Here is a 57,242-nt window from a genome sequence, read left to right on the forward strand (position 1 = left end):
CCCCTTAAGGGGTAGCCCGAGAAAGCAATGCAATCGGCAAATCTTTTCGGGCCCCTTAAGGGGCTTTGTCCGCATAAAGCCCTTATAGGGCTTACTCAAGCCTCCGGCTTAGCCGGAGGTTTTGACTTTCAGGTGGGCCACACGGCCTGCCGCAGCGCCGTGAGGTCATGGGTGCGGAAGAGAAAATACAGCGAGCACACCGCATCGGCGGTAAAGGCCATGAGGCACAGCCATGTGATGCCCGCCGGAATCCGGCGCTCCAGCAGTTCAAGCAGCGGAGCGACACGGGTCACCGCCGGGACAGTCAGCAGTCCCCAACTTAAAGAGAAGGGAAGGCAGACCCGGCCCCGGAGATTGCCGGGGAGGCCGGTATAATCCCAGAAGCGGACGCCTAAGAAAGTTTCGCCCCACCAGTGATAGGCGTATTCCACCGCCGTTGTCACCACCGTACCGGAGAGGTACAGCCGCCAGCCGGATAGAAGGGGCAGCGGCAACGTTAGCACCGCCGTGAGGCCGAGGCCGTATACCGGGCAGAGGGGCTCCAGCAAAAGGCAGCGCCGCCGCTGAAAGGGCGAGCGGGTCAGCGCGGCAAAGATTCGCTCCAGCAGCCAGCCCAAAAGGCTGAAAAACCAAAAGCTCCAAAAAAAATCTGCCATCTATCGCCCTCCTGTGCTGTGATTTTTTCAGTATGAGCAACGCGGCGGGAGTCTATGCGCCTTGCATGGGGCGCTGATTTGTGATACACTCGAAAAAACGAGAGGGGGCAGAGCAGTGGCGGATACTTGGGAAGCGCTGAGGGCGGAATGTGCCGCCTGCCGGGGCTGCGCGCTGGCGGACACCCGGACGAACGTAGTCTTCGGCGATGGAAGCGAAACGGCGGAGATCATGCTCATCGGCGAGGGACCCGGCCAGCACGAGGATGAGCAGGGCGTGCCCTTTGTAGGCAGGGCGGGACAGCTTTTGGACGATATGCTGGAGATCATCCATCTGGACCGGACAAAGGTCTACATTGCCAACGTGGTCAAGTGCCGCCCGCCTCAGAACCGGGACCCGCTGAACGTGGAGCAGGACGCCTGCATCGGCTATCTGCGGCGGCAGGCGGCGCTGGTGCAGCCGAAGATCATCGTGTGCCTCGGGCGCATTGCGGCAAAGGTCATCATCAAGGAGGACTTTAAGATCACGCAGGAGCACGGACAGTGGTTCCAGCGGGGCGGCGTTCAGATGACCGCCATTTACCATCCGGCGGCGCTGCTGCGGGATGAGAGCAAGCGGCCGGACACGTTTTTGGATTTAAAGAGCATTCAGACCAAGGTTCGGGAGCTGTGTGAGCATACAGAGTGCTGAAAAACGGAAGCATCGGCGTTGCCGGTGCTTCCGTTTTGCTCGTGGCTTTAGAATGGAGAGGCAATCAAGGGTAATGTAAAAATCGGAGAACTGCAAAAGCAGCCCTCCGATTTTTATTTGATTAAGAGTGACAGACCTCAGACCCGCTTCCAGGAGGTACCATCCTTAGTGTCGGTGATCTCAATGCCCTGTGCCTTCAGCTCGTCCCGGATACGGTCGGCTTCGGCAAAGTTTTTGGCCTTTTTGGCCTCATAGCGCTGCAGCACCAGCGCGTCAATGGCGGGGTCGCCCTCGCCGGTGACGGTGTAGCCGCCCTCAGCCTTGGCGCTCTGGGCCTTGGCGTTGGCCTCCCGGACAGACGCCGCCTTTTTTAGCAGGGACAGGCTCAGGACGGTATCGAAGCTATCGAGAATGGCCAGCTTCGTGGCGTCATTGGCCTTGGCCTTCAGGGCGTCATACAGCGCGGTAACGCCCATGGAGGTGTTCAGATCGTTGCCCACCTGCTGAATGAATTTGTCCTTGTACTCCTGAAGCACGGCGCTGTCCACGCTGCCGTCCGCCGGGTCCAGAGCGGCGATCTTCGCGATGAGCTTGCTGTACGCCGCAGCGGCGTTATCCAGATTTTCCCAAGAGAACACCAGCGCCTTGCGGTAGTGGCTCTGGAGGCAGAAGAAACGGTAGGCCAGCGGGTCATAACCCTTTTCCTCCAGCAAAGAGACCGTGAGGAACTCACCCTTGGACTTGCTCATTTTGCCGTGGCTGGTGTTCAGGTGGGCCACGTGGAACCACTGGGGGCACCAGGGATGGCCCAGATAGCTTTCGGACTGGGCAATCTCGTTGGTGTGGTGGGGGAAGGCGTTGTCAATGCCGCCGCAGTGGAGGTCAAGGTATTCGCCGTTATACTTCATGGAGATGCCGGAGCACTCAATGTGCCAACCGGGATAGCCCACGCCCCACGGGGAGTCCCACTTCAGGGCCTGGTCCTCGAACTTGGACTTGGTGAACCAGAGGACGAAATCGTTTTTGTTCTTTTTGTTGGTGTCCTCCTCCACGCCCTCACGGACGCCGACAGCCAAGTCCTCCTCGTTGTGGTCATTGAACACATAGTAGCGCTTGAGCTTGCTGGTGTCGAAGTACACGTTGCCGCCGGCAAGGTAGGCGTAGCCGGTGTCCAGCAGCTTGGTGATGATCTTGATATAGTCATCAATAAGGCCGGTAGCGGGCTGCACGGTGTCCGGCCGCTTGATGTTCAGCTTGCGGCAGTCGTCAAAGAAGGCGTCGGTGTAGTATTTGGCTACCTCCATGACGGTCTTGTGCTCCCGGTGGGCGCCCTTGAGCATTTTATCCTCGCCCTCGTCAGCGTCGGAGGTCAGATGGCCTACATCCGTGATGTTCATGACGCGGTTGACGCTGTAGCCGGTGTAGCGCAGGAATTTTTCCAGCACATCCTCCATGATGTAGCTGCGGAGATTGCCGATATGGGCGAAGTGATATACCGTGGGGCCGCAGGTGTACATTTCCACGTGGCCGGGGGTGTGGGTGGTAAATTCAGCCTTTTTGTGGGTAGCGGAGTTGTAGAGATACATAAATATCCATCCTTTCAGCAATTTCGGACACAGGACGCGAAAACGCCTCCCGTGCCGCTTCGGCACGAGAGGCGATCAAAAACCGCGGTTCCACTCTCATTTTTCACTCAAAGGCCCGTAACGTGGGCTGGCCGGAGGGCATCTAAAATCCCCCGCGCTCCCGGACGCACGTTCCCATGCTCCGCCGCAGGCACGCTTTCAGCCGGTGACGCGCCCTCTCTGACCCTTGGATGCACGGTACTCTTTCCGTTCAACACGCTATTGCACCTTGTAGGATAGCAGAAAGCGGCGGTACTGTCAAGTCCCTTTCTCACAGGCCCAGCAGGGCAGTGGCAAAGCGGAAATAGATGAGCAGGGAGAGGGCATCCACAATGGTGGTGATGAAGGGGGAGGCCATCACGGCGGGGTCAAAGCCCAGCTTTTTCGCCAGTAGCGGCAGCATACAGCCCACGATCTTGGCGGCGAATACCGTGCAGATCAGCGTCAGGCAGATGACAGCGGCCACGGCGACGGTGATGGGATTGTGGAACACCAGCCGGTCCAGCAGCATGAGCTTGACAAAGTTGGCGGCGGCCAGCGCTGTGCCGCACAGCAGCGCCACCCGGCACTCCTTCCAGACCACCTGAAGAAGATCGGAAAACTCAATATCGCCCAGCGAAATGCCGCGGATGACAGTGACGCTGGCCTGCGAGCCGCAGTTGCCGCCGGTGTCCATCAGCATGGGGATATAGGCGGTGAGAATGGTAAAGGCGCTGAGGGCGTCCTCAAAGCTGGAGATGATCTGGCCGGTGAACGTGGCGGAGATCATCAAAAGCAGAAGCCACGGGATGCGGGATTTAAAGGTCTCAAAGGCACTGGTGCGAAGATAGGGCTTGTCCGTAGGCAGCATAGCCGCCATCTTCTCCATGTCCTCCGTGGTCTCTTCCTGCAAAACGTCAATGGCGTCATCCACGGTGACAATACCCACGAGGCGGTTTTCAGTATCCACCACGGGGAGGGCCAGAAAGTCATATTTACTCAGGGCGCGGGCGGTCTCCTCCTGATCGTCCAGCGTCTGAACGCAGACGAAGTTCCGCTCCATGATGTCCCCAATGACATCGTCCTCCTCCGCCAGCAGCAACGTGCGGATGGAGAGAACGCCGATGAGATGGCGCCCATCGTCAATGACATAGCAGACGTTGATGGTCTCCTTGTCCGGGCCAGTGCGGCGGATGCGCTTCAGGGCGTCCTCCACCGTCATGGTGGCCTTCAAATCCACATACTCCGTGGTCATGATGGAGCCGGTGGAATCCTCGGGGTACTTGAGAATTTCGTTGATGCTCTTTCTTATATCCGGGTCGGAGTGCTTCAGGATACGCTTGACTACGTTGGCGGGCATTTCCTCCACGATGTCCACGGTATCGTCCAGATACAGCTCGTCCAGAACCTCCTTCAGCTCCGTGTTGGAAAAGCCGCGAATCAAAAGCTCCTGCTGGTCGCTCTCCAGCTCCACGAACACCTCGGCGGCCTGCTCCTTCGGCAGCAGGCGGAACAGCAGAGGCAGCGTCTTCTCGTCATCCAGATCGTCCGCCAGAATGGCAATGTCCGCAGGCTCCATGGGGAGCAGGAGGTCCCGCAGCTCCGTATATCGTTTTCGGTTCACCAGATCCTCAATCTTTTCCACCAGTTCCCCGCGATTTTCCAACTCAAACATAGCGTGACCTCCTTTCCGGGCGCCGCCCGGTATTTCCGCTCAATGGCGGATGGGAAAATAAAAGACTCCGCCGCCCGGTCCCGGTACGGTGAAGTCCTGCCCTTGGATGCCCCTCGCTCTGCGGAGCGGGCATCCCACCGTTCAAGCTTTAGCTTCACAGGGCGGTGAAATCGCGTTAGATGATACCTTGAAGTTCGATATCGCCTGTTCAAACCCTCTCATGATGTCTCCATCACTCTGCGGCAGCGATCCATATCCCTGTGGTAGCCTTACCTACCGGAATTATGCGGTTGTCATTTCCTACTTGATTATAGTATGCCAAAAAAACGGCAATGTCAACCCATGGCGGCGGATTTTGCAAAGTTTTGACCATTTGATGCAAAGAGGGCGAGAATGGCGGCGGGACGCGCTTTTTCTGCGCGTCCCGCCGGGAATCAGTTCAAGCTGTTTTCACTTTGTCGGAACAGCTTTTGCACCCGCTCCGCCGTGTCCGGGTGACGGGCAAGGGAGGGGTCATGGGCCAGCAGCTCCTCAGCGGCGGTTTGGGCCTCGGTCAAAAGGCGGGTATCACAGCCGATGTCTGCCACCCGCAGCCCCGGCAGGCCGTGCTGCCGAAGGCCGAAGAAGTCGCCGGGGCCGCGGAGCCGCAGGTCCTCCTCGGCAATTTTGAAGCCGTCGGCGGTTTTCGTCATGGCGCGGAGCCGCTGACGGGTCTCGTCATTTTTGTTGTCGGACACCAGCACGCAGTAGGACTGGTGCTGCCCCCGGCCCACCCGGCCCCGAAGCTGGTGGAGCTGGCTGAGGCCGAAGCGCTCCGCGTTTTCCACCACCATCAGACTGGCGTTGGGAACGTCCACGCCCACTTCAATGACGGTGGTGGACACCAAAATATTCGTTTCTCCTGCGGCAAAGGCGGACATTACAGTGTCTTTTTCCCTGGACTTCATTTTGCCGTGGACATAGGCAACCCTTAAATCCGGGAAAATTTCGGATTGCAGCTTTTGGGCGTATTCCGTCACAGCCTTGCGCTCATCGGGGAGATCATCATTTTCGGATACCATGGGGCAGACGATATACACCTGCCGCCCGGCCTCCACCTGCTTGCGGATAAAGGCGTACAGTCTGGGATAATAGGCGGAGGTAACGGCGTAGGTCTCAATGGGCTTGCGGCCCGGGGGGAGCTGGTCAATAACGGAAACATCCAGATCACCGTAGAGAATCAGCGCTAGCGTCCGGGGGATGGGCGTGGCGGACATGACTAAGGTGTGGGGGTGCTCGCCCTTTTCTGCCAGCGCTGTCCGTTGGGCCACGCCGAAGCGGTGCTGCTCGTCCGTTACCACAAGGCCGAGGTTGGCATAGGCCACGCTGCCGGAGATGAGGGCATGGGTGCCGATGGCAAAGTCCAGCTCGCCGGAGGCAAGCTGTGCCGTAACGGAACGCTTTGTTTTGGCGGGAGTGGAGCCGGTAAGCAGGGCGCAGCGAAGCCCTAACTGTTCCAGCAGTGGGGCAAGGCCCCGATAGTGCTGCTCCGCCAAAAGCTCTGTAGGGGCCATCAGCGCTGCCTGACGTCCGTTTTTCACACAGAAATAGACGCAGGCGGCGGCCACCATGGTCTTGCCGGAGCCGACATCCCCCTGACAGAGCCGGTTCATGGGCTTCCCGGCGGTCATGTCGGCAATGGCCTCGTCCACGCAGCGGCGCTGGGCACCTGTCAGGATAAAGGGGAGGGCATCATAAAACGGCGCCATATCCACAGGGCGGAACGGCTCCACGGACACGGTTTCCCGCCGGAATCGCAGCAGCTTCAGCCCAATGGCGAAGAAGAATAGCTCCTCAAAGGCCAGCCGCCGTCGGGCGATGTCCAGCGCCTCGGGAGATTCCGGGAAGTGGATATTCTCATAGGCATAGTTTACCCGACAGAGGCCGTGGGTCTGCCGCACGGAGTCCGGCAGGCAGTCCGGCAGAATGTCGGCGCATTCGTCCAAGCCCTGCCGGATGGCCCGGGACAGCAAAAGCTGGCTCACTCCGGCAGTGAGGGGGTAGACCGGCACGATGCGGCCGGTGAACTCCTGGCGGCCCTCCGGCTCCACCACGGGGCCGGCCATGGTCTTCCGCAGGAGGGAACCCTCGGCCCGGCCGTAGAAAATGTAGGTTTCGCCCACCCGGAGCTGGTTTTTCAGCCATGACTGATTGAAAAAGGTGACGTCCAGCGCGCCGGTATCGTCCACAGCCCGGACCTTGACTAAGTCCATGCCCTTTCGAATGTGGGATACCTTTGGCTCCGAGGCGATCATGGCGGCAACGCAGGCGGTCTCGCCGGGAATGAGACTGCTGATGGGCCTTGTCTCCCGGCGGTCTTCATAGCGGCGGGGGAACCAGCCGATAAGGTCACCCAGCGTGAAAATGCCCAGCTTTCCCAGCGCCTTGGCCTTGGCCTCGCCGATGCCCTTGATATAGCGCACATCGGTATTCAGGTCCGCCATGCTGCCGCCCCCTTTCAGGCAAAATAGAACAAGGCTATTATAAACGGCTGTGGGAGATTTGAAAAGGGAATCCTGCCGAAAAATGGAAAGGAACGAAAAATCCGGCCCTGCCAAAATCGGCGGGGCCGGGGAATTTGGGAAACGGCATCTGCGTTTTGATTGTTACAGCGCGGTGTTCACATAGTCCACAAAGCGGTAGGTCAGGCCATTTTCCGTGACCGGCGCTTCAGTGCGCTCCACTGTCCACTCCGGCAGAGCATCTAAATTTGGAAAAAACGTATCGGCGTTTTCAGCGGCGGCGTCCACGCGGGTGACGCAGGCGCGGCGGCACCGGCCCAGCAGAGCGGTGTAAATGCTGCCGCCGCCGATGAGCCAGACGTCCTCTCCGTCCCCAGCCAGCCGCAGCGCGTCCTCCGGTGTGTGGACGATCTCACAGCCCTCCCGGGAAAAGTCCGGGTCACGGGTGATGACGATGTTCCGCCGCTTGGGTAAGGGTCTGCCGCCGGGGAAGGAATCCAGGGTCTTGCGGCCCATGATGACGGTGCCGCCGGTGGTCAGCGCGCGAAAATGCTTCATGTCCCCCGGTAAGGAGAACAGCAGATCACCGCTCCGGCCAATGGCCCACTGTTTATCTGTGACAACGATGGCGTTCATGGTACGGCTCCTTAAATGGCAATGGGAATTTTATCCTCGAAGGGGGCGGGGGTGTAGCCCTCCATCGTAAAGCTGTTCCGGGTGAAGGCATAGAAATCCGTCACGGAGGGGTCTATGGCGAACTTCGGCGCGGGGGCGGGGGTCTGGGTCAGCATTTTCTCCACGATGGGCACATGGCGGTCGTAAATATGGGCGTCGGCGATGACGTGGACCAGCTCGCCGGGCACAAGGCCGCTGACCTGAGCCATCATGTACACCAGCACGGCGTACTGCACCACGTTCCAGTTGTTGGCGGCCAGCATATCCTGGCTCCGCTGGTTCAAAATGGCGTTGAGGACATTGCCGGAGACGTTGAAGGTCATGGAGTAGGCGCAGGGGTAGAGGTTCATCTCGTGGAGGTCGGCAAAGTTGTAGATGTTGGTCAAGATCCGGCGGCTGGCGGGGTTATGCTTTAAATCGTAGAGCACCCGGTCCACCTGATCCATGTCTCCCTCGGGATAGTGGTGCTTGACGGCCAGCTGATAGCCGTAAGCCTTGCCGATGGAGCCGGTTTCATCCGCCCACTGGTCCCAGATCCGGGCGTTGAGGTCATGGACGTTGTTGGACTTCTTCTGCCAGATCCACAGCAGCTCGTCCACAGCTGTTTTCCAGTAGGTCCGGCGGAGGGTCAGAATGGGAAATTCCTTTTGCAGATCGTAGCGGTTGACGATGCCGAATTTTTTGATGGTGTGGGCGGGCGTGCCGTCCTCCCAGTGCGGGCGGACGTTCTGGTCGGTGTCCCAGACGCCGTGGTCCAGAATCTCCCGGATGTTTTGAATGAATACGGTATCCGCGTAGCTCATGTGACAGCTCCTTCGACAGTTTTTCTTTATCATAGCAGAAGCGGAGCGCTTCGGCAATCCAAAATTTCACTGTGAATTTCAGCATATTTTATAGCAATTTTCGGCTGAAAACAGAAAATTCACCTTGAAAACGCGCAAAAAGTGCGGTAGCATAGAGAAAAAGGGAGGTGGTTTTGTGCTGGACCGCAGCGAGGTAGGCAAGCGGGGCTACTTGGACCGGGATTTCCGGCTGGTGCACCTGAAGGATTCTTTAGCGCCGCGCATCGACTATCACTACCATGAGTTTGACAAGCTGGTATTTTTCCTCGGCGGCAGGGTGACCTATGTGGTGGAGGGCGTGACGTATTTCCTCCGGCCGTGGGACATCCTGCTAATTCAGCATAACCTCATCCACCGGCCCATCATCGATGCCTCAGAGCCCTATGAGCGGGTGGTGCTGTGGCTGGGACGGGACTGGCTGGCGCGCCGCAGCGACCCCGGCGAGCCGTTGGACGCCTGCCTTGACCACAGCCGGGAAGCGGGCTTCCATCTGTTGCGGACAGCAGAGGAGCGCCGGCTGGGCTATGCCCGGGCCATCGGCCATCTGGAGGATTCCCTGCGCTCCGAGGAATTCGGCGCCCGCCGTATGGCGGATACTCTGTGCCAGCAGATTCTCATCCATGTGAACCGGGACCTGCTGCGGGCCAATACGGCCCAATCGGAAACGGACAGCTACCGGGTGGACCCCAAAATGGAGGAGGTTCTGCGCTATATCGCCTCCCATCTGGAGGAGGATCTATCGGTGGACGCGCTGGCGGGACGGTTCTTTATGAGCCGGTACTACCTGATGCACCGCTTCAAGGAGGTGACGGGCTCCACCGTCCACCAGTACACGGTACAAAAGCGCCTGCTTCGGGCGGGAGAGCTGATTCGCGAGGGCGTGCCGGTGATGAAGGCGGCGGAGCAGGCGGGCTTCCCGGAATATTCCTCGTTTCTGCGGGCGTTCCAGAGCACGTTCCACACCAGCCCCCGGAGCTTTAAGTAAAATAGCGCCCTGCCGAAAGGCGGGGCGCTGCTTTGCTGTCAAAAGAGAGACCGCAGCGGTGGTACCGATGCGGTCTCTTTTTTGATTTATGCAAGGAAGCCCTTGAGGATGCACTCCTCGGCCTCCTCCGGGGTTAGTCCCAGCGTTTCCAGCTTCAAAAGCTGGTCTCCGGCGATTTTGCCGATGGCGGCCTCGTGGACCAGTTGTGCCTCTGTGCTGTTGGCTACGATGGCGGGAATGGACTGGATATGGGCCTCGTCCATGATAATGGAGTCGCACTGAACATGGCCGAAGCAGGCGCTGTTGCCCACCATTTTTGGATAGAAGGTCTGGCGGGAGGTGTTTTTGGCAACGGAACGGGAAATGACCCGGCCCCTGGAATTTTCACCGTCAAGAACGATTTCCATATCGCTTTCGGCCACCTGATCGCCATGGGTCATGAGCCGCTCCGTGACCACCGCCTCGGCATTTTTGCCGCAGACGATCTTTGTTTCCCGCTTTGTGGAGTCGATGCCGCGAATCTGCACGGTCTCCATTTGAATGGAGGCGCCCTCCTCCAGATAGACTACCGTTTGGGGATTCATAATGCGGCCGCCGGTGCCGTCGCCCTCGCCGTAGTGCTTCTCCGTGTACTTTACATGGGAATTTTTGCCGACATAGAAGGTGTGCAGACCGTCATGGCGGCTGGCCTCGGCGCCGCAGTTGTGGATACCGCAGCCCGCTACAATGTCCACATCGCAGTCCTCACCGATGTAGAAGTCATTATAGACCATTTCCTGAATGCCGGGCTTTGTGATGATGACGGGAATGTGGCACTGCTCGCCCTTGGTCCCGTCCTTGATGCGGATGTCAATGCCGCTTTTGCCATCGGTCTTTCCAGTGATCTCAATGTGCTCCGTGGACTGGCGGCCATCGCAGCCGGAGTCCTTGCGGATGTTGAAGGCGCCTACCGGCTTGCCAATCAGGTCCGCGATTTTTTCCAGCAGCTCCCGATCTACCTGAGATTCCATCATAAGGCGTGTACCTCCTTGTTCAGTACCGGGCAGGAGCCCAGCGTATCAGACAGAATTTGCGGCAGAATGTCCTGCGGCAGACCCCGGTGCCGGATGGCACCGTCGCCCACAACGATGACCTCATCCGCCAGTGAAATAATACGCTCCTGATGGGAAATGATGATCATGGTGGCGCTGCCCTGACTGTGGATCTGCTCGAAGGTCTCCGTCAGCCGGGCGAAGGACCACAGGTCGATGCCTGCCTCCGGCTCGTCGAAGATCATCAGGTCGGCGTTCCGGGCCAGAATGGAGGCGATCTCAATGCGCTTGACCTCGCCGCCGGAGAGGGACACATCCACTTCACGGTCCAGATAGTCATTGGCGCAGAGCCCCACCTTGGTGAGGTACTGGCAGCATTTGTCCTTGGAGAGCTTTTCATCGCCGGAGGCGATGGTCAGAAGGTCCCGGACCGTCAGCCCCTTGAAGCGGGGAGGCTGCTGAAAGCCGTAGCTGATGCCAAGCTTGGCCCGTTCCGTAATAGTCATGTGGGTAACGTCCTGACCGTTCCAGATGATCTGGCCGGCCGTGGGGGTGACGAGACCCATGATGATTTTTGCCAGCGTGGTCTTTCCACCGCCGTTGGGGCCGGTAAAGACCACCAGACGGTGCTCGTCGATGCACAGGGAGATGTCCTTCAGAATGTCCAGCGTTCCCTCCGGCTCCTGAACGGAGTAGCTGATGTGCTTGAGTTCCAGCATGGAATATCCTCCTTTTGAAAAGGAAACTGATCGTTTATTTTCCTTTAGTATACCAAAAAATGGCGGGATTATGGGTTGCAGAAGCAACAGAAAAAGGCGAAATTCCATGAAAATCGCCTGAGTACTCACCATACCATATTTGGAAAGGATTGTCAAAGGCTGCCGCGGCTTTTTTTGGAAAATCCGGTACCTTTTCGGCCTGTCGGCATAGGCTGGAGGGAAAAGGAGGGGAGCATATGGCACAGGTACTCCCGGAGGTTTATGATTTCAGGCAGCATGACCGGCTCTGGCGACGGGTGCAGCCGGGGCTGGAGCCTTATCCGGAGGCGGATACATCCGGAGGAAATCAAGCGCAGACATCCGACGCGGGTATGACATTGGCGCAGGAGAGCCGCCTGCCCGGAGCGGAGCAAAACCCCTGCTGCATGGGGACGGAGGCGGCGGAGCTGCTGACGGTTTTGGAGGGCTATATCGCCGATGAACTGGCGGAGCGGCGGCTGTATCTGGCACTGGCCCAGCGAGCGCCGGTCTGGGCGCGGCAGACTATGCGGGAGCTGGCGGAGGATGAGGGCGATCATGCCCGGCAGCTTATGACCGCCCGGTACCTCATTACCGGCCAATGCCGGCAGCCGGAGGCGCTGCCGCTGGAACTGGTGTCCGCCGGGGATTGGTGCGCGCTGCTGCGGCAGCGGTATCACAGCGAGGTCTGCGGCGGCATGAATTATGCCCGCACGGCGGATTCCACCCCGGACCACTGCCTTGCGGAGCTGCTGAACGGTCTCAGCGCCGCAGAATACCGCCATGCGGAGCGGATTCGGGGCTTGCTGGAGCGGTGCCTCGGGCAGCGGAAGTGCTGAAAATATAAACCGCGAAAGCCTGCGGGACAGTGACGGGGCATTGTCCTGCGGGTATTTTTGTGCTATACTGCATTGCAATATGAAAAGCAATGGAGGCACAGACCATGTACGATGAATTGACGGAAGTGGACATCCGCAAGATGCAGGAGGAAATGGACTACCGAATCCGGGAGCTGCGGCCGCAGTTCATCGAGGAGGTCCAGACCGCCCGGGCATTCGGAGACCTCAGCGAGAACTATGAATATAAATGCGCCAAGCAGGCCAAAAACCGCAACGATAGCCGCATCCGCTATCTGGAGCGGATGATTCGCACGGCGAAGGTCATCAAGGTACAGGAGCAGGCGGATGCCGTGGGCCTTTTCGACACGGTGACGATCTACAACGAAATGCTGGAAAAGGAAATGACCGTCCGCATTGTCACCACGCTGCGGCAGGACGCGCTGAAGGGCCTCATCAGCAAGGAGTCCCCGGTGGGACAGGCGCTCATGGGCCATAGGGTCGGCGACCGGGTACAGGTGGCGGTCAGTCCGGAGCTGAAGTACACCGTGGAGATTCGGAGCATCGAAAAGGGAACCGACGATGAGAGTCTGGACATCAGCAGCTATTAAGACCCGGACGCGGCAGCTATATAATTCGGATGAAAAATGGGAAAGCCTATTGAAATATGGGCAATGTTGCCGTAAAATAAAACTGGAATCCTGTTGAATTCAGAGGAGGACGCGCCATGCGTGTGATCACCGGCTCCGCTCGGGGCCGCCGCTTAAAAGAGCTGGAGGGAATGGAGACCCGCCCGACAACGGATCGAGTGAAGGAGGGACTGTTCAACGTCCTGCAATTCGATATTGAGGGGCGGCGGGTGCTGGACCTGTTCGCGGGGACGGGGCAGCTTGGAATCGAGTGTCTCAGCCGCGGAGCGGCCTCCGCTGTATTTGTGGACAAGCGACCTGACGCCGTGAAGCTGATTCGGGAAAATTTGAAGCTCTGCGACCTGACGGACCGGGCCCGCGTTGTGGCCGGGGACTCCATGGAGTTTTTGAAGTCCGTCCGGGAAAAATTTGATCTGGTGCTGCTGGACCCGCCTTATCAGGCGGAGCTTTTGGAGGCGGCCATCGCTCATATTGCGCGGCACGATCTGCTGACGCCCCACGGTATGATGGCGGCGGAGCACCCGGCGGATAAAACTCTGCCGGCGCTGTCCGCACCCTATCGCATGGGCCGGACGTACCGCTACGGCAAGATCGCCGTGACCATCTATCACCGGGACGGGGAGGCAGAGGCATGAGAATCGCAGTCTGCTCCGGCAGCTTTGACCCCATCACGCTGGGACATATGGACATTATCCGCCGCACGGCGGCCTGCTTCGATCAGGTGTATGTATGTGTCAGCCCTAACACTGAAAAGCGGGGCCAGATGTTCACGCCGAAGCAAAAGCTGAAATTAGTGGAGGCGGCGGTGGCGGAGCTGCCCAACGTCACAGCGGAGTTGTACGGCGGTTTGCTGTCGGACTACGCGGCGGAGCATAGGGCCACGGCCATTGTCCGGGGCATTCGCAGCGCCGGGGACTTTGACACGGAGTACCAGCAGGCCATGGTGAACCGGGGACTGCACCCGGGACTTGAGACACTGCTGCTGCCGGCGGACCCGGCTTATGTATATTTGAGCTCTACGGTGGCGCGGGAAATGATTCACTACCGCCAGCCGTTGGAAAAATATTTGCCGAAGGCGGTCCTGCCCCTGATTCGGGACTGGACAGAGGAAAGATAAGGAGAGTGCGTTATGGCTGAAAATGATGTCAACCGCTTGATCGATATGCTGTATGAACGGGTGGAGGACGCCAAGTCCCCGGCCCTGAAGCCTAATTTGAGCATGGTGGACCGGGACGAGATTCTGGATCTGCTGGACGAGCTGCGCAGCCAGCTTCCCGTGGAGCTGAAGCGGGCGCAGGAGCTGCTGGCCGCCCGGGAAAAATTTGTGGACGAGGCCAAGCGGGATGTGGAGCGCATGATGCGTCAGGCGGACCTGGAGGCCAAGAGCAAGATTTCCGACAGCGAGGTGCTCTATGCCGCCAAGGAAAAGGCCCGGAAGATCATCGCGGATGCCGAGGACCGCTCCCGCCAGCTCTGTCAGGTGGCCAATGAGTACGCCGAGGATGCACTGGCCCGGACGGAGGAGGCCGTGCAGGCCGCTCTGACCGAGGTGAAGCAGTCCCGGTCCGCGTTCCGGGCCGCCTCCGCCGCCAAGCTCCAGGAGCAGCGGGAAAAGCTGGACGCAGAGAAGAAAAATGCGGAGCAGCCGGAGAGCTGACGCCGTATTCTAAAGGCGGACAGTGTTCGGTTGACCGTAACCGAGGCCGGCAGACAAGAAAGGGAACGGAATTTGTTGAAATTTTGTTAAAAATCACGAAAAATGTCGTGCAACATTTTTGAGACAACCAATATATAGCGCGATAAATGCAAAGGAAGGCCCATCGACACAAGATATTGTGCCGATGGGCTTTCCTTATTTTACGTAAACCACCGAAACGAGATAGAACGTCTGTTCTAAAATGCGCGGTTTCTCAGATTTTTGGAAAGAAATGGCTTAATTGCAAGGGTTTGCGTCGGAAAAAAATGCTTGCAATCCATTTTGGAATCGCTTATACTCAGGGTACATGGTGGGGAAAAGTGGGGATGATGTGCACACCTGTGCCACAAAAAGCCACGATGACCCAAAAAGTAGGGAAGGAGGGCATTGGCCGTGACGAGACTCATGGGTAAGTCGAACAATACCATCGACTCCAAGGGGCGGCTGGTGATTCCCTCCAATATGCGGGAGGCGCTGGGCGATGTCTTCTACATCACCATCGGCGCTCAGCATTGCCTGACCATCTATCCCGAGGCCAAGTGGAACCAGATGTCCGAGGATATGGACGAGCTGCCCTATACCGAGGCCCGGGCGCTGACGCTGCTGTATGCCAATGCGGTGCAGTGCGAGCCGGACAGTCAGGGCCGTGTGCTGATTCCCGCCGCCCTGCGGAGCTATGCGAATTTGAAAAAATCCGCCACCATTGTAGGTATGAACGCCTTTGCCGAGATCTGGGACACCGCCACATGGACGGAGCGGGAGCGCCAGATGCTGGAGGAGGACGATATGGCCGCCGCCATGGACGCTCTGGCCCGGGCGCGGCGGAACCGGGGGTAAGGCATGGAATTTACCCATAAGCCGGTACTGCTTCAGGAATGTATCGAAGCATTGCGAATCAAGTCGGAGGGCGTTTATGTGGACGGTACGCTGGGCCGTGCCGGTCATTCGAGGGAGATCGCAAAGCGCCTCACCACCGGACGGCTCATCTGCATCGACCGGGATCAGGCCGCCATCGACGCAGCGCGGGAGCGACTCGCCCCATGGCTGGAGCGGGTGACGCTGGTCCACAGCAACTTCGACCGGGTGGGTGATATTTTGGACGAGCTGGGGATACCCGGCGCGGACGGAATGCTGTTCGACTTAGGCGTTTCCTCTCCGCAGTTGGATGATGCTTCCCGCGGCTTTTCCTATATGCATGACGCGCCGCTGGATATGCGGATGGACATTTCGGCGCCTCTGACCGCCTACGAGGTAGTAAACGGCTGGAGCTATGAGGAGCTGCGCAGAATATTGTTTGAATACGGCGAGGAGCGCTATGCCCCCGCCATTGCGAAAAAAATCGTACAGGCCCGGGAGACCGCGCCGATTGAAACCACGCTGGAGCTGGCGGAGCTGATTCGCTCCGCCATGCCCGCCGCCGCGCTGCGGGAAAAGCAGCACCCGGCCAAGCGGAGCTTTCAGGCTATCCGCATTGCGGTGAACGGTGAGCTGGACGCGCTGCCGCCCATGCTCCACGGGGCCATTGACCACCTGAACCCCGGCGGCCGTTTGGCGGTCATCACGTTCCATTCCTTAGAGGACCGAATCGTGAAGCGCACGTTTCAGGAGGCCGCAAGAGGCTGCACCTGCCCGCCGGAGTTCCCGGTGTGCGTGTGCGGCAAGAAACCGAAAATAAAGCTCGTGACCCGGAAGCCCATCGTTTCCGGCAGCGAGGAATTAGAGGGAAACAGCCGCGCCCGCAGCGCAAAGCTCCGGGTGGCGGAAAAATGCGACGGGTTTGACCTGTGAGGGACAAGCCAAAGGAAGAATTTTGATTTTGACGGAAGGGAGGGCTCTGCATGGCGTCCGCGGCAAAGGAGTACCGCTACGCGCACCGGGAGTTTAGCACGCAGGGTAATTTGGCCCGGGATCTGGACTGGGCGGTGCGGGAGCGGGAGCTGAACCATGCCGGTGAAGCCCCCCGTCACGAGGCGCAGGCAGCCCCTAAAATCCGTCGGGAGCAGGCGTTGGTCCGGGAGCGGCAGCCCGTTCCTGTATTAACGGTGGTGGAAGTCATGGCCGTGATCGCCGCGGCGGTGCTCTTGCTTTTAAGCTATGTGCAGCTGACCACGCTGGCGGCGGACACCGTGACGCTGAAAAGCCAGCTGACCACGCTTCAGGCGGAAAATGTCAGCCTGACAGCACAGCATGAGCAGATGTTCGACATGGCCACTGTAAAAGAAGTGGCCTCTGCGGCGGGAATGTCCAAGCCCAGCCGATCCCAGATCACCTATCTGGACCTTGCCAGTGAGGACAGCGCAACGGTCTACCAGACGGAGGAGCCCAGCGTTCTTAGCCGCCTTCTGACCTCCCTGCACCATGGCATCTATGCGGCGGTGGAATATTTTGACTGATCGGACAATAGGGTAAAACACAGCGGGGAGTGAGAAGCGCGCCTTCTCGCTCCCTTGTTTCCTGTTTTCCTGAAGGGCACCTGAAAGGAGATACTCAATGGCAATTCATCCCCGGAGAAAAAGCGATGCGGCCCGGCGGGCCAACCAGATCGTCCGCAGCCGGACGGTTCTGGTCATGCTGCTTTTAGGGATCATGACCTTTGCGGCGCTATTTTGGCGGCTGTATGATCTGCAGATTCGCCAGCACGCGGAGCTGCAGGAAAAGGCCATCAGCCAGCAGACCCGCAGCGCTGTGGTCAGCGCGTCCCGGGGAACCATCTATGACCGCAACCTCAATACACTGGCCATTTCCGCCACGGCGGAAACGGTGCTCGTCTCCCCGCTGGACATCGAAAAGTCCGTGGAGAGCCAGAAGGAGGAGCAGGCGAAGGCGGCGCAGAAGGCCGCGGACAAGGGGCAGGACTATACCCCGCCTGTTCTGCGGGACCAGAGCTATATTGCCCGGGGCCTGAGTCGGATTCTGGGGCTGGAGCAGGGCGCCATTGAGGAAAGAATGGAAAAGACGAACTCCCAGTACGAGATTTTGAAGAAAAAAACAGACCAGACCATTTCCGATGAGGTGCGCCGCTTCATTAACGGTGAGATCGACCCTGAGGGGAACGAGGTCCCCGAAAAGCAGCGGGTGAAGCTCCGGGGCGTCTGGCTCCAGCCGGATTCCAAGCGGTACTATCTCTACAGCTCACTGGCCTCCGGCGTGATAGGCTTTGTCAACGGCGACGGTATCGGCAGCGTGGGCCTTGAGGCAAAATATGATGATACCCTCACCGGCACGGCGGGCTATACCGTCAGCGCCCGAAACGCATCGGGGTCTGAGCTCCTTTACAACTACGAGCAATATTACGATGCTGAGAACGGCCACAGCCTTGTGCTGACGCTGGATGCCAACGTGCAGCTCAGCCTTGAAAACGGGCTGGAGAATATGCTGAAAAAGTATGACGCCAAAAACGGCGGCACCGGCATCGTCATGGAGGTCAATACCGGCGCCATCATCGCCATGGCGTCCTATCCCAACTATGACCTGAACGATTACGGCACGATCTTTGACGCGGCGCTGCAAAAAAAGCTGGACGCGGATTTGGAGAAGATTGACGCCAACCGCTCTACCTATGAATCTGAGAAGGCGTATGCTGATGCCCGGGCCAAGGCCATCAACAGCGCCATGCAGAGCCAGTGGCGCAATAAGTGCATCGACTCCACCTATGAGCCTGGCTCCACCTTCAAGCCCATTACGCTGGCGGCGGCGCTGGAGGAGGGCAAGGTTTCCAAAAGCTCCACGTTCTACTGCGGCGGCTACACTACAGTTCCGGGCTGGAGCGACCGTATCTGGTGCTCCAACCACAGCGGTCACGGCCAGCAGACGCTGATTGAGGCCGTGGGCCATTCCTGCAACCCGGCATTTATCAAAATGGGCCTTTCCATCGGCACAGAGACCTATTATAAATACCTGAAGTCCTTCGGACTGATGGATAAGACCGGCATCGACATGATTGGCGAGGTGAAGGGCCTGTTCGTTGACGAGGATTACTTCAACTCTCAGGTGGTGTCGCTGGCCTCCTACTCCTTCGGCCAGACCTTCAACGTGACGCCCATCGAGCTGATCCGGGCGCAGGCGGCCTGCATCAACGGCGGCTATCTCTACGAGCCCTACATCGTCGATCAGGTGTTGGATGAGGATGGCAATGTGCTTTCCCAGCACGATACCACGCCAGTGCGGCAGGTCATCAGCGAGGAGACCTCCGCCATTGTCCGGGAGGCGCTGGAATACGTGGTGTCCTCCGGCAGCGGCAAGAACGGACAGGTGGCGGGCTACCGCATCGGCGGCAAGACCGGTACCGCCGATAAGACCGGCACCAGAAAGACCACCCGCGAGGTGGTGGTGTCCTTCATGTGCTTTGCCCCGGCGGACGATCCCCAGTACATCATGCTTTTGACTATGGATACCCCCAGCCGGAACACCGGTACGGCTGTGTACGGCGGTACCATGGTGGCCCCTACGGCAAGCCAGATCATGGGTGAGATTCTGCCCGCCCTCGGTATTGAACCGGATTATTCCGCAGAAGAATTGTCCGGCGCTGATGCCGCCGTGCCCTACGTGGTGGGGAAGACAGCGGAGGAGGCCAAGGCGGCGCTGAAATCCGCGGGCTTCACCTATCGGACGGTAGGCAGCGGCGAGACCGTGACGGACCAGACCCCTGCCGGCGGCGCTATCGTACCTAACAACGCCTCGGTGGTGCTCTACTTGGGGGCGGAAAAGTCGGATACGCCCAGCACAGTGCCGGATGTGACCGGCAAGACGCCCACAGAGGCCAACAAGGCCCTGACCAACGCGGGGCTCATTATGAAGGTAGCCGGCGCTACCTCTGCCAGCGGGGGCAGCGTGACTGCCATTTCTCAGAACGCGGAGGCGGGGAGCCAGCTTCCGGCGGGCAGTGTGGTCACGGTCCGCTTCGGTGTCCGCACAACGGACTAATACGCGCTTTGAGCGCACCTTTTGCCAGATTTACGGCACGATTCACGGTATGCTTCCGCTAAAAAGCTGATAGAATACTTACGATGAAATCACCTTGAAACTGGAGGATATCAATATGAAACTGCGGGAACTGCTCTCCGGTGTCTCTGTGCTTGCGTGCACGGCAGATATGGAAATGGAGATCAGCGGCGTCAGCTACGATTCAAGAAGCGTGCGCCCTGGCGATCTGTTTGTGGCCATGACCGGCTTTGCGGTGGACGGACACAAATTCATTGCCGCGGCACAGGAAAAGGGCGCGGCGGCGGCGCTGTGCCAAAAGGAGCCGGGGGGGACGCTGCCGTATGTGCGGACAGAGGATTCTCGCCGCGCACTGGCAATCGTCGGGGCCAACTGGTTCGGCCATCCCGCTAAGGAAATGACCATGGTGGCCGTGACCGGCACCTGCGGCAAGACCACTACCACGTATTTGCTGAAGGCAATTTTAGAGCAGGCGGCAGGGGCCAAGGTGGGTCTTATCGGCACCAACCAGAATATGATCGGCGACGCGGCGCTTCCAACGGACCGTACCACGCCGGAATCCTTTGAGGTCCAGAAGCTGTTCCGGGAAATGGCGGACGCCGGGTGCACCCATGTGGTGATGGAGACGTCTTCTCACGCGCTGTATCTGGACCGGGTCTACGGCGTGCACTACGATGTGGGCGTGTTCACCAATCTGACGCAGGATCATCTGGATTTCCATAAGACCATGGAAAGCTACTGCGATGCCAAGGCAATTTTGTTCCGGAACTGCAGTGTCGGCGTGGTGAACGCCGACGACCCGTGGACGCCCCGGCTGCTGAAGGATGCGGCCTGTAGGGTGATGACCTACGCAGAACGGGCGGAAGCGGACCTTCGGGCGGAGCATATCGCTCTTTCCGCTGACGGAATCGCCTTTGACGCCGTGACTGAAACGGAGCGGGTGCCTGTTCGGGTGCACATCCCCGGCGGCTTTATGGTGTATAATACGCTGGATGTGCTGGGTGCGGCGCTGGCGCTGGGAATCCCACTGAAGGACAGCGCCGCCGTGCTGGCAGGCGTCCCCCATGTGCAGGGGCGGGTGGAGGTCATTCCCACGCCGGGAAAGGATTATACGATCCTCATTGACTACGCCCACACGCCGGACAGCATGGTCAACGTCCTGCGGACAGTGAAGGAGTTTGCCAAGGGCCGTACCGTAGCGGTGTTCGGCTGCGGCGGCGACCGGGACCGGACGAAGCGGCCTCTGATGGGAAAGGCTGCGGCGGACTGGTCGGATTTTGCTGTGGTTACCACCGACAATCCACGGACGGAGCAGCCGGAGGCTATTATCGAGGAGATTCTGCCGGGCTTTGCCGGCAGTGCAACGCCCTATCAGGTGGTGGTGGACCGGGTGGAGGCCATCCACTGGGCCATGGACCATGCACAGAAGGAGGACGTCATCGTTCTGTGCGGCAAGGGTCATGAGACCTATCAGGAGATCAACCATAAGAAGTACCACATGGATGAGCGGGAGATCGTGGCCGATTATCTGAAAAGCGGACATTGAGCCGCCGCAAGAAAAGAAAGAAAACAGACCGTCTGCGGGACGGTAAGAGGAGAAAGCATGAATATCAATGTCATTGCGTCGTTGGTTGGCTGTGTGCTGACCATGATTTTGGGGAAATTTGTATTAGCGGAACTGCGGAAGCTGAAGGCCGGACAGGAAATCCGGCAGGACGGTCCCACATGGCACAATTCCAAAGCGGGAACGCCCACCATGGGCGGCATCGCGTTTATTTTGGGCAGCGGCATTGCCGCCTTTGCCTGCGGCTGGCAGCAGATGGTAAACGGGGAGTTTGCCCATCTGTATGTCTATCTCTTTGCCCTGTGCTTCGGCCTCATCGGCTTTGTGGATGATTACCGCAAGGTCCGCCAGCACCAGAACGAGGGCCTGACCGCCAAGCAGAAGTTTGTTCTGCAGCTTTTGGCGGCAATCGTGTTCCTTTGCCTGATGCGCTATGAGGGCCTTTTGACCAATGACCTTTATATCCCCTTTGTCAATGTGACGGTGACGGTGAACTGGATTCTTTACCTCATTTTCGCCGCCTTCGTCATTGTGGGCTGCGTCAACGCCGTGAACCTCACGGACGGGATCGACGGTCTTGCCTCCGGCGTGACCGCTGTGGTGATGTTCTTTTTCCTGCTGGCGGCTATGCTCTGGAAAATGACCTCCCTCGGAATTTTCTCCGGTGCGCTGTGCGGCAGCCTTGTGGGCTTCTTTGCCCTGTATAACCACCACCCCGCCAAGTGCTTTATGGGCGATACCGGCAGCCTGTTTTTAGGCGGCGCTGTAGCGGCTCTGGCCTTTGCCATGGATATGCCGCTGGTGCTGATTTTAGTGGGAATCATCTACATTCTGGAAACTCTGTCCGATATTATACAGATTGGATACTTCAAGCTCACCCACGGCAAGCGCTTTTTCAAAATGGCGCCGCTGCACCACCATCTTGAGCGGTGCGGCTGGAGCGAGGTGAAGATCGTGACGGTGTTCTGCACCGTGACCGCGATTTTCTGCGCGCTGGCCTATTGGGGCATTCAGGGCCGCTATTGAGCGGACGATTTTTCAAAAACGGCTGAAAGGAGGGAAACGCAATGGCAATGGAGCAGCGGACGCGCCGCCGCCCCCTGACCCGTCAGGAACAGTTGGTCCTGCAGGAGCGCAAGCAGCTCCGCCGGGAGAAAATGGAGCAGAGCCGGGAGCTGGCAAAGGGACCCATTGACCTGCCCTTCTGCCTGCTGGTGCTGCTGCTGACCGCCATCGGCCTTGTGATTCTGCTTTCGGCCAGCTTTCCCTCCGCCTATTACGAGGCAAATCCCTCCAAGCACAATCCTATGTATTACTTTGAGCGGCAGGCGGTGTTCGCCGTGCTGGGAACAACGGTGATGTTTATTGTCAGCCGCTTCAACTATCAGCGCCTGCGGGGCGCGGGGAAGATCTTGCTGTATATTTCCCTTTTCCTGCTGGTCATCGTGCTTATTCCGGGCATCGGCCAGCTCCGCAACGGCGCCCGCCGCTGGATCGGTTTGGGCGTGCTGACGTTCCAGCCCTCGGAGATCGCAAAGGTGGCCATCGTGGTCTACTTTGCCGGCAGCATTTCCCGAAAAAAGGAGCAGATGCAGACGTTTCGCTACGGCATCGTACCTTACGCCTTTATTCTCGTTTTAACGGCGGGGCTTGTGGGTAAGGAGCCGCACCTCTCCGGCGCACTGCTGATTTTGGGCGCCGGCGCGGCTATGATGCTGGTGGGCGGCATCAACTGGCGCTGGGTCTTTGCCGCTATCGGCGCGGTGGGGGCCATGGCGTATGTGGTGCTGTTCATTGTTGGCTATAATACCTCCCGCGTTACCTACTGGCTGGACCCGTGGGCGGACGCGGGCGATAAGGGCTATCAGCTCTCTCAGAGCCTTATTACCATCGGCTCCGGGGGACTCTGGGGACTGGGCCTTGGCAAGAGCCGGCAGAAATTCCTGTTTTTGCCGGAGGAGCACAACGATTTTATTTTCGCCATTGTCTGCGAGGAGCTGGGCCTCATCGGCGCCTGCGTCATCATGCTGCTCTTCGCGGCGCTGGTGCTGCGGGGCTACTGGATCGCCCTGCACACCCGGGACCGCTTCGGTGCGCTGTTGGTGGTGGGTATCATCACCCTCATCGCCATGCAGGTGTTTTTGAATATCGCCGTGGTGACGGGTATGCTGCCGACCACCGGTATTCCGCTGCCGTTTTTCAGCTACGGCGGCACGGCACTGTGTATCCAACTGGCGGAAATGGGAATCGTACTCAGCGTTTCCCGACAGATGAAGCCGACGAAGGCGGGGTAGCGTATCCCGCCTTTTTCCGCTGAAAAAGGGACATAACCGAGAAGGGGAGCTTTATGGAAAAACAGATTCGACGGGTGATTTTTACCTGCGGCGGCACGGCGGGCCATGTGAACCCGGCCATCGCCGTGGCGCAGCTTGTGGCGGAGAAAAATCCGGGCGTAGAGATTTTGTTTGTGGGCGCGGAGCGGGGACTGGAAAAGGAGCTGGTGCCTGCGGCGGGCTATGATTTCCGCACGGTGCATATCTCCAGTTTTCACCGCTCCTTCAAGCCTGCCGAAATAAAGCATAATCTGGTGTCTCTATACAACATGGTCCGCTCTCCGGCGGAGGCCCGGGCCATTCTCCGGGACTTCCGGCCCGATGTGGTCATCGGCACCGGCGGCTATGCCAGCTATCCCATGGTAAAGGCCGCCGCCAAGGCGGGGATTCCTACGGCGGTGCATGAATCCAACGCCGTGCCGGGGCTGACCACGGAGCTGCTGGAGCCCTTTGCCGACCGCATTATGGTGGGCTTTGAAAGCTGTCGAAAGCACTACAAGCACCCGGATAAGATAGTGGTCACCGGCACACCGGTGCGGGAGGATTTTTTCACGCTGACACGGGAGGAGGCTAAGAAGCGGCTGGGCGTCAACGATGGGCGGCCCCTTATTGTTTCCTTCTGGGGGTCGCTGGGCGCGGCGGGCATGAACGCCAATATGGCAGATATGCTGGCGCTGGAGGCGGCAAAGGAGCCGTTCCACCATATCCACGGCGCGGGAAAGGCTGGATATCCCAAGGTATTGTCCGCGCTGCGGGAAAAGGGCGTTGACCCCGCGGCCCACCCGGCGCTTCAGGTGCGGGAGTACATCTATGACATGGCGCCGGTGATGCGGGCGGCGGACCTTGTGATCTGCCGTGCGGGGGCATCCACGGTCAGCGAGCTGACCGCGCTGGGAATCCCGGCGATTTTAGTGCCCTCGCCCTATGTGACCAACAACCATCAGGAGAAAAATGCCCGGGCGCTGGAGGCGGGCGGCGGCGCGGAGGTGCTGCTGGAAAAGGACGCCTCCGGGCAGGCGCTCTTTCAAAGCGCGGCAAGGCTGCTGCGGGAGGACGAGAGGCGCACGGCCATGGGCGCGGCTATGGCGGCGCTGGGCGTCCGGGATGCGGCGGCGCGCATCTACGATACGGTGCAGTCGATTTTAAAGACCTGATCAGCGCTTAAAACGTTTACATTTATACGGTTTCCTTCCCGGCATTTTCGTGCTATACTGCCGGAAAAGGAACCGAATCCCCCCGGACTCCATAGGATGATGCGGAACATCATTCTGACTTGGAGGGACGGACATGAGCCAACTTTTGGCAGCGGGCGGCAGACGCCTATCCGGGGAGGTCACAATACAGGGGGCAAAAAACAGCGTGCTGCCTATTTTAGCGGCGACGCTGCTGACAGCGGACACGGTAGTGCTGCGGCGCTGCCCCCGGTTAAAGGATGTGGAGGCGTCCATCCGCATTCTGGAGGCACTGGGCTGTACAGCCCGGTGGCAGAACGATGCACTGGTGGTGGACACTGCCGGTATGAATGGCTGCGCCATCCCGGACGCGCTGATGCGGGAAATGCGCTCCTCGGTGATTTTTTTAGGGGCCATTCTGGCCCGGTGCGGGCAGGCGGCCCTCAGCAGCCCTGGCGGCTGTGAGCTGGGGCCACGGCCCATTGACCTGCACCTCACCGGCCTGCGGGCGCTGGGCGCGGAAATCATTGACGAGGGCGGTACGCTGCGCTGTCAGGCGGAAACACTGACAGGGCGGGAGCTTGTGCTGGGCTTTCCATCGGTGGGCGCTACGGAAAACCTGATGCTGGCAGCCTGCGGCGCGGAGGGTGTCACGATTTTGACCAATGCGGCCCGGGAGCCGGAAATTGAGGACCTTCAGAATTTCCTGACCGCCTGCGGGGCGGACATTACCGGCGCCGGGACCTCTACCATCCGAATTCGGGGCAGGCGGCCCCTCCACGGCGGTACATACACCGTGATGCCCGACCGCATTGCGGCGGCGACCTACCTGTGCGCCTGTGCCTCCGCCAGTGGAGAGGTTTATCTGCGGGATGCCCGGGAAAATCATCTCTCCACGGTCACGGCAGTTCTCCGGGCGGCGGGCTGCACGGTGAATGGAGATGAAAGCGGCCTCCGCTGCCGCTGCGAAGGACGTCTGACCGCTCCGCCGCCTATCCGCACGGCCCCCTATCCCGGCTTTCCCACGGACGTGCAGGCTATCGTTATGGCGGCGCTGCTGCGGTGCCGGGGCGCGGCGGTGTTTGAAGAAAATCTGTTCAGCAGCCGCTACCGCCATGTGGATGAGCTGGCCCGGATGGGCGCGGACGTCCGCACCTACGGCCGGGTGGCGGTGGTGCTGGGAACGGAGCGGCTCCACGGCGCGGCGGTGCGGTGCACGGACCTCCGGGGCGGCGCTGCGCTGTGTGTGGCGGCGCTGGCGGCGGAGGGCGAGACCGTGATCTCGGATATCGGCCATATCGACCGGGGCTATGCGAGCATTGAGGGCGACCTGCGGGCGCTGGGGGCCGATATCCGGCGGCGGGAGACAGACGCTTAGAAACAAAGAACAAAGGAGAAACGGTATGGCAAGACGGAGAGGCTCGGCGCGGCGGCGCAGACGGGGAGGCAGCGGCTTCCTCTATAAGCTGCTGTCTGTTTTGCTGATCTGCGGCTGCCTTGTGGCCGCCATCACGCTGTTTTTCCGGGTGGATACGGTGGTTATCACCGGCGAGAAGCGCTATACGGAGGCGGAGATTCGGGAGGTCAGCGGCGTAAAGGACGGTGACAACCTGTTCCTCCTGAATAAGTATCAGGTTATCCGAAACATCGCGGAGGCGCTGCCCTATGTGGAGCTGGAGGAGACCCGGGTGCAGCGCAAGCTGCCGGATACGCTGCTGATTGAAATCAAGGAGTGCGGCGATCCCTTGGCGTGGGCACAGGACGGGACGGTCTGGCTGGTCAGCCCCGGCGGCAAGATCGTGGAGCAGCGGAACACGGTGGGGGACTATCCCACCATTGATGGCTGCCGCCTGCTGGCCCCCTCCGTGGGGACGCTCATCGCGCTGGATACGGAGAATGATACCCGGTGGCAGAGCCTTTTAGAGCTGCTGGCGGCGCTGGAGGCGGCGGATAAGCTGGGGGAGGTGGACGCCATCCATATCGGGAATGCCGCGTACCTCACCATGGACTACATGGGGCGCTTTTCTGTGGAGCTGAACTATGACGCCGATTTTGCCTATAAGCTGCGGACGCTGGACGCCATTCTGGCCAGCGGCAAGATTCAGGAAAATATGACCGGCACCTTTAATATGCGGGGCGAGGACGGAAAAACCAACTTTATCCAGAATTCCGTAAAATAAGGGCGGAGCGGGCACGGGGACCGAGAAAAAAATACGAAACAAATCCGCCGCGCCCCTTGACCTGACAGGAAAAATAGCATACAATAACATATAATAGTGTAAACACAAAATACAGTATATAAAGGGGCGTATCCTCGCCCTTTTGTACAAAAGACAGCAGGAGGCACCGCTATGGCATTTGGATTGGAGACCGGCCCCGAGTCCGTTGTGAACATCAAGGTCATCGGCGTTGGCGGCGGCGGCAATAACGTGGTCAACCGCATGGTCCGGACCGGCACCAAGGGTGTGGAGTTCGTGGCCGTGAATACAGATAAGCAGGCGCTGAATGTTTCCAGCGCTACCTACAAAATTCAAATCGGCGAAAAGCTGACCCACGGGCAGGGCGCGGGCTCCGACCCGGAGGTGGGCCGCAAGTCCGCTGAGGAGAGCCGCAACCAGATCGCAAAGGCACTGGAGGACACCGATATGGTGTTCATCACCGCCGGTATGGGCGGCGGCACCGGCACCGGCGGCGCGCCCATTGTGGCGGAGATCGCCAAGGAGATGGATATTCTCACGGTGGCTGTGGTCACAAAGCCCTTCGGCTTTGAGGGCCGCCGCCGGATGCAGCAGGCGGAAAGCGGCATTTCCGAGTTGAAGGACAAGGTGGATTCTCTGGTCATCATCCCTAATGAGCGGCTCAAGCACGCCACAGACCAGAAGATCACGTTTGCCAACGCCTTTGAGATCGCTGATGATGTGCTGCGGCAGGCGGTGCAGTCCATTTCCGATTTGATTCGGGATACCGGCTTTATCAATCTGGATTTTGCTGATGTTACCGCCATTATGAAAAACGCCGGCATGGCCCACATGGGCGTCGGTCGCGCGGCCGGCAAGGGCAAGGCCGAGGAGGCCGCGAAGATGGCCATTTCCAGCCCGCTGCTGGAGACCAGCATCGAGGGCGCCAAGGGTGTGCTCATCAACGTTACCGGCTCCATGGATATCGGCCTCGAAGAAGTGGAGCAGGCGGCCTCTCTGGTGCAGCAGGCTGTTCATCCCGATGCCCTCACTATCTTCGGCGCTACGTTCGACGAGACCATGGATGACGAGATTCGCGTGACCGTTATCGCCACCGGCTTTGATAAGGCACCCGAGACGGAGCTGCCCAAGATCGGCAGTTTCCAGAAGCCCACGGTGCAGTTGGAGGGACAGGAAAAGGAGCAGGCCAAGCCCGCCGTGCCCTTTGCCCCCATTGAGCCCATTGCGCCGGAGGCGGAGAAGGCCGCAGAGCCGGAGCCCGATCCCTTTGATGATATTTTCAAAATTTTCAATCGCAGGGATTAAACGCCACACTACATATTGCCAGCGTCCGCAGGAAAATTCCTGCGGACGCTTTTTTTCGCCCATAGTGGCGCGAAAGGGAAAATCTCTCTGGCGCCGCTGCCGCTTTTTGTCGGGGTTCGGTTTTTCTCAGCAGCACAAGCTACGAATGCCCGCTTTGAGAACAGGCGGGAACATTACGAGCGTCCTGCGGCTGTAAAACAAAATTTTATGAAAAAAGAAGGGCTGCGGACTTCGGAGGGAGGGATGATGATTGCATGAGGAACAACCGAAAGGGCCGCTCCGATATTTCGCAGCGGCGGTCATGGCGCTGGTGCTGTGCACCACAGCGGCACTGGCGGTGGAAAACGGGGAGCGGAGCTTGATTCCCGTGGGGCACACCGTAGGTGTCAAGCTGTTTTCCCGGGGCGTTGTGGTGGTAAAGCTGCCGGAGGGCACAACGCCGGCCCGGGCCTGCGGCTTGAAAACCGGCGATGTGATCTTGGAGTGCGGCGGCGAGAGTGTGACCTCCACGGAACAGTTCCAGTCGCTCTTGCAGGAAAACGGAACGGAGGCTACAGAGCTTGCCATCAAGCGGGACGGAAGCGCTATGACGCTCTCTGTGGAGCCGGAGCGAAATGACGCGGGCGTGTGCTGTATTGGCGCGTGGATTCGCGACAGCATGGCCGGAATCGGCACCGTGACGTATTATGACCCGGAGACCCGGACCTTCGGCGCGCTGGGACACGGCATCACCGATGGGGATACTGCCGCCCTGATGCCCTTTGGCAGCGGGGCTATTCTGGCCTCCACCGTCAAGGCGGTGAAAAAGGGCGGCACCGGCAGCGCCGGGGAGCTGCGGGGAGATTTCGACCTCTCCGGTGATGTGGGAACGCTGTACGCCAACACAAGCTGCGGTATTTTCGGAACGGTCACGGCGGACTGCCCGCTGACCTGCGGTGAATGCGTCCCGGCGGTAGAGCCCAAAGCGGGACCAGCTGTGATTCGCGCCAATGTGGCAGGGGATGCGGTGGAGGAATACACCGTTGAAATCTTAAAGGTGCTGCCCGGTGCCGCTGATGGCCGGGAGATGGTGCTCTCCGTTACGGACCCGGCGCTTATCGCTGCCACCGGCGGAATTGTGCAGGGCATGAGCGGCAGCCCAATTTTGCAGGACGGGAAGTTAGTGGGCGCCGTGACCCACGTTTTGCTGTCGGATGCCACCAAGGGCTATGGCATTTCTATTGGCACGATGCTGGAGGCCGGGGAGAAAACGTAAAAAGGATTGTCCGCAGATTTATTTGAAAATTTGAAAAGCTCCTTTCAGAATTATCTGCAAAAACCGCTGTTTTATTGCATGAAAAAGCAAAAAATCCCCATGTATTTGCCGCAGCGGCAGAAGGCATATTAAAAAAGGAGGACGTCGGTTTAAAAACCGACGCCCTCCTTGAAGAACAGAAAAAAGCGGCGCTCAGCCAATCCAGTACAGCGTCCGTCTGGAGTCAAACACCAGCCCCAGCTTGGTCTGAAGCGCTTCTGAAGCTGTGTTGCCGAGGCGGACATGGCAGTAGGGCAGAAGGCCCCGGCGGAGCTGCTGCGCGATGAGCCCGACCTCCAGTACCTCCGCAAGCCCGCGCCGCCGAAACTGCGGCAGGACCTCCAGCAGTCCCATGGTGCCCTCCTGATGGATACCGGCAAAGCCTGCCAGCGCACCGTCCACCATGCCGCCCAGCATTCCTTCTTCGATTCGCTGGCGGATGTGGCTTTCATATGCGCCGGGATTGTGATAGTTCTCCAGCACAAAATTTAAATCGGCCTCCGTCAGCGGACGGACGGAAAGGCCGGGACGGGCCTGAAGGCGCGGCGGCTCCTTGCCCGGATAGATGGCCTGTGCTGCCTCCATGGTGAACCAGTCCGGATGGGCCGATACAAGGTGATCCCGGACAGCCTTGCAATCTGACAGCACCAGACCGGTGCCGTTGAGCTCCGGGAGGTCAAGAGGGACCTCGCCGCCGGTATAGGTGATGGAAAAGCGGTCATTCCGCAGGGCGATGCCCCGGTCCTCCGCCCAGCAGAGCCGTGCACCCCGCCGGCAGAAATCTAAAAGATACCCATATCCAAAGGCGTCCCGGGATACCCAGTCCGCAACGATCTGTTCCGTTGTCATCGCATTCGCTCCCTACGTGAAAAAATCTGTTTCACTGTATCACAGATTCCATGGCTTGTCCAGAGCTTTTGCATGATTGACGCAAATTCCAAATCGTGTTAATATAAAATAAACACGGCGCTTTTTTGAAGCCGCGCCGCTAAAAAAGCAGGAGGTATCCGAAGTATGCCCTATACATATGACTATTTTCAAAAAAGCGTAGATTATCTCAAGGAAAAGGTGGATTTCACACCGGAGATCGCCATTATTCTCGGCTCCTGTCTCGGGCCGTTCGCGGAGGAGATCGAAAACCCCATCGTGGTGGATTATAAGGACATTCCCAATTTCCTTGTGTCCACAGTAGCTTCCCACGCGGGCAAGCTGATCTTCGGCACTGTCTGCGGCCGCAAGGTCGTTTGTATGTCCGGCCGCTTCCACTCCTATGAGGGCTATGATTTTGAGCAGTTGGTTATTCCCATCCGGGTATTCAAGCTGCTGGGTGTTCAGAAGACGATCATTACCAACGCCGCCGGTGCCGTGAATACCGGCTACCGTCCCGGTGATGTGATGATCATTTCCGACCACATCAAGCTGGCGGGCCACAGCCCCCTCCGCGGCCCCAATGTGGAGGAGTTTGGCCCCCGTTTCTTCGATGTGACCCGGATGTATACGCCGGAGCTGCGGAAAATTGCCGTGGCCTGCGCCGAGGGCACGGGTATCCGGGTCCACGAGGGCGTGTATATGTTCTTCACCGGCCCGCAGTTTGAAACGCCTGCCGAAATCCGCGCCGCCCGGATTCTGGGCGCGGACGCCGTGGGCATGTCCACGGTGACGGAGGCGCTTACCGCCGCTCACTGCGGAATGCCGCTGCTGGCGCTGTCCGTTATGACCAACATGGCCGCCGGTGTGCTGGACCGTCCCCTGACCACGGAGGAGGTGGACGAAACGTCCAAGACCATCGCCAGCCGTTTCAGCGCGTACATGAAGAAAATCGTGGCGGCCATTTGATACGGACGGGAGGGAAACGCGTGAAGCTGTTACTGAAGCATTGTGATATTCTGGCAGGTGACGGAGAAGGCTATCGCTATTTGGCGGATGCCTACCTCAGTATTGACGGAAGCGTGATCGACTATATCGGCACGGAGCCGCCAAAGGCCGCCTATGACCGGGAAAAGGACATGACCGGCAAAATGCTGGTCCCCGGTCTTATCAACTGCCATGGCCATACCGCCATGACGCTGCTGCGGGGCGTTGGCAGTGACCTGCCCCTACAGGAGTGGCTGTTTGAAAAGATGATGCCCATTGAGGATCAATTTACAAAGGAGGACATCCGCATCGGCAACCGGCTGGCGCTGCTGGAGATGATCTCCACCGGCACCACCAGCTATTCCGATATGTATTTCCATACGGATACCGCCGTGGAAAACGCGGTAGAGGCGGGTATCAAAGCAAACCTTTGCCGCCCCAGCCAGTGCTTTGATAAAAATGAGACCTACGAGCAGAATACTCGTGCCAAGGAGTCCATCGACCTTTTTAAGCGCTGCAACGGCATGGCGGAGGGGCGCATTCTTATTGACTTTGCCATCCATGCGGAGTACACGAATTTCCCCCATATTGTAGAGGCGTACAGCGCCGACTGCAAGGCCCTCGGCGGGCGGATGCACATTCATCTCTCCGAGACGAAGAAGGAGCACGAGGAGTGCATTGCCAAATACGGCAAGACCCCTGCGCAGTGGTTCAACGATTTGGGGACGTTTGACTCCCCTACCTTTGCCGCCCATTGTGTCTGGGTCACGGAGGAGGATATGGCGCTGATGCTGGAAAAGGGCGTCAGCCCGGTCCATAATCCCACCAGCAACATGAAGCTCGGCAGCGGCTTTGCCCCCATTCCCCGGATGCTGGAGCTGGGGCTGAACGTGGCGCTGGGTACGGACGGTGCCGCCAGCAACAACAACCTGAACATGATGGAGGAAATGCACCTTGCCGCCGTGCTCCACAACGGCTTTACCCATGACCCCACGCTGATGAAGCCCGCGCAGGTATTGAATATGGCTACCCGCAACGGTGCAAGGCTTCAGGGCCGGAACGATACCGGTGTGCTGGAGGTGGGAAAAAAGGCGGATATCATTGCCATTGACCTGAATCGCCCCCATCTCTGCCCTAATGTAGACCCGCTGGCGCTGATGACCTATTCCGCCCAGGGCAGCGATGTGGTCATGACCATGGTGGATGGCCGCATTCTCTATGAAAACGGCGAATTTTTGACGTTGGACGCCGACCGCATTCTTCACGATGCCCGGGCGTGTGTGGCGCGGCTGTACCGCTGAGAGACGGAGCCGCGGCATTGGCCTGAATGCGGTTTACGTGCCTTTTGCAAATGAGTATTCCAAGCGCTTTGAAGCATACTGTTGAAAAACCATGCCGCCGGAGGCGGCTGTGAAAAAAGCGCCGCTGTGCGGCGGAAAGGATCACAATTATGCAGAATTTTACGTTCAATATCCCCACGGTGGTTCATTTCGGCAAGGGTCAGATCAGCAAGCTGGGCGAGGAGATCGCCAGCCGTGCCAGCCGCGTGCTGGTGGTGTACGGCGGCGGCAGCGTTAAGCGCAACGGCGTGTATGACGGTGCGGTGGAGCAGATGAAAGCCCACGGCATCGAGTGGGTGGAGCTTAGCGGCGTGGAGCCCAACCCCCGCATTATCACGGTCCGCAAGGGCGTGGAGCTGTGCCGTGCCAACAAACTGGACGGTGTGCTGGCGCTGGGCGGCGGCAGCGTGATCGACTGCTCCAAGTCCATTGCCGCCGGTGCCTGCTACGATGGCGATGTGTGGGATTTCCCCTCCGGCAAGGCCGTGCCGGAAAAGGCGCTGCCGATCTTCACCGTGCTGACCATGGCGGCCACCGGCTCTGAAATGGACGGAACCGCTGTGATCTCCGATATGGAGACCAACCAGAAGCTGGCCTTTGACGCCCATGTTTGCCTGCCCGCCGTGTCCATTCTGGACCCCTCCTATACCTGCTCTCTGCCTGCCTCCCAGACAGCGGCCGGTACGGCGGACATCATGTCCCACACCTTTGAGAACTATTTTAGCCGCATTGAGGATTCTTTCCTTGCCGACAGTCTGGCAGAGGCTATCCTGAAGGCCTGCATCCACTACGGCCCCAAGGCCATCGCCCAGCCCGACGACTATGAGGCCCGGGCCAACCTGATGTGGTGCGCTCCGTGGGCCATCAATGGCTTCCTTGAGATGGGTAAGCCGGTGGCATGGAGCGTACACGCCATTGAGCATGAGCTGTCTGCCTTCTACGATATTACCCACGGTGTGGGCCTTGCAATTTTGACCCCCAACTGGATGCGCTATGTACTGAACGAAAAGACCGAGCACCGCTTTGCCGCCTACGGCGTGAATGTTTGGGGCCTTGATCCCAAGCTGCCCCGGCGGGAGCTGGCGGAGACCGCCATTGAAAAGACCCGGGCCTTCTTTACCTCCATGGGCCTGCCCTCCACTCTGCGGGAGGTGGGGATCGGCGAGGAGAAGCTGCCCCTCATGGCGAAAAAGGCCTACGGCCCCCGCTTCGACAACACCTTCGTTCCTCTGACGGAGGAGGACATTCTGAACATCCTGAAGATGAGCCTGTAGGCATATCGGCAGCAGTTCAGCGGAAAAGAATAAAAAGCCCCGCCTGCCAAAATCCGGCAGGCGGGGCTTTTTTTCCTGTGATTTATTTGTCCCGCCCGCTGCCCATAAAGGCCATAGGCAGCAGCTCTGACGCGGTCATTTCCACCACATCGGTCCCGGCGGCGTTGGCCATGATGACCTGAATATCCGGGTCAAAATCCACCAGATATTGCCGGCAGAACGCACAGGGGGATACGGGCTTGTCCGAGTCGGAGACAACGGCAATGGCCGTGAATTCCGTGTGTCCCATGGACACGGCCTTGACCATGGCGGTGCGCTCGGCACAGATGCTGGAGAGGGTGGTATGCAGCTCCACATTGCAGCCGGTGACGATCTCGCCGCTTTTTGTCACCAGGGCGGCGCCTACATGAAAGCCGCTGAAGGCTCGGGCGTTGTGGCGGACCTCCGCCGCTTTGGCGATGAGCGTTTTTTTCAGAGCCTCGTCCATGGCGGCCTCACAGTCCGGGGAAGTAGTATCGCTTCCCCTGCTCCGCTTTTTTCCGGTCCCATTCTGTCAGAATGCGGACAGCCTCCGCACCGGCAAGACAGGCGTTGTACTCGCCCTCTGCCGTTTCGTCCCACTCGCCGGTGATGCGCTGGGCCACCACGGAAGCGCACATTCCCGCACGCTTGCCGAAAATGCGGCTGAGGGTGGTGACAGTAGCGCCCTCCATCTCAAAATTCAGCACGCCGGCCTGCCGCAGATCAGCAAAGTCTGCATCCAGATGAGAGGGGCGATAGCCGCCGTAGCTGGTGCGGCACTGGCCGGTGTAGAAGGAGGCGCAGGTGCAGCCGGTGCCGACATGGTAGCGCAGCCCCAGATTTTCACAGGCCTGCACCAGTGCCAGCACCACCTCATAGGACGCGGCGGCGGGATATTCGTCCCGGACATACAGGTGGGAGGTGCCATCCAGCCGGACGTTGGAATCGTTGATGATGATATCGCCGATGCGGATGCCCTCCTGAATGGCACCGGTGGTGCCGACGCGGATAAAGGTGTGAGTACCCCGGGCGGCAAGGTCTGTCAGCGTGCATTCCGCACTGGGGCCGCCGATGCCCGTGGACCACGCGCCCAGCTCTACGCCCTTGTAGGTACCCACTGCCGCCGCAGAGCGCCGGGACAGCGCATACAGCTTTGCGCCCTCGTCCCACTGCGCGGCCATTTTCTCCACCCGGTTCGGGTCGCCCGGCAGCAGCACGTATCCCGGCGCCCGCTCCGGCGCGGCCGTATCTACATGTCCCAGCTCCGAGGCGGACAGTCCCCGGCGCGCCTGTTCAATCTGTTTGCTCACGGTGTTATCCCTCCATATTCTGCGGCTTTGCCGCGCTTCGTGTCTTCTTGTATTATTGCGGGCGGCGGGATTTTTGTCAAGCTACGGACTGAGCGCCGGTGAGATATTGTTGCTTTGTAAAAATAATAGGTTGACCTTTTGATATCTTCTGCTAAAATTATACGCAAATTGAGCGTTTTCGAAAACTAAAATTGACAAAGTATGACCTTATGGCTATAATGTTCTCATACAAAGCGGGTGACCAATGTTTATCCGTCCGCACAGCGGTATGGGGAGCAGCCCGCTTTTCTGTATGGACCGAAAATGAACGTAGGAGGAAAAACATGAAAAAGACTCTTGCAATGCTTCTGGCGCTGGCTATGTCCCTGTCCCTGCTGACGGGCTGCGGCTCCAAGAAGGACGATGCCCCTGCCGCTGACAACAGCGACGCTGCTGCCGGTGAGACCACCGGTGAGGCTAAGCCCGGCGAGGGCATGAAGATCGCGCTGGTGTGCGACAAGGTCGGCACGCAGGTGTTCCTGACCCAGATGGTAGAGGCCCTGAACGAAGCTGCCGACAAGTATGGCTTTGAGGCCACCGTGGCCGAGTGCGCCGACAGCGCTGCTTTCGAGGATAACATCCGCGCTCTGGTGGCTGAGGAATATGACCTCATCATCGGCGGCGGCTGGCAGTCCGGCGACGCCGTCAACAAGGTGGCCACCGAGTATCCCGACGCTGCCCACTATGCCCTGATCGACTCTGAGGTGGAGGCCGAGAACGTCAAGTGCATTTCCTACCGTGAGCAGGAGGGCGCTTACCTCATCGGCGCTCTGGCCGCTCTGACCACCGATGGTGAGTCCCACAAGTACGGCGCTGTCCATGTCAACGAGGGCCCCGGCTCCTGGAAGTGGCGCTATGGCTACATGGAGGGCGTGAAGTCCATCGATCCCGATGCCGAGTTCGTGTTCAACTACACCGGCTCCTACTCCGACCCCGCAAAGGCCAAGGAGCTGGCTATCCAGCAGTATGAGCAGGGCTGCGTGTTCATCAACTCCGCCGCTGCCGGCGGTGACAGCGGCACTTTCGAGGCCGCCAAGGAGAAGGGCTTCTACACCTCCGGTCAGGACGTTGACCTGACCGATCCCGAGAATCCCTACATCGTTTCCTCTCAGATCAAGGATACCTATCAGTCTGTCTGGAACCTGATCGACGAGTTCTTCAGCGGCAATTACACCGATGAGAACTCCGTCTGGGGCGTTGCCGAGGGCACCATCGGCGCCGTGTATGTGACCCATGACTCTCCCAATCCCAGAAGCGAGCGCCTGTCCGATGACGATATCGCCCAGCTCAAGCAGATCGCTGAGGATATCCGCACCGGTGCTCTGGACCTGACCAACTATCCCACCGAGGAAGAGTACTTCGCAAACTGAGCCTGATACAAGGAAGTCTGCTTGGAGGGTCCGTCCGGGCCCTCCGCGTCCCAAGGCTGATAAGAAGCAGACGGGAAGACTGATTCTTCCCGTCTGCTTTTTTCTAAAACGGCTGTAAACGTTTTGTTAAGCACCGCTGCGCGGTGCGGTCCCACGACTGTTTCGCTTCCCGGGCGGCAGATGGCTGCCGCCGGGGAAACGGAACAGGATATCATGAGGAAAGGCCAGGTGTATTCCCTTGCTGTTGGAAATGAAACACATTACCAAGGTATACGGTTCTCTTTACGCCAATGACGATGTGCATCTCACGCTGGATAAGGGTGAGATTTTGGCAGTGGTAGGAGAGAACGGTGCCGGTAAGTCCACGCTGATGAAAATTCTTTACGGGCTGGAGCAGCCCACCTCCGGCGAAATTTATATCAACGGAGAACTTCAGCATTTCCGCTCTCCCCACGATGCCATCGCGAAGAAGATCGGCATGGTCCAGCAACACTTTATGCTGCTGGAGCCCTGCACCGTGGCGGAGAATATCGTTTACGGCCGGGAGCCCCGGAAAAAGGGCCTGTTTTTCGACCGGGAGACCGCCGTACATATCACGGAGGAGCTGTGCGAGAAGTACGGCCTGCACATCGATCCGAAGCGGCTGGTGAAGGACTGCCCTGTGGGCCTGCAGCAGCGGGTGGAGATTCTGAAGGTGCTCTATCAGGACGCCGACATCATCATTTTTGATGAGCCCTCCGCTGTGCTGACGCCGCAGGAGGTCAACGAGCTGCTGGCCACCATGCGGAAGCTGGCGGCCATGGGAAAGAGCATTATCATCATCACCCATAAGCTCCATGAGGTCATGGCCGTAGCGGACCGGGTCATGGTCATGCGCCTTGGCAAGTACATTCAGGAAATGCCGAAGAGCGCGACCTCCATTGAGGAAATGTCCTTCCTGATGGTGGGGCGTCATATCGTGGAGCGCAAGGTGCTGCCGCAGGAGACCACCGGTACGGTGCTGGATGTAAAGGATCTGGTGCTGGCGGGGCCGGACAAGAAAAATATTCTGGACCATTTCAATATTCATGTGGACGCCGGCGAGATCGTTGGCATTGCCGGTGTGTCCGGCAACGGTCAGTCTGAGCTCATTCAATGCCTGACGGGTCTGCTGCAGCCCACCTCCGGTGAGATCGTGCTCCGGGGGGAGAATATGGCGGGCCGCAGTGTGGGCGATATCCGGCAGGCCGGGTGTGCCTGCATTCCGGAGGACCGCTATCTTTGGGGCTGTGCCAAGCAGGCCACGTTGACGGAGACCGCCATCATGGCCCATCAGCATAAGCTGGAGCTTTCCAGCCACGGCCTTTTGAACAGCAAGGGGGCCAAGACCTTTACGCAGAGACTTCTGGATGACTACGATGTCCGCAACAGTGGCCAGAACCAGAAGGCGGGCGAGCTTTCCGGCGGCAACATCCAAAAGCTGATCGTTGCCCGGGAGATGGAGCAGCACTCCCCGCTGCTCATTGCGGCGGAGCCTACCCGGGGCGTGGATATCGGCGCCATTGAGTTCATTCACAATAAGCTGCTGGAAAAGCGGGAAAAGGGCGATGCTGTGCTGCTGATCTCCTCTGAGCTGACGGAGATCATGTCCCTGTCCGACCGCATTTACGTGATTTACGAGGGCCGCGCCGCCGGTGAGTTCCGCAAGGCGGACGCCACGGCAGAGGCTCTGGGTATTCTGATGATGGGAGGCTCGCTCCATGAAAGCAAATGAGAACCAGAGCGCGGCCCGTAAAGCCCTGCTTCTGCGGGGCTGGGAGGCGCTGTGTCAGCCGCTGGTGGCGATTATATTCGGCCTTGTTGTGGGCGCTGTGGTCATTCTGGCCTGCGGACAAAATCCGATGGCGGTCTACGCGGAGCTGTTTGAAAAGTCCTTTATTAAGCCCTACTACCTGTTCTCCACCCTGACCCGTGCCACGCCTATCATTATCTGCGCTATGGCCACCGGTATGTCATGGCGGGCCGGTTACATCAATCTGGGCGTTGAGGGCCAGATGGTCACGGGCACGCTGGTGGCAACGGTGGTGGCGCTGTTTCTGCCCGGTCCGCCGTTGCTGGTGGCCGTGATCGCGTGGATCGCCGGTATGGCCGCCGGTGCGCTGTATGCGTTGCTGCCCTCCGTACTGGTGTGGAAATTCAACGTCAGCATGGTCATCACAACGCTGATGCTCAACTATGTGGCAAACTACATCGCAAGCTATTTTGTGACCTACCCCCTGAAGGATACCTCCGGCGATGGACTGGCCCTTCAGACCCCGGAGGTGGACGCCCTGATGCGCCTGCCCCGGCTGACCTCCACCTCTACCTTCAACGCGGGCTTCATCGTGGCGGTGCTGGTGGTGGTGTTCATGGTGTTCATCACCCGCCGCACCGTGTTCGGCTATGAATCCAAGATGGGCGGCTTCAACCCCTCCTTTGCGCTCTACGGCGGCACGAAGCAGGTGAAGGTCATGCTTATCACCATGGCGCTGGCCGGTGCCATCGCCTCTATGGCCGGCTCTGCGGAGGTCTTTGGCCTGAAATACCGCTATGCGGACGGAATGCTCTCCTCCACCAGCTATGCGTGGACGGGCCTTCAGGCGGCGCTGATCGCGGGCCTCGACCCGGTGGGAATGTTCTTTGTGTCCATTTTCCTTTCCGGCTTGCAGATCGGCGGCAGCGCCATCCAGCGCTCACTGGGTATCCCGCTGGAGATTGCGACTATTATTCAGTGCTGCATTACCCTGTTTGTATCCGTGAAGATCGTCATTCGCTTCAAAAAGCCAAAGACCGCTAAAAAAGGAGGGGAGCCGGCATGAACAGCGCGTATATCGCTTCCGTTATCAATTCCACGCTCCGCTCCACCACACCGATTCTGCTGGCGGCGCTGGGCTGCGCCATGTGCAGTCAGGTAGGCGTGTTCAACGTGGCGCTGGAGGCACAGATGCTCATTGCCTGCTTTACCTCTATCGCCGTGGATTACTACACCTCCAGCGTGCTGCTGTCCGTTCTGGCCGGTGTGCTCTCCGGTGCGGTGGTGGGCGCGGTGGTAGCCGTTTTGCAGGTGAAGTACAAGGCGGCCGACATGGTGGTCGGTACGGCGCTGAACCTGCTGGTGGGCGCCATTACAACCTTTTTGCTGTACCTGCTGTTCGGCCTGCGGGGCAAGCTGGTGGATAACCGGCTCATGTCCCTGACGAAGATCAATCTGCCCCTTATCCGGGATATCCCCTTTATTGGCCGTGTGCTGGAAAACCTGACCATCATTGATTACCTCTCTTACATCATCGCCGTGATTTTGTTCGTATACCTCTATAAGACCGTGGCGGGCTTCCGCACGCTGTCCGTGGGTATCAACAAGGCAGCGGCGGAGAGCCTTGGCACCAAGGCTACCCGCATTCAGATGGAGATGGTCATTCTCTCCGGTGCATTGTGCGGTTTGGGCGGCGTGGTGCTGAGCATGGGACAGGTGACCATGTTCACGGAGAACATGACCTCCGGACGCGGCTTTATTGCCATGGCGGCAGCCTCGCTGGGAATGTCCCACCCGCTGCTGGTCATTGCAGCCAGCCTGTTTTTCGGACTGTGCCAGGGCATCGGTCTTGCCATCCAGAACGTTGTGAAATCGCAGTTGACCAATACGCTGCCTTATATTGCCACCATCGTGGCACTGGTCATTTTCAGCAAGCGAAGCGGTACAAAGCTGAAGGGCTAATTCTTAAAGCATGAACACAACGGTCGGCCCATTCGGGGCCGGCCGTTTGTCAAACCGATAAAGGAGTGAACGATTATGTCTGAAAAAGCATTGCTTCCCTGTATCCATCTTGCTCAGGGTGACATCCCGCCCCGGGTTTTGGTGTGCGGCGATCCCGCCCGGGCGGAGCGTATTTCCAAGCGGCTGACGGAAGCCCGCTGTTTGGCGCAGAACCGGGAATACTGGACGTATACGGGACTGTATCAGGGTGTACCCGTTGCGGTGGTGTCCCACGGCGTTGGCAGCGGCGGTGCGGCCATTGCCTTTGAGAGCCTGTGGCGCGCCGGTGCACGGGTCATTATCCGCGTGGGGACCTGCGGCGGGATGCAGCCGGAGGTCACGGCGGGCAGCATCGTGGTCGCCACTGCGGCCTGCCGGGAGGAGGGTGTCACGGAGAAAATGGTGCCCCTTTCTTATCCGGCAGTGGCCGACGGTGAGGTGGTAACGGCGCTGGTGAATGCGGCCCGGCAGCGGGCGCTCCCGGTGCACAAAGGGATCATTTTGACGCAGGCGCTGTTCTTCCCGGAGCTGCTGGAATCCACAGTGAAGCTATATGCCAGAGCCGGAGTAGTGGCCATGGAAAACGAGGCGGCAAGTTTGCTGGTGGTTTCCTCTCTCCATGGTGTGAAGGCAGGCGTCATTCTGGCGGTGGATGCCCCGGCCTTTGAACTGGTAGGCGTGGAGGGCTATCAGCAGACAGCGGGCCGCGCCGAGGTGGCGCAGGCGGTGGAGGACGAGATCTCCGTGGCGCTGGACGCGCTGATTCGGGTTCCGCTGGAGGATCATATTTGAACGCATAGCGTGAAAAAATCGGGCGGCACATTTGTGCCGCCCGATGGATTCAGGGCAAAAAAAGCTATCGGAAGGCCGCCAGCTTTTCGTTGAGCTTTTTGTAGATGCGCTCCCGGTACCATGGTTCCCGGGAGGCAGCCACGGCCCCCTCCGGCGTGAACCAGCCGACCCGGCTGTTTTCATCGAGCTTGGGCCGGATGTGCGCGGCGGGATCGGCCTCCAACAGATAGGTGACGTTCAGGTGCAGGTGAGAGGAAACGTAGCGCCCATGCTTTTCGTGTCCGTCTACCGAGAGAATTTCCAGGGAATAGATATCCTCCGTAATCGGGCGGACGTCCGTCAGGCCGCTTTCCTCCCGTACTTCCCGGAGAGCCACCGCCAGCAAATCGCGCTCTCCGTCCGCGTGACCGCCCAGCCAAGCCCAGGAATCATAGAGATTGTGATAGGCCATGAGGACCTGCTGCCGGTCCGGACTGACCACCCATGCCGATGCGGTCAGGTGTGCGGCGGCGTTGCTCCGGGTGTAGAGGTCCTCGCTGCTTTCCAGCCGCCGGAGAAGCTCTCTGCGGTCTGCTTCCTCCTGCTCGTTCCATGGGCAGTATTGCGTCAACTGCTGCGTTAAATTCATAAAAGCCTCCTGTGTTCGACACAAAATCCAGCATATTTACTATACCACATCTTGTACGGAGATGGAATACAGCTACTAAAAAAGAAAACAGGGAGCGCAATTTTTGAGCAGTTTTTCATAGATAAGCAGAGAATAAGCAAAAAGGTGCTTAATATTGCGATGTCCCGCGAAAATTGTCGAACGATTGTTGGAAAATTTACATACCATTTATTGAAAAAGTTGGAAGTATATGTTATTTTTATAAAACGCGACTGAAACATTGGGAAGTTGTCGCAAAAACTGAAAAAAGGAAGTGTGTTATGGAACAGCGCAAGAAAGTTTTGCTGGTTGACGCCGGTGAAGAATTCCGCACACTGATGCGGGAGGAACTGGAAAAGAGTGGGGAATTTTCCGTAGAACTGGCACGGGATGGGAGCGAGGCTTTGAAAAAGGCATCGGAAAACCGGCCGGACCTGCTGGTGATGGATGTGATGCTCTCCGGTATGGATGGCATCAGCGTCCTGCGCCAACTGCAAAAGCAGGGTGACGCGCCGATGACGATTTTCATTTCCGCGTTTATTTCGGAGCGGATGCTGGCGGAGATCTCGGAGCTGGGCGCGGCGTATTTCCTGCTGAAGCCCTTTGAACCGAGCATCCTGCTGGATAAGTTGCGGGGGCTGTTTCTGGCGGCGCCGCAGGCGGCTCCGTCCAGCCTGAAAACAAGAGTGACTTCTGTGATTCATGAGATTGGCGTTCCCGCTCATATCAAGGGCTACCAGTATTTGCGGGAGGCCATCATGATTACGGTGAAGGATATGGATGTCATCAACGCGGTGACGAAGGTTTTATACCCGGAGGTGGCGAAGCGGTATGCCACAACGCCCTCCCGGGTGGAGCGCGCCATCCGCCATGCCATTGAAGTGGCTTGGGACCGGGGCGATTTGGAAACACTCCAGAAGTATTTCGGATATACAGTCTCCAACGCCAAGGGCAAGCCGACGAACAGCGAGTTCATCGCCATGATCGCCGACCGGCTGACCTTAGAGCAGAAAAACGGCAGAAGCGCCTGATACGGCACTGTCAAAGTATTAAAAAACGTTATCAGGGAGACCGGCGGGTGGGGCCTGCTGGTCTCCCTTTTTTGCGGAAAATGTGATAGAAGAACCACTGCCATTTCATTTGGAAGGGTGTGGCAGCGGAAACAGATTCAGGAAAAAGTGGATTTCCTCTTGGCAGAGCATGAAAAATATGATATTCTGTAAAAAATAATTTGCCTGCTTGGAGGAAGGGCGGGCGAGGAAGGAAGGAAAAAAGGATGACGTATACGATTCAGCCTCACGGTGTTTGCTCCCGCTCCATGACGGTGGAGACGGACGATCAGGGCGTGATTCAAAAGCTGGAGGTTGTCGGCGGCTGCGACGGAAACCTCAAGGGCATTTCCGCGCTGGTGGTAGGTATGAAGGCCGAGGAGGCCGTCCGCCGCCTGCGGGGCATCGACTGCAAGGGCCGTGGCACCTCCTGCCCGGATCAGTTGGCACAGGGCCTTGAAAAGGCGCTGGCCCAAAAGTGATTCTTCGCAAACAGGAAATAGGAAGTACAGCCCCGGAGCGCTTGGCGCTCCGGGGCTGCTGCTTTGCACCGAACCGGGAGAAGCGGCATAGAATGGGACAGCGGCGGAGGTACGCCGTATTTTGTGCCGATGCGAAGCGGCGGAATGGATGATGGACGATGGCTTATTCCGACCGGGAGCTGTTGGCGCGGCTGATTCAGTGCGAGGCGGGCGGAGAGGGTGACACCGGGATGAAGGCGGTGGCGGGTGTGGTGATGAACCGGGTCCACGCCCGGGGCGGGGAATACGCCCGGGTGGGGCAGGGCAGCATCCGCAATATCATTTTCCAGCCCTATCAGTTTGTGTGCGCCTCGGAAACGGAAAACGGCGCTTACAACCCCCAGAACATTTATAATATGCGGCCGGAGCAGATTCACTATGACATTGCCGACTGGGCCATTGTGGGGAACCGCATTCCCGATGTGGCGGAGTCCCTGTGGTTTTACAATCCCTTCGGCCCTCAGTGCCGGAGCAGGTTCCCATCCGAGGTGGGCTACTGGCAGACCCGTATCGGGGATCACTGCTTCTATAACCCCACAGATGCCTATTACAAGACTTGAGAGGTGTTTTCTATGCAGCGTTTCAATACTTACCCGACAGCGCCGGCCCCGTCCGGCGGGAGCGACTGGCAGGCGGAGATCAATGGCGGTGGACAAACGGAGACAAGGAACGTTGGTGATGCGCACTCCTGGCAGTCACCGGAGAGTTCGGAATACGTCACCATGCCCGGCGGACAGATGGTGCCCATGGGCAATCTGCCAGGGATGCGGACAGATCTGCCGGAAGAGACGATCCAGAATCCCCTCAGCGTGGAGGAGACTCATAAAGGTTCCATTAAAGGGATGCTATCCCGGAATCAGGGCGCCTACGTGGTGGCCACCTTTTTGGTGGGCACACAGGGCACCGTGTCATGGGAGGGGATCCTCTATGACGTGGGCAATGACTTCATCACGATCTACCAGCCGGGGCGGGAGCGGTATATCGTGACGGATATTTACGCCCTGAAGTATATCGAATTTTACGATACCCGCCGCCGGGAGCAGTGTGAGGCCATGCTGAAGCAGAACGGCCTTTGGAACCGGGGGTAAAAGTTTACAGAAGGGGATTGCGGAGAAAAAAGCACTGTGATACAATCAGCACGATCAAACAAATGAGGAGGAATCCCAATGGATTTTGCAAAGCTCTGCGCAGAGCGCTATTCTCTGCGGAAATTTGACACTCGTCCGGTAGAGCGGGAAAAGCTGGACTTGATTTTGGAGGCGGGCCGCAATGCCCCTACCGCCCACAATAAACAGCCCCAGCGCATTTTTGTGCTGCAGAGCGCAGAGGCGCTGGAAAAGGCGGATGCCTGCATGGGCTGTCATTTCCATCCCCCGGTGATCATTGCCGTGGGCTATGACCCGGCTGTTTCGTGGCATCGGGAGACCGACGGAAAGGACCATGGCGAGATCGACGCTACCATCGCCGCCACGCAGATGATGCTGCAGGCGGCGGATCTGGGCCTTGGCACTACGTATGTGGGAATATTTGAGCCGGAGAAGATGCTGGCGGCCTTCCCGGAGATGGCGGGCGTACAACTCACGGCGCTGCTGCCGCTGGGCTATCCGGCGGAGGGGGCACATCCCGCCAAGCTCCACGCCCAGCGGGAGCCGATGGAGAAACTGGTGAAGTACCTGTAAGTAAGCGGGAAGAATCAGACACGGGAGCAGCTGCTCTGCAGCCGCTCCCGCATTTTGCAAAAGACTGAAATAGCAGAGAAAGAGATACGCACAAGCGTATCTCTTTCTTTTGGTGACCCGGCGGGGATTCGAACCCCGGACCCACTGCTTAAAAGGCAGTTGCTCTGCCGGCTGAGCTACCGGATCATGCGCAATATGGGGAAAATGAACTGGCAGGGACGGCTGGACTCGAACCAGCGAATGAGGGAGTCAAAGTCCCTTGCCTTACCACTTGGCTACGCCCCTAAGTGGAAAAAGAAAAGGGAACCGGGGATATCCCGGTCCCCTTTTGTCTGGGGTGGGTGATGGGACTCGAACCCACAACACCTGGAACCACAATCCAGTGCTCTGCCAATTGAACTACACCCACCACATATAAAACCGTTTGAGCCGACATATACCGGAGAGATGGTACGCCAGGAGGGACTCGAACCCCCGGCCCACTGCTTAGAAGGCAGTTGCTCTATCCACCTGAGCTACTGGCGCAGATTCTGGAGCAGGTGACGGGAATCGAACCCGCATCCCCAGCTTGGAAGGCTGGTGCCCTGACCATTGTGCTACACCTGCATGAGCCCTCCGTGGAAATGTCAGCTTGCATATCTTAGCATATAAAGTCGGTTCTGTCAAGGCGTTTTTCCTGAAAAGTTTACAGTTTTGCCATGGAGAGGAAAGTGTCGTATAAAAGCTGCCCATCTGCCGCACCGGGGAGGGACAGCCGTTCCGGGTGCCACTGGACGCATAGAATGGGGAGCGTGCGGTGCCGCAGAGCCTCAACAGTACCGTCCGGCGCCCATTGCAACGCCTCCAGCCCGGCGCCGAAACGGTCAATGGACTGGTGGTGGCTGCTGTTGACAACGCAGCGCTCCCCATACAGCCGCCGCAGCAGCGAGGGGGCAGCGGTGACGCTATGTAGCCGGTCACTGCCGTGGACCGAGCTGTGGCCGGGAAGGTCCTGCACAAGCGTGCCACCGAAAAATACGTTCACACTCTGCATTCCCCGGCAGACGCCCAGCACCGGTCGGTGGGCGGAGGTGAACAGATTCAGCAGATCCATTTCCAGCGCGTCCCGCGCCGGGTCAAGGCCGCGGCAGGCAATATCGGTCTGTCCATAGAGCATTGGGGACAGGTCGCCGCCGCCGGGAAGCAGCAGACAGCCGCAGTCCGCCGGATCATCGGTAAAGCAGGGCACTGCCCCGGCGCGGCGCACGGCTCGGGCGTAATTGCGGTAAACGGCGACGTCACCGGGAATATAAACACGCAGCATGGCAGGCCCTCCCCTTAAAAAGCTGCTTTATTCTATGCGGCAGCGGCGGATTTTGACAGGGGAAGCTGTGGGAAGGCTTGCCTTGCGGCATAGGAAGGAGTATAATAACCTTGATTTTACCTGTGATATGGGAGGTGGAGCACTGTGGAGACCTTGGGGCGCTTTGCACCGTCTCCCAGCGGGCGGCTCCATCTGGGAAACCTGTTCTGCGCGCTGCTGGCGTGGCTGTCCGCACGGCAGAAGGGCGGAAAAATTTTGTTGCGGGTGGAGGACCTTGATACCGCCCGTTGTCCGCTGAAATACGGCGCACAGACGGAGCGGGACCTGCAATGGCTGGGGCTGGACTGGGACATCGGCCCCGGTAAGGAGAACGGTACCGGCCCATATTACCAAAGCCGCCGCACGGCGCTCTATCAGGCGGCGCTGGAGAAACTGGAGGACAGGGGACTGGTGTACCCCTGCTTTTGCACCCGGGCGGAGCTGCACGCAGCCTCGGCTCCCCACCGGGAGGACGGGCAGACAGTTTATGTCGGCACCTGCCGGTATTTATCAGCGGCGGAGATCGCGGAGAAGCGCCGGACTCGTGCGCCCGCTCTGCGGCTGCGGGTGTCGGAGGAGGTCTGGGGCTTCACGGACGGACACATGGGCCGTTATGAGGAAAATCTGGCCCGGGACTGCGGGGATTTTCTTCTGCGCCGGTCCGACGGAATGTTTGCCTATCAACTGGCAGTGGTGGTAGATGATGCCGCCATGGGCATCACAGAGGTGGTGCGGGGGTCGGACCTGCAGGATTCCACACCCCGGCAGTTATATCTCTATCACCTGCTGGGCCTGACGCCGCCGCAGTTTTATCATTTCCCGCTGCTGCTGACAGCGGAGGGAAAGCGCCTTTCCAAGCGGGACAGTGCAGTGGGACTGGACAGCTTACAGGAACGGCTGTCCCCGGAGGAAATTTTGGGGAGGCTGGGGTATCTTGCGGGCATCAATCCCTCTGCCGCGCCGAAAACGGCGGAGGCGCTGCTGACGGACTTTGACTGGGAACGGGTTCCGAGGGCGGATATCCGCATCCCGGAGGGACTTTTTGAATGAACGGCGGAAAGCCGCCAAGGGGGAAAAGCAATGCAGATCATCATTGTGGGCGCGGGCAAGGTTGGCAGCAGTCTGACTGCTCAGTTGATTCGGGAGCACCGGGTCACGGTTATCGATCAGGAGCCGAAGCTTATTGAAAATATCATCAACGTCTATGATGTGATGGGAATTTGCGGCAACGGAGCAAGCTACGAGGTGCAGAAGGAGGCGGAGGTAAATAAGGCGGACTTGCTGATCGCCACCACCTCCAGCGATGAGATCAACATTCTGGCCTGCCTTGTGGCGAAAAAGCTGGGCGTGGCCCACACCATCGCCAGAATCCGCAACCCGGAATATGAGACGCAGCTCCGCTTCATGCGGGGGGAGTTGGGCATGACCATGTCCATCAACCCGGAAAAGGCGGCGGCTCACGAGATTGCCCGCGTACTGCGGTTCCCGGCGGCTATGAAGCTGGAGTCCTTTTCCAAGGGGCGGCTGGAGCTGGTGGAGTACCGTTTGCAGGAGGGCTCTGCGCTGGATGGCGTCCAATTGCTGGATATTTACCGCAGCGCCCGGGCAAGGGTGCTGATATGTGCGGTGTCCCGGAAAGGGGAGACCACCATCCCCTCCGGTGATTTCCAACTAAAAAGCGGCGATAAAATCTATGTCACCGCCGCGCCGGATCAGCTCTCCGCTTTTTTCCAGTATTTGGGTGTGTTTCGCAAAAAGGCATCCAGCGTCATGATCGTGGGCGCCAGCAAAATGTGCTACTATCTTGCAAGCGAGCTTCTGCACATGGGGATGAGCGTGAAGATTATCGACCAGAATGAGAGCCGCTGCGCCCAAATCAGCGAGCTGCTGCCCCGGGCGCTGGTCATTGTGGGTGACGGTACGGACGGGGAGCTGCTGGCAGAGGAGGGCATTGACGATACCGATGCCTTTGTGGCCCTGACCGGCATTGACGAGGCCAATATCCTCATGGCCATGTGCGCATCCCGGCAGAAGGCCGGGTGCAAGGTGGTGGCGAAGATCAACCGCCGCTCCCTGATGGAGCTGGTGAGCAGCGAGCGGATGATCGACAGCATAGTCTCCGTCCGAGATGTGACCACGGAGTTGATTGTGCAGTACGTCCGGGCCATGGAGAGCGCCTCCGGCGCCAAGATCAAAACGCTGCACCGGCTGGTGGAGGGGGCTATTGAGGCACTGGAATTTCATGTAGACAATGACGTTGCCTTTGTGGAAACGCCCCTGAAGGACCTGCGGCTGAAATCCGGCGTGCTCATTGCGGGCATTGTCCGGCGCAACGGCAGCATTGTCATACCCGGCGGCAGCGATGTGATTCGCAGCGGCGATGATGTCATTGTGGTGACGCAGGACGCCGCCCTTCAGGACATTCACGATATTTTGCGGCAGGAGTAAGAGGAGGCACTATGAATATACGCATGATCGGCTTTGTGCTGGGGCGAATCCTGCTGGTGGAGGCGGGACTTCTGACCCTGCCGCTGGCCGTGGCGCTGCTGTACAGGGAACCGGCCATGCCGTGGCTGATCACCATGGCGGCGCTGGTAGTTTGCGGCGCACTTTTGAGCTTCCGAAAGCCGGAGCGCACCGCCCTTTACGCCAAGGACGGCTTTGCTGCCGTGGCGCTGGTGTGGCTGCTGATGTCCGCCTTTGGAGCGCTGCCCTTTGTGCTTTCGGGGGACATTCTCCATTACGTGGACGCCTTTTTTGAAACGGTCTCCGGCTTTACTACCACCGGAGCCAGTATCCTCCCGGCAGTGGAACCGCTGAGCCGGGGCAGCCTGTTCTGGCGCAGCTTTACGCACTGGGTTGGCGGCATGGGCGTACTGGTGTTCGTCATGGCGATTTTACCCATGAGCGACGGACATACCATGCATATCCTCCGTGCGGAGATGCCCGGCCCCACGGCGGGCAAGCTGGTGAGCCGCATGAGCGACACGGCAAAAATCCTCTACGGCATTTATTTTGTGATGACAGCGGTTATGATTTTGCTGCTGGTGCTGGGGGGCATGGATTTGTTTGATGCCTGTATCCATGCCTTCGGCACGGCGGGCACCGGCGGCTTTTCCAGCCGGAACGCCAGCGTGGGGGCCTACAACAGCGCGTATATCGACATTGTCACCGGTATCGGGATGCTGGCCTTCGGCGTCAATTTTAATCTGTACTTTTTCCTGCTGGTGCGCCGCTTTCGGGAGGTGCTCCGCTCCGAGGAGCTGTGGGTGTATCTCGGCATCGTGGCGGCGTCCACAGCGGCCATTGCCGCCAACATCCTGTCGCTGTACGGCTCTGTGGGAACGGCGCTGCGCCACACTTTCTTTCAGGTGTCCTCCGTTATCACCACAACCGGCTACGCCACAGTGGATTTCGGGCAGTGGCCGGTTTTTTCCAAAACAGTGCTGGTGCTGCTGATGTTTGTGGGCGGCTGCGCCGGTTCTACCGCCGGCGGATTGAAGGTCACGCGCATCGTCACCTTGGCAAAGGCCGCTGTAATGGATATGCGGAAGATGCTGCATCCCAATGCCGTGATCAATGTGCGGATGGAGGGCCGCGCCCTGCCGGAAAAACAGGTGCGGGGCGTGCAGGCGTATCTTTCCATCTACATACTGATTTTATGCGGCTCATGGCTGCTGCTGAGTCTGGCGGGCTTTGATGAGCTGACAACCTTTACCGCTGTTGTGACCTGCATCAATAACGTCGGCCCGGGACTGAACATGGTGGGCCCCACCGGGAATTTCGGTTTCTTTGCCCCGTGGGCCAAGCTGCTTTTGAGCTTTGATATGCTGGCGGGACGGCTGGAGCTGTTCCCCATGCTGCTGCTGTTCGCCCCCTCCATCTGGCGTGGGAGCCATGTGCGGAGATCCACCCTTGAGCATTTATAAAAAATACAGGACAGGGAAATTGTTCCCTGTCCTGTATTTTTTGTGTGTGATGTTAAGCTCAGACAAGACCCTGCGCCAGCATGGCCTCGCTGACCTTCTTGAAGCCGGCCAGATTGGCACCGGCTACGAGGTTGCCATCAAGGCCGTATTCCTTGGCGGCGTTATTGATGTTGTGGAAGATGTTCACCATGATGCCGTGGAGCTTGGCGTCCACCTCCTCAAATGTCCAGGAGTAGCGCATGGAGTTCTGGCTCATTTCCAGTGCGCTGACCGCCACGCCGCCGGCGTTGGCCGCCTTGGCGGGCGCGAACAGCAGACCGGCCTTGCGGAAAATGTCGATGGCGGCGGGGGTGGAGGGCATATTGGCGCCCTCGGCCACGGCCATGGCGCCGCCTTTGACGATGTTTTCGGCCTCGGCCACGTCGATCTCATTCTGAGTGGCGCAGGGCAGGGCAATGTCGCAGGGGATGGTCCAGATGCCGCGGCAGCCCTCGGTATAGGTGCTGCCGGGGACCTGTGCGGCATATTCCTTGATGCGGCCGCGCTTGACGAGCTTGATGTCCTTGACAACGTCCAGCTTGATACCGTCCGGGTCATGGATATAGCCGTTGGAATCGCACATGGCGACAACCTTAGCGCCGAGAGCCGTGGCCTTTTCGCAGGCGAAGATAGCCACATTGCCGCTGCCGGAGATCACCACGGTCTTACCGGCAAAGCTGTCGCCCTTCAGCGTCTTGAGCATCTCCTCCGTGAAATAGCACAGGCCGTAGCCGGTGGCCTCGGTCCGGGTAAGAGAGCCGCCGAAGGTCAGGCCCTTGCCGGTGAGGACAGAAGCCTCGCTGGCGTTCTTCAGGCGCTTGTACTGGCCGAACAGGTAGCCAATCTCGCGGCCGCCCACGCCGATATCACCGGCGGGCACATCCGTGAACTGGCCGATGTGGCGGTAGAGCTCCGTCATAAAGCTCTGGCAGAAGCGCATGACCTCGGCATCGGACTTGCCCTTGGGGTCAAAGTCGCTGCCGCCCTTGCCGCCGCCGATGGGCAGGCCGGTGAGGCTGTTTTTCAAAATCTGCTCAAAGCCGAGGAACTTCAGAATGGACAGGTTCACCGTGGGGTGGAACCGCAGGCCGCCCTTGTAGGGGCCGATGGCGGAGTTGAACTGCACCCGGAAGCCCCGGTTCACCTGTACCTTGCCGGAATCGTCCGTCCAGGGCACGCGGAACATAACGGTACGCTCCGGCTCTACAAAGCGCTCCAGAATGCCGTTGGCCTCCAGCTCGGGATGACGCTCCACCATGGGCTGAAGCCCCTCCAGCACCTCGTAGACCGCCTGATGAAACTCCTTCTGATCGGGGTCACGGGCCAGAATCTGGTCATAGACCCGCTTGCAATACGCATTGTTCAGCATGGGAAATTCTCCTTTCAAAAGTAGTGCGGGAAATATTTCACGCATTATCTTATCAAATCAGGGTCCGGCTGTATAGAGTATTTTTCACCGAAATCCGATTATTTTTCAAAAAATTCACAGCAAAAAAAAGCCCCTGCTGTCCGAGTGCGGACAACAGGGGCAAAAAGTGTGTGCGAATCAAACGCGGCCCATGGCCTGACGCAGTGTGTCGGTCACAGCGCCCTCGAAAATGCGGGTGGAGTGACCATGCAGCGTTTCCAGAGCCGGGGCGGCCAGACCGCAGGGCGTATTGCCGCTCATGGAGAGGTCCATGTCCAGAATAAACTTCACCTCCGGGTCCTGCGGCGCGTTGGGTGTGTTGTTTTTAAGATGGGCGGTACCGGCGTGAATCTTGGCGGCGCTGCTGGAATCCAGCTTGAGCTGTACATCAAGACCCGCCACGGGGACGCGCTCCTCGTCCACATCCAGCTCCGCCAGAACACCCAGATACGGCGGGGTGAACAGCTCACGCCACGGCGTATCCTCCAGCCCCAGCGCGTTCCGGGAAACGATATTGAGATACCGCAGACCCACCCGCTGGAAATAGGCGGGCTTATAGAGCTGGATGAATGTTGCAAGGGGCTTGTCCAGCATCCGGGCAAACTCCTCCCAGCCGGGGTAGGACAACGTGGAGAGAGCGATGAAATCCCGGGTGAGGTTCAGCTTCCAGCGCCCGTCCTGTGAGAGAAAATGGTAATTGGTCACCGGAGCCTGCGGCTCGGGCTTGCCGTTTACCACCCGGGGCGGCAGTTGGTCCTGTCGGCGGGCGTACTGGGGAAAGTCCTCCCGGACAGCCTCCTGAAAATCGGCAGGCTCCGTATTGTTGATGGTGAGAATCGTGGGGAAGCGAAGCTGGCAGATGACCTCATGGGCCAGCGGCTTTTCATAGTGTGTGCGGGGACGGTCGGAAAACAGCATAATCAACACTCCTTTTGCAGTGTCATAAATGAGATGCTGTTATTGTAATCCCTGCGGCGGAAAAAGTCAATGTGAGGGGGGACTGGAAGCCTCTGCCGCTGTTTCCAGCTTTTGAGGGTTGTTTCCTGCCCTTGCCGTTGGGTACAATAAGGTTACAAAATGGTAACAGAAAGGAAAAGAGACATGAAACAGAGAATTTTCCAACGTTTGCTGATGACAGCGGCCGTTGCCGGACTTCTGACTGTGGGTGCTCACGCCGCCCGCCGGAGCGTACCGGTGCAGGTGGACGCCGACACGCTGCCGGTGCGCGGCTATGTGGACAGCGGCGTGACCTATGTGCCGCTGCGGGCGCTGCTGAATGGGCTGGACGCCGGTTGGCGCGTGTGGTGGGACAGCAGCGCGGGACAGGCCGCGGCGGAAAGTGAAGATGATACGCTCCGAGCAGACCCGGCAGCGGACACCCTCACCGTCAACAGCCGCACGTTCCATGGCCGGGTGACGGTGGAAAACGGCGTGACCTACGTGCCGCTGCGAGCGGTGTGCGAGGCGCTGGGGTGCACCGTGGAGTGGGATGCGTACTCAGGCGGCGCGGCGGTGACCTCCCCCGGCGCGGCCTGCAACGCCTCTGAGCTTTACTGGCTGGCCCACATTATCTACGCTGAAAGCGGAGCGGAGTCCATGACAGGGCAGATCGCCGTGGGAAATGTCATTTTGAACCGGGTGGCGAGTCCGCAATTCCCGGATACCGTGCAGGCCGTGATTTTTGACCGGAAGGACGCGGTCCAGTTTGAGCCGGTGGGAAACGGACGCATTTATCAATCACCCTCCGAGACTTCCGTGGAGGCGGCGCGGCAGGCGCTGGCGGGGGAAAACATCATCGGCGATGCTCTGTATTTCTACGCCCCGGCGCTGTCGCAGGGGGTGTGGATCAACGCCAACTGCACCTATCAACAGACCATCGGCTGCCACCGGTTTTACCTCTGATTGAGCGGCAAAAAGCCTGCCTCTGCTGACGTAGAGGCAGGCTTTTCATATTCCGGCGTTATACGTAGCTCTGGGTGGTGACATCGAACACGCCCCGGGTGGTGATTCGCAGAGAGGGGATCACCGGCAGGGCCATGAAGCTCAGAGTCATGAAGGGATCAATGCCGGGGCCGACGCCGAGACTGTGGGCCACGGCCTTGGCCCGCTCCAGCTTTTCGTTCACAACGGCCAGCGGCTCATCGCTCATGATTCCGGCAATGGCCAGCGGTACCTCAGCGGCGGGGCGGCCATCGTCCCACACCACGATGCCGCCGTTCAGCTCCACCACCCGGTTCACGGCGGCGGCCATGTCGGCTTCGGTGGTGCCGACTACGATGATGTTGTGGGAATCGTGAGAAATAGAGGTGGCCACCGCGCCGGACCTCAGGCCGTAGCCCTGCAAATAGCCGATGCCGATGTGGTGCGTATTCTTGTGCCGCTCCACCACGGCAATCTTCAGCACATCATACTCCGTGTCGATGCGGTCGGAGTACCCGGCGTCCGCCGTGGTGATCTCACCGTTCACCATGCCGATGACGCCCCGGGGCCGCTTTTCCACAAAGTCCTCCGCCGTGAGGGTCGCCACATGGAACGTTCTGTGGGCGCGCTCCACCAGATAGGCATCTACCTCCGGGGCGGGGAAGTCCCGCATTTGGCCGTGGTCCACCATGAGCACGCCACGCTTGTAGACCTGTTCGATCTGGAAGGAATCGAAGCTGTCGATGATGACAAAGTCCGCCAGATAGCCGGGGGAGATACCGCCCCGGTTGTTCAGCAGAAAATACCGGGCAGCGTTGTGGCAGGCCACCTTGACCGCGGTGATGGGGTCGGCCCCAAGGGCGATGGCCCGCTTTACAATATAGTCGATGTGGCCCTTTTCCAGCAGGTCATTGGGGTGTTTATCGTCCGTGCAGAACATACAGCGGTCAGCATACTTGCCGGTGAGCAGGGGCATGAGGGCCTCCAGGTTCCGGGCGGCGGTGCCCTCCCGAATCATGATGAATTGTCCCCGCTCCAGCTTGGCAAGGGCATCATTTATATCGTGGCACTCATGGTCGGAATAAACGCCGGCGGCGATGTAGGCGTTGAGGTCATTGCCCTTCAGGTCCGGGGCGTGACCGTCGATCTTTTTGTGGTGGGCCTGCGCCGCCACGATTTTTTCCACGGTCTGTTCGTCCCCGTTGATGGCGCCCACAAAGTTCATCAGTTCCGCAAGGCCCTGTACCCGGGGATGGTCATAAAAGCTGTCAATAGCCCGGTAGTCCAGAATGGCACCGGATTCGTCCAGCGGCGTTGCCGGGACACAGGAGGGTAGCATGAACCGCACATCCACCGGCAGGCCCTCTGTGGCCTGGAGCATATACTCGATTCCGTCGGTTCCCATAACATTTGTGATCTCATGGGGGTCCGTGACAACGGTGGTGGTGCCGTGGGGCAGCACCGCCTTGACAAATTCCGTGGGGCTGACCAGCGAGCTTTCCAGATGGATATGGGCGTCCAGAAAGCCGGGGAGGACGATTTTCCCGGTGCAGTCCACCTCTGTTTTGCCGTGATAGCTGCCCATGCCGACAATGAGCCCCTCTGTCACGGCAATGTCCATGGTGGAAATTTCGTTGGAAAAGACGTTGACAAAGGCGGCGTTTTTCAGCACCAGCTCCGCCGGCTCCCGTCCGGCGGCAGCGGCAATGATTCGCTGCTTTTTCAGCAGCCTGCGGTTGATTTTCCCGGCGTAGCTTTCCGTCATGAGACCGCTCCCTTCCGCTTATATCAGCTATTATAAAAAATAATGCACCTCTTGGCTGAAGTATACTGAAAAAAACGTGCCCTGTCCACAAAAAAGCATAGGGATATCCGCCAAAATTTCCGACTGATTTTCGGCATTCTATCCCGTCAGCGGAGGCGAGCGGAAAAATCCGGCCTTTTCCAACGGAAGCCGTTGCGAATGGCTGGGAAATGGGGTATAATAAATCCAATTATGCGATTATCACCGGAGGTTTTCCCATGAAGTGCATGGTCATAGACGGTAATTCCATCATCAACCGGGCCTATTACGGCATTCGCCCGCTTTCCAACCGGGAGGGGCTGTTCACCCACGCGATCTTCGGCTTTCTTACCACGTTGTTGCGTCTGCGGGACGAGGAGCAGCCGGACGCGCTGTGCGTCACATTTGACGTCCACGCTCCCACGTTCCGCCACAAGGCGGACGAGGACTACAAGGCCACCCGCAAGCCCATGCCGGAGGAGCTTCGGATGCAGGTGCCGGTGCTCAAGGAGGTGCTGGACGCCCTGAACATTCCCCGCTACGAAATGGAGGGCTGGGAGGCCGATGACCTCATCGGCACCATTTCCAGAAGGTGCGAGGCGGCGGGCTGGGACTGCGTGGTGGTGACGGGCGATAAGGATTCCCTTCAGCTCATCACGGAGCACACCAAGGTGAAGCTGGTCTCCACCCGTATGGGCCAGACCACCACAAAGGACATGACCCCGGAGACTTTCCGGGAGCAGTATGGCTTTGACCCCATACACATGATCGATTTGAAGGCCCTGATGGGAGACGCCTCCGACAATATTCCCGGCGTGCCGGGCATTGGGGAAAAGACCGCCATGGACCTTATTCAAAAATACGGCAGCATTGACGCCGTTTATGAAAAGCTGCCGGATATTGACGCCAAGCCCGCCGCCATCAAAAAGCTGACGGCGGGAGAGAACGCCGCCCGCCATTCCTACTGGCTGGCCACCATCGTCACCGACGCGCCGCTGTCCTTCGACCCGGCGGAAAACCGGGTGCGGGAGCCGTCACCGGCGGCATATCCCCTGTTTTTGAAGCTGGAATTTTCCAAGCTGATCGAAAAAATGGGCTTGCGTCCGGAGGAAACGGCCCCGGCGGATGCCGTGCCGGACGTCACCGTGACGGCGGAGCGGATCACGGAGGAATCCCGTGCCCGGGAGGTGCTGGAACTGTTCCGCAAGGCGGATCATGTGACGGTGCTGGCCCTGCCGGACCTCTCCGGGGTCATTGCGGACTGCGATACCGGGGCGGATACCGCCCTGTCGGCGGAATTTTTCTTCGAGCGCTACACCGGCGACTGGAACGCGCTGCTGAACGCCCTGTTCGCCACCAACATTAAAAAAGTGAGCCATAACGTCAAGGACCTCATGCGGACGCTGCTGGAAAACGGCCTGAACGCAGAGGGCTTCATGTTCGACACCGCTCTGGCCGCCTATCTGGTGGACGCCACCAGCGGCAAATATGAAATCGGTCAGCTGTTCGCTGGGTATTTCCACACGGAGCTGGTAAAGCCGGTCCATCTGGAACCGGATGCCTTCTCCTTGCTGGGGGATGTGACGGCGGCGGAGGCTGCCTTCCACAGCTACACCAGCGCCGTGGACGCCCTTTATGAAGTGCTGGCTCCCAAATTGAAGGAGCTGGACCTCTGGGAACTGTACACCACAGCAGAACTGCCGCTGTGCCGGGTGCTGGCGGAAATGGAACTGGCGGGGTGCCGGGTGGACAAGGGGGCGCTGGTGTCCTT

General features: G+C 59.0%; 53 protein-coding genes, 5 tRNA genes and 1 riboswitch (1 of these 59 running past the window's edge). Of the genes, 37 read left to right on the plus strand and 21 right to left on the minus strand.

The genetic code is table 11. The features are described from left to right. Window positions 1-128: 128 nt before the first annotated feature. Complete coding sequence (locus PY311_RS10160; protein ID WP_286148567.1) at window positions 129-656, minus strand: putative ABC transporter permease; 528 nt, start codon at window positions 654-656, stop codon at window positions 129-131. A 115-nt stretch (window positions 657-771) separates the two neighbouring features. On the opposite strand from PY311_RS10160, the gene PY311_RS10165 reads away from it, so the two are divergent. After that, the gene (locus tag PY311_RS10165; RefSeq protein ID WP_286148568.1) at window positions 772-1,344 is read left to right on the plus strand and encodes a uracil-DNA glycosylase; all 573 of its coding nucleotides are present in this window, start codon (window positions 772-774) and stop codon (window positions 1,342-1,344) included. 137 nt (window positions 1,345-1,481) lie between these two features. Here the strand turns inward: PY311_RS10165 and cysS are convergent, their stop codons facing one another. The 5 genes from cysS to thyA form a co-directional block, all read right to left on the minus strand. Next, window positions 1,482-2,930: a cysteine--tRNA ligase gene (gene cysS, locus PY311_RS10170; RefSeq protein ID WP_286148569.1), complete on the minus strand. Its 1,449-nt coding sequence runs from the start codon at window positions 2,928-2,930 to the stop codon at window positions 1,482-1,484. A gap of 310 nt (window positions 2,931-3,240) precedes the next feature. Beyond that, window positions 3,241-4,623: a magnesium transporter gene (gene mgtE, locus PY311_RS10175; RefSeq protein WP_286148570.1), complete on the minus strand. Its 1,383-nt coding sequence runs from the start codon at window positions 4,621-4,623 to the stop codon at window positions 3,241-3,243. A 126-nt stretch (window positions 4,624-4,749) separates the two neighbouring features. Beyond that, a riboswitch (M-box (ykoK) riboswitch) is annotated at window positions 4,750-4,911 on the minus strand. A 146-nt stretch (window positions 4,912-5,057) separates the two neighbouring features. Further along, complete coding sequence (gene recG, locus PY311_RS10180) at window positions 5,058-7,106, minus strand: ATP-dependent DNA helicase RecG (protein ID WP_286148571.1); 2,049 nt, start codon at window positions 7,104-7,106, stop codon at window positions 5,058-5,060. A 162-nt stretch (window positions 7,107-7,268) separates the two neighbouring features. Continuing rightward, window positions 7,269-7,760: a dihydrofolate reductase gene (locus tag PY311_RS10185; protein ID WP_286148572.1), complete on the minus strand. Its 492-nt coding sequence runs from the start codon at window positions 7,758-7,760 to the stop codon at window positions 7,269-7,271. 11 nt (window positions 7,761-7,771) lie between these two features. Beyond that, entirely contained in the window at window positions 7,772-8,602 is an 831-nt protein-coding gene (thyA, locus tag PY311_RS10190) for a thymidylate synthase (protein WP_286148574.1), read from the minus strand. A 175-nt stretch (window positions 8,603-8,777) separates the two neighbouring features. On the opposite strand from thyA, the gene PY311_RS10195 reads away from it, so the two are divergent. After that, window positions 8,778-9,626, plus strand: coding sequence for an AraC family transcriptional regulator (locus PY311_RS10195; RefSeq protein WP_286148575.1), 849 nt, complete (start codon window positions 8,778-8,780; stop codon window positions 9,624-9,626). Window positions 9,627-9,712: 86 nt separating this feature from the next. On the opposite strand, the gene PY311_RS10200 is transcribed toward PY311_RS10195, so the two are convergent. Beyond that, window positions 9,713-10,639: a SufB/SufD family protein gene (locus PY311_RS10200; protein WP_286148576.1), complete on the minus strand. Its 927-nt coding sequence runs from the start codon at window positions 10,637-10,639 to the stop codon at window positions 9,713-9,715. Further along, a complete protein-coding gene (locus PY311_RS10205; RefSeq protein ID WP_286148578.1) occupies window positions 10,636-11,376 on the minus strand; it encodes an ABC transporter ATP-binding protein in 741 nt (246 codons plus the stop codon). The genes PY311_RS10200 and PY311_RS10205 overlap by 4 nt, the downstream gene beginning before the upstream one ends. 236 nt (window positions 11,377-11,612) lie before the next feature. On the opposite strand from PY311_RS10205, the gene PY311_RS10210 reads away from it, so the two are divergent. From PY311_RS10210 to PY311_RS10290, 17 genes are all read left to right on the plus strand, one after another. Next, the gene (locus PY311_RS10210; protein ID WP_286148579.1) at window positions 11,613-12,233 is read left to right on the plus strand and encodes a ferritin-like domain-containing protein; all 621 of its coding nucleotides are present in this window, start codon (window positions 11,613-11,615) and stop codon (window positions 12,231-12,233) included. A gap of 104 nt (window positions 12,234-12,337) precedes the next feature. After that, window positions 12,338-12,841 (plus strand): GreA/GreB family elongation factor, encoded by a 504-nt coding sequence (locus tag PY311_RS10215; RefSeq protein WP_286148580.1) that lies wholly within the window; start codon window positions 12,338-12,340, stop codon window positions 12,839-12,841. Between the two features lie 116 nt (window positions 12,842-12,957). Continuing rightward, window positions 12,958-13,515, plus strand: coding sequence for a 16S rRNA (guanine(966)-N(2))-methyltransferase RsmD (gene rsmD, locus PY311_RS10220; protein ID WP_286148581.1), 558 nt, complete (start codon window positions 12,958-12,960; stop codon window positions 13,513-13,515). Continuing rightward, window positions 13,512-13,997: a pantetheine-phosphate adenylyltransferase gene (coaD, locus tag PY311_RS10225; protein ID WP_286148582.1), complete on the plus strand. Its 486-nt coding sequence runs from the start codon at window positions 13,512-13,514 to the stop codon at window positions 13,995-13,997. The genes rsmD and coaD overlap by 4 nt, the downstream gene beginning before the upstream one ends. Window positions 13,998-14,009: 12 nt before the next feature. Then, window positions 14,010-14,537, plus strand: coding sequence for a hypothetical protein (locus PY311_RS10230; protein WP_286148584.1), 528 nt, complete (start codon window positions 14,010-14,012; stop codon window positions 14,535-14,537). A gap of 432 nt (window positions 14,538-14,969) precedes the next feature. After that, window positions 14,970-15,413 (plus strand): division/cell wall cluster transcriptional repressor MraZ, encoded by a 444-nt coding sequence (gene mraZ, locus PY311_RS10235; protein ID WP_286148585.1) that lies wholly within the window; start codon window positions 14,970-14,972, stop codon window positions 15,411-15,413. Window positions 15,414-15,416: 3 nt separating this feature from the next. Continuing rightward, a complete protein-coding gene (gene rsmH / locus PY311_RS10240) occupies window positions 15,417-16,364 on the plus strand; it encodes a 16S rRNA (cytosine(1402)-N(4))-methyltransferase RsmH (RefSeq protein WP_286148586.1) in 948 nt (315 codons plus the stop codon). A gap of 50 nt (window positions 16,365-16,414) precedes the next feature. Beyond that, a complete protein-coding gene (locus PY311_RS10245; RefSeq protein WP_286148587.1) occupies window positions 16,415-16,969 on the plus strand; it encodes a hypothetical protein in 555 nt (184 codons plus the stop codon). Window positions 16,970-17,066: 97 nt separating this feature from the next. Further along, window positions 17,067-19,499: a penicillin-binding transpeptidase domain-containing protein gene (locus PY311_RS10250; RefSeq protein ID WP_286148588.1), complete on the plus strand. Its 2,433-nt coding sequence runs from the start codon at window positions 17,067-17,069 to the stop codon at window positions 19,497-19,499. A gap of 115 nt (window positions 19,500-19,614) precedes the next feature. Continuing rightward, entirely contained in the window at window positions 19,615-21,063 is a 1,449-nt protein-coding gene (locus PY311_RS10255) for a UDP-N-acetylmuramoyl-L-alanyl-D-glutamate--2,6-diaminopimelate ligase (protein ID WP_286148589.1), read from the plus strand. 57 nt (window positions 21,064-21,120) lie between these two features. After that, window positions 21,121-22,107: a phospho-N-acetylmuramoyl-pentapeptide-transferase gene (gene mraY / locus PY311_RS10260; protein ID WP_286148590.1), complete on the plus strand. Its 987-nt coding sequence runs from the start codon at window positions 21,121-21,123 to the stop codon at window positions 22,105-22,107. Window positions 22,108-22,148: 41 nt separating this feature from the next. Then, window positions 22,149-23,375 (plus strand): putative lipid II flippase FtsW, encoded by a 1,227-nt coding sequence (gene ftsW, locus PY311_RS10265; protein WP_286148591.1) that lies wholly within the window; start codon window positions 22,149-22,151, stop codon window positions 23,373-23,375. 53 nt (window positions 23,376-23,428) lie between these two features. Continuing rightward, complete coding sequence (gene murG, locus PY311_RS10270) at window positions 23,429-24,568, plus strand: undecaprenyldiphospho-muramoylpentapeptide beta-N-acetylglucosaminyltransferase (protein WP_286148592.1); 1,140 nt, start codon at window positions 23,429-23,431, stop codon at window positions 24,566-24,568. A gap of 133 nt (window positions 24,569-24,701) precedes the next feature. Next, the gene (murA, locus tag PY311_RS10275; protein WP_286148593.1) at window positions 24,702-25,964 is read left to right on the plus strand and encodes a UDP-N-acetylglucosamine 1-carboxyvinyltransferase; all 1,263 of its coding nucleotides are present in this window, start codon (window positions 24,702-24,704) and stop codon (window positions 25,962-25,964) included. Between the two features lie 25 nt (window positions 25,965-25,989). Then, on the plus strand, window positions 25,990-26,766 hold the full coding sequence (locus PY311_RS10280; protein WP_286148594.1) for a cell division protein FtsQ/DivIB: 777 nt from the start codon (window positions 25,990-25,992) through the stop codon (window positions 26,764-26,766). A 171-nt stretch (window positions 26,767-26,937) separates the two neighbouring features. Further along, complete coding sequence (ftsZ, locus tag PY311_RS10285; protein ID WP_286148595.1) at window positions 26,938-28,089, plus strand: cell division protein FtsZ; 1,152 nt, start codon at window positions 26,938-26,940, stop codon at window positions 28,087-28,089. A 250-nt stretch (window positions 28,090-28,339) separates the two neighbouring features. Then, window positions 28,340-29,344 carry a SpoIVB peptidase S55 domain-containing protein gene (locus tag PY311_RS10290; RefSeq protein WP_286148596.1) on the plus strand — a complete coding sequence of 335 codons (1,005 nt, stop codon included), beginning with the start codon at window positions 28,340-28,342 and terminating at the stop codon, window positions 29,342-29,344. A 192-nt stretch (window positions 29,345-29,536) separates the two neighbouring features. Here PY311_RS10290 and PY311_RS10295 read toward each other — a convergent pair whose 3' ends face one another. Beyond that, window positions 29,537-30,232, minus strand: a complete 696-nt coding sequence (locus PY311_RS10295) for a GNAT family N-acetyltransferase (protein WP_286148597.1) — start codon at window positions 30,230-30,232, stop codon at window positions 29,537-29,539. A gap of 165 nt (window positions 30,233-30,397) precedes the next feature. Between PY311_RS10295 and PY311_RS10300 the strand changes: the two genes are divergently transcribed. The 3 genes from PY311_RS10300 (at window position 30,398) to PY311_RS10310 (ending at window position 33,851) form a co-directional block, all read left to right on the plus strand. After that, entirely contained in the window at window positions 30,398-31,219 is an 822-nt protein-coding gene (locus PY311_RS10300) for a purine-nucleoside phosphorylase (RefSeq protein ID WP_286148598.1), read from the plus strand. A 20-nt stretch (window positions 31,220-31,239) separates the two neighbouring features. Continuing rightward, window positions 31,240-32,538 carry an amidohydrolase gene (locus tag PY311_RS10305; RefSeq protein WP_286148599.1) on the plus strand — a complete coding sequence of 433 codons (1,299 nt, stop codon included), beginning with the start codon at window positions 31,240-31,242 and terminating at the stop codon, window positions 32,536-32,538. Between the two features lie 149 nt (window positions 32,539-32,687). Beyond that, window positions 32,688-33,851 (plus strand): iron-containing alcohol dehydrogenase, encoded by a 1,164-nt coding sequence (locus PY311_RS10310; protein ID WP_286148600.1) that lies wholly within the window; start codon window positions 32,688-32,690, stop codon window positions 33,849-33,851. 82 nt (window positions 33,852-33,933) lie between these two features. Here PY311_RS10310 and PY311_RS10315 read toward each other — a convergent pair whose 3' ends face one another. Both PY311_RS10315 and PY311_RS10320 read right to left on the minus strand, forming a co-directional pair. Next, entirely contained in the window at window positions 33,934-34,338 is a 405-nt protein-coding gene (locus PY311_RS10315; RefSeq protein ID WP_286148601.1) for a cytidine deaminase, read from the minus strand. Between the two features lie 7 nt (window positions 34,339-34,345). Next, on the minus strand, window positions 34,346-35,182 hold the full coding sequence (locus tag PY311_RS10320; protein ID WP_286148602.1) for a nucleoside phosphorylase: 837 nt from the start codon (window positions 35,180-35,182) through the stop codon (window positions 34,346-34,348). A 323-nt stretch (window positions 35,183-35,505) separates the two neighbouring features. On the opposite strand from PY311_RS10320, the gene PY311_RS10325 reads away from it, so the two are divergent. From PY311_RS10325 to PY311_RS10345, 5 genes are all read left to right on the plus strand, one after another. Then, on the plus strand, window positions 35,506-36,591 hold the full coding sequence (locus tag PY311_RS10325; protein WP_286148603.1) for a BMP family ABC transporter substrate-binding protein: 1,086 nt from the start codon (window positions 35,506-35,508) through the stop codon (window positions 36,589-36,591). A 238-nt stretch (window positions 36,592-36,829) separates the two neighbouring features. Continuing rightward, a complete protein-coding gene (locus PY311_RS10330; protein ID WP_286148604.1) occupies window positions 36,830-38,344 on the plus strand; it encodes an ABC transporter ATP-binding protein in 1,515 nt (504 codons plus the stop codon). Then, window positions 38,331-39,428: an ABC transporter permease gene (locus PY311_RS10335; protein ID WP_286148605.1), complete on the plus strand. Its 1,098-nt coding sequence runs from the start codon at window positions 38,331-38,333 to the stop codon at window positions 39,426-39,428. Before PY311_RS10330 ends, PY311_RS10335 begins: the two co-directional genes overlap by 14 nt. Continuing rightward, window positions 39,425-40,324, plus strand: coding sequence for an ABC transporter permease (locus tag PY311_RS10340; protein ID WP_286148606.1), 900 nt, complete (start codon window positions 39,425-39,427; stop codon window positions 40,322-40,324). Before PY311_RS10335 ends, PY311_RS10340 begins: the two co-directional genes overlap by 4 nt. A gap of 75 nt (window positions 40,325-40,399) precedes the next feature. Then, entirely contained in the window at window positions 40,400-41,155 is a 756-nt protein-coding gene (locus tag PY311_RS10345; RefSeq protein ID WP_286148607.1) for a nucleoside phosphorylase, read from the plus strand. A 64-nt stretch (window positions 41,156-41,219) separates the two neighbouring features. Here PY311_RS10345 and PY311_RS10350 read toward each other — a convergent pair whose 3' ends face one another. Further along, window positions 41,220-41,783: an NUDIX hydrolase gene (locus tag PY311_RS10350; protein ID WP_286148608.1), complete on the minus strand. Its 564-nt coding sequence runs from the start codon at window positions 41,781-41,783 to the stop codon at window positions 41,220-41,222. A gap of 299 nt (window positions 41,784-42,082) precedes the next feature. On the opposite strand from PY311_RS10350, the gene spo0A reads away from it, so the two are divergent. The 5 genes from spo0A (at window position 42,083) to PY311_RS10375 (ending at window position 45,050) form a co-directional block, all read left to right on the plus strand. Then, window positions 42,083-42,832 (plus strand): sporulation transcription factor Spo0A, encoded by a 750-nt coding sequence (spo0A, locus tag PY311_RS10355; protein ID WP_286148609.1) that lies wholly within the window; start codon window positions 42,083-42,085, stop codon window positions 42,830-42,832. A gap of 245 nt (window positions 42,833-43,077) precedes the next feature. Continuing rightward, window positions 43,078-43,332, plus strand: a complete 255-nt coding sequence (locus PY311_RS10360; protein WP_286148610.1) for a TIGR03905 family TSCPD domain-containing protein — start codon at window positions 43,078-43,080, stop codon at window positions 43,330-43,332. 158 nt (window positions 43,333-43,490) lie between these two features. Beyond that, window positions 43,491-43,931: a cell wall hydrolase gene (locus PY311_RS10365; RefSeq protein ID WP_286148612.1), complete on the plus strand. Its 441-nt coding sequence runs from the start codon at window positions 43,491-43,493 to the stop codon at window positions 43,929-43,931. 12 nt (window positions 43,932-43,943) lie between these two features. Then, a complete protein-coding gene (locus tag PY311_RS10370) occupies window positions 43,944-44,459 on the plus strand; it encodes a hypothetical protein (RefSeq protein ID WP_286148613.1) in 516 nt (171 codons plus the stop codon). A 78-nt stretch (window positions 44,460-44,537) separates the two neighbouring features. Further along, a complete protein-coding gene (locus PY311_RS10375; RefSeq protein WP_286148614.1) occupies window positions 44,538-45,050 on the plus strand; it encodes a nitroreductase family protein in 513 nt (170 codons plus the stop codon). 110 nt (window positions 45,051-45,160) lie between these two features. On the opposite strand, the gene PY311_RS10380 is transcribed toward PY311_RS10375, so the two are convergent. The 6 genes from PY311_RS10380 to PY311_RS10405 form a co-directional block, all read right to left on the minus strand. After that, window positions 45,161-45,236: transfer RNA gene (locus tag PY311_RS10380), tRNA-Lys, on the minus strand. A gap of 24 nt (window positions 45,237-45,260) precedes the next feature. Further along, window positions 45,261-45,335, minus strand: a tRNA-Gln gene (locus PY311_RS10385). A 48-nt stretch (window positions 45,336-45,383) separates the two neighbouring features. Continuing rightward, window positions 45,384-45,459 (minus strand) — tRNA-His (locus tag PY311_RS10390). Between the two features lie 39 nt (window positions 45,460-45,498). Then, window positions 45,499-45,575, minus strand: a tRNA-Arg gene (locus PY311_RS10395). Window positions 45,576-45,581: 6 nt separating this feature from the next. Next, window positions 45,582-45,656: transfer RNA gene (locus tag PY311_RS10400), tRNA-Gly, on the minus strand. Between the two features lie 79 nt (window positions 45,657-45,735). Next, the gene (locus tag PY311_RS10405; protein WP_286148615.1) at window positions 45,736-46,353 is read right to left on the minus strand and encodes a gamma-glutamyl-gamma-aminobutyrate hydrolase family protein; all 618 of its coding nucleotides are present in this window, start codon (window positions 46,351-46,353) and stop codon (window positions 45,736-45,738) included. Window positions 46,354-46,497: 144 nt separating this feature from the next. Between PY311_RS10405 and gluQRS the strand changes: the two genes are divergently transcribed. The 3 genes from gluQRS to PY311_RS10420 are packed head-to-tail and all read left to right on the plus strand — an operon-like array spanning window position 46,498 to window position 50,321. Continuing rightward, complete coding sequence (gene gluQRS / locus PY311_RS10410) at window positions 46,498-47,442, plus strand: tRNA glutamyl-Q(34) synthetase GluQRS (RefSeq protein WP_286148616.1); 945 nt, start codon at window positions 46,498-46,500, stop codon at window positions 47,440-47,442. A gap of 30 nt (window positions 47,443-47,472) precedes the next feature. Further along, window positions 47,473-48,840, plus strand: a complete 1,368-nt coding sequence (gene trkA, locus PY311_RS10415) for a Trk system potassium transporter TrkA (protein WP_286148619.1) — start codon at window positions 47,473-47,475, stop codon at window positions 48,838-48,840. Window positions 48,841-48,851: 11 nt separating this feature from the next. After that, window positions 48,852-50,321: a TrkH family potassium uptake protein gene (locus PY311_RS10420; RefSeq protein WP_286148620.1), complete on the plus strand. Its 1,470-nt coding sequence runs from the start codon at window positions 48,852-48,854 to the stop codon at window positions 50,319-50,321. Between the two features lie 58 nt (window positions 50,322-50,379). On the opposite strand, the gene gdhA is transcribed toward PY311_RS10420, so the two are convergent. Together gdhA and PY311_RS10430 are read right to left on the minus strand one after the other, a co-directional pair. Further along, window positions 50,380-51,729, minus strand: coding sequence for an NADP-specific glutamate dehydrogenase (gdhA, locus tag PY311_RS10425; RefSeq protein ID WP_286148622.1), 1,350 nt, complete (start codon window positions 51,727-51,729; stop codon window positions 50,380-50,382). 177 nt (window positions 51,730-51,906) lie between these two features. Continuing rightward, the gene (locus PY311_RS10430) at window positions 51,907-52,686 is read right to left on the minus strand and encodes a TIGR04255 family protein (RefSeq protein ID WP_286148623.1); all 780 of its coding nucleotides are present in this window, start codon (window positions 52,684-52,686) and stop codon (window positions 51,907-51,909) included. 183 nt (window positions 52,687-52,869) lie between these two features. Between PY311_RS10430 and PY311_RS10435 the strand changes: the two genes are divergently transcribed. Then, entirely contained in the window at window positions 52,870-53,670 is an 801-nt protein-coding gene (locus tag PY311_RS10435; protein ID WP_286148624.1) for a cell wall hydrolase, read from the plus strand. 58 nt (window positions 53,671-53,728) lie between these two features. Here PY311_RS10435 and ade read toward each other — a convergent pair whose 3' ends face one another. After that, a complete protein-coding gene (ade, locus tag PY311_RS10440; protein WP_286148625.1) occupies window positions 53,729-55,453 on the minus strand; it encodes an adenine deaminase in 1,725 nt (574 codons plus the stop codon). Window positions 55,454-55,710: 257 nt separating this feature from the next. Between ade and polA the strand changes: the two genes are divergently transcribed. Next, window positions 55,711-57,242: the 5' portion of a DNA polymerase I gene (gene polA, locus PY311_RS10445; protein ID WP_286148626.1), read on the plus strand. It continues 1,120 nt past the right edge of the window; the window shows 1,532 of its 2,652 coding nt (coding positions 1-1,532); the start codon lies at window positions 55,711-55,713; the stop codon falls past the right edge of the window.

The organism is Neopoerus faecalis, assembly GCF_029218125.1.
GTDB lineage: Bacteria > Bacillota > Clostridia > Oscillospirales > Oscillospiraceae > Oscillibacter > Oscillibacter faecalis_A.

Coding starts and splice junctions, on each gene's coding strand:
- PY311_RS10160 (WP_286148567.1), bottom strand. CDS start 656: ATGGCAGATTTTTTTTGGAGCTTTTGGTTTTTCAGCCTTTTGGGCTGG.
- cysS (WP_286148569.1), bottom strand. CDS start 2,930: ATGTATCTCTACAACTCCGCTACCCACAAAAAGGCTGAATTTACCACC.
- mgtE (WP_286148570.1), bottom strand. CDS start 4,623: ATGTTTGAGTTGGAAAATCGCGGGGAACTGGTGGAAAAGATTGAGGAT.
- recG (WP_286148571.1), bottom strand. CDS start 7,106: ATGGCGGACCTGAATACCGATGTGCGCTATATCAAGGGCATCGGCGAG.
- PY311_RS10185 (WP_286148572.1), bottom strand. CDS start 7,760: ATGAACGCCATCGTTGTCACAGATAAACAGTGGGCCATTGGCCGGAGC.
- thyA (WP_286148574.1), bottom strand. CDS start 8,602: ATGAGCTACGCGGATACCGTATTCATTCAAAACATCCGGGAGATTCTG.
- PY311_RS10200 (WP_286148576.1), bottom strand. CDS start 10,639: ATGATGGAATCTCAGGTAGATCGGGAGCTGCTGGAAAAAATCGCGGAC.
- PY311_RS10205 (WP_286148578.1), bottom strand. CDS start 11,376: ATGCTGGAACTCAAGCACATCAGCTACTCCGTTCAGGAGCCGGAGGGA.
- PY311_RS10210 (WP_286148579.1), top strand. CDS start 11,613: ATGGCACAGGTACTCCCGGAGGTTTATGATTTCAGGCAGCATGACCGG.
- PY311_RS10215 (WP_286148580.1), top strand. CDS start 12,338: ATGTACGATGAATTGACGGAAGTGGACATCCGCAAGATGCAGGAGGAA.
- rsmD (WP_286148581.1), top strand. CDS start 12,958: ATGCGTGTGATCACCGGCTCCGCTCGGGGCCGCCGCTTAAAAGAGCTG.
- coaD (WP_286148582.1), top strand. CDS start 13,512: ATGAGAATCGCAGTCTGCTCCGGCAGCTTTGACCCCATCACGCTGGGA.
- PY311_RS10230 (WP_286148584.1), top strand. CDS start 14,010: ATGGCTGAAAATGATGTCAACCGCTTGATCGATATGCTGTATGAACGG.
- rsmH (WP_286148586.1), top strand. CDS start 15,417: ATGGAATTTACCCATAAGCCGGTACTGCTTCAGGAATGTATCGAAGCA.
- PY311_RS10245 (WP_286148587.1), top strand. CDS start 16,415: ATGGCGTCCGCGGCAAAGGAGTACCGCTACGCGCACCGGGAGTTTAGC.
- PY311_RS10250 (WP_286148588.1), top strand. CDS start 17,067: ATGGCAATTCATCCCCGGAGAAAAAGCGATGCGGCCCGGCGGGCCAAC.
- PY311_RS10255 (WP_286148589.1), top strand. CDS start 19,615: ATGAAACTGCGGGAACTGCTCTCCGGTGTCTCTGTGCTTGCGTGCACG.
- mraY (WP_286148590.1), top strand. CDS start 21,121: ATGAATATCAATGTCATTGCGTCGTTGGTTGGCTGTGTGCTGACCATG.
- ftsW (WP_286148591.1), top strand. CDS start 22,149: ATGGCAATGGAGCAGCGGACGCGCCGCCGCCCCCTGACCCGTCAGGAA.
- murG (WP_286148592.1), top strand. CDS start 23,429: ATGGAAAAACAGATTCGACGGGTGATTTTTACCTGCGGCGGCACGGCG.
- murA (WP_286148593.1), top strand. CDS start 24,702: ATGAGCCAACTTTTGGCAGCGGGCGGCAGACGCCTATCCGGGGAGGTC.
- PY311_RS10280 (WP_286148594.1), top strand. CDS start 25,990: ATGGCAAGACGGAGAGGCTCGGCGCGGCGGCGCAGACGGGGAGGCAGC.
- ftsZ (WP_286148595.1), top strand. CDS start 26,938: ATGGCATTTGGATTGGAGACCGGCCCCGAGTCCGTTGTGAACATCAAG.
- PY311_RS10295 (WP_286148597.1), bottom strand. CDS start 30,232: ATGACAACGGAACAGATCGTTGCGGACTGGGTATCCCGGGACGCCTTT.
- PY311_RS10300 (WP_286148598.1), top strand. CDS start 30,398: ATGCCCTATACATATGACTATTTTCAAAAAAGCGTAGATTATCTCAAG.
- PY311_RS10310 (WP_286148600.1), top strand. CDS start 32,688: ATGCAGAATTTTACGTTCAATATCCCCACGGTGGTTCATTTCGGCAAG.
- PY311_RS10315 (WP_286148601.1), bottom strand. CDS start 34,338: ATGGACGAGGCTCTGAAAAAAACGCTCATCGCCAAAGCGGCGGAGGTC.
- PY311_RS10325 (WP_286148603.1), top strand. CDS start 35,506: ATGAAAAAGACTCTTGCAATGCTTCTGGCGCTGGCTATGTCCCTGTCC.
- PY311_RS10335 (WP_286148605.1), top strand. CDS start 38,331: ATGAAAGCAAATGAGAACCAGAGCGCGGCCCGTAAAGCCCTGCTTCTG.
- PY311_RS10340 (WP_286148606.1), top strand. CDS start 39,425: ATGAACAGCGCGTATATCGCTTCCGTTATCAATTCCACGCTCCGCTCC.
- PY311_RS10345 (WP_286148607.1), top strand. CDS start 40,400: ATGTCTGAAAAAGCATTGCTTCCCTGTATCCATCTTGCTCAGGGTGAC.
- PY311_RS10350 (WP_286148608.1), bottom strand. CDS start 41,783: ATGAATTTAACGCAGCAGTTGACGCAATACTGCCCATGGAACGAGCAG.
- spo0A (WP_286148609.1), top strand. CDS start 42,083: ATGGAACAGCGCAAGAAAGTTTTGCTGGTTGACGCCGGTGAAGAATTC.
- PY311_RS10360 (WP_286148610.1), top strand. CDS start 43,078: ATGACGTATACGATTCAGCCTCACGGTGTTTGCTCCCGCTCCATGACG.
- PY311_RS10365 (WP_286148612.1), top strand. CDS start 43,491: ATGGCTTATTCCGACCGGGAGCTGTTGGCGCGGCTGATTCAGTGCGAG.
- PY311_RS10370 (WP_286148613.1), top strand. CDS start 43,944: ATGCAGCGTTTCAATACTTACCCGACAGCGCCGGCCCCGTCCGGCGGG.
- PY311_RS10375 (WP_286148614.1), top strand. CDS start 44,538: ATGGATTTTGCAAAGCTCTGCGCAGAGCGCTATTCTCTGCGGAAATTT.
- PY311_RS10405 (WP_286148615.1), bottom strand. CDS start 46,353: ATGCTGCGTGTTTATATTCCCGGTGACGTCGCCGTTTACCGCAATTAC.
- trkA (WP_286148619.1), top strand. CDS start 47,473: ATGCAGATCATCATTGTGGGCGCGGGCAAGGTTGGCAGCAGTCTGACT.
- PY311_RS10420 (WP_286148620.1), top strand. CDS start 48,852: ATGAATATACGCATGATCGGCTTTGTGCTGGGGCGAATCCTGCTGGTG.
- gdhA (WP_286148622.1), bottom strand. CDS start 51,729: ATGCTGAACAATGCGTATTGCAAGCGGGTCTATGACCAGATTCTGGCC.
- PY311_RS10430 (WP_286148623.1), bottom strand. CDS start 52,686: ATGCTGTTTTCCGACCGTCCCCGCACACACTATGAAAAGCCGCTGGCC.
- PY311_RS10435 (WP_286148624.1), top strand. CDS start 52,870: ATGAAACAGAGAATTTTCCAACGTTTGCTGATGACAGCGGCCGTTGCC.
- ade (WP_286148625.1), bottom strand. CDS start 55,453: ATGACGGAAAGCTACGCCGGGAAAATCAACCGCAGGCTGCTGAAAAAG.